Source organism: Mycobacterium genavense ATCC 51234 (genome assembly GCF_000526915.1).
Classification (GTDB): domain Bacteria; phylum Actinomycetota; class Actinomycetes; order Mycobacteriales; family Mycobacteriaceae; genus Mycobacterium; species Mycobacterium genavense.
In genome coordinates this window covers 1-57,671 of record NZ_JAGZ01000006.1, presented here as the reverse complement: position 1 = coordinate 57,671, position 57,671 = coordinate 1, and the positions used below count along the sequence as shown (strand labels likewise).

At 67.2% G+C, this 57,671-nt stretch carries 51 protein-coding genes, 2 pseudogenes and 2 riboswitches (1 of these 55 running past the window's edge); of the genes and pseudogenes, 15 read left to right on the top strand and 38 right to left on the bottom strand.

All coding sequences use genetic code 11. The annotated features are described in order from the left end of the window. Positions 1–633 carry the final stretch of an NAD(P)/FAD-dependent oxidoreductase gene (locus T428_RS0114830; protein WP_025737110.1) on the top strand. It extends 756 nt beyond the left edge of the window, so 633 of the gene's 1,389 nt are visible here — the last part of the coding sequence; the start codon falls outside the window, past its left edge; the stop codon is at positions 631–633. On the opposite strand, the gene T428_RS0114825 is transcribed toward T428_RS0114830, so the two are convergent. From T428_RS0114825 to T428_RS0114795, 7 genes are read right to left on the bottom strand one after another with little or no spacing between them, the layout of a single operon-like run. Then, positions 630–1,271 carry an urease accessory protein UreD gene (locus T428_RS0114825; protein WP_036468100.1) on the bottom strand — a complete coding sequence of 214 codons (642 nt, stop codon included), beginning with the start codon at positions 1,269–1,271 and terminating at the stop codon, positions 630–632. The two genes, T428_RS0114830 and T428_RS0114825, sit on opposite strands and share 4 nt — an antisense overlap. Next, a complete protein-coding gene (gene ureG, locus T428_RS0114820) occupies positions 1,261–1,935 on the bottom strand; it encodes an urease accessory protein UreG (protein ID WP_025737108.1) in 675 nt (224 codons plus the stop codon). The genes T428_RS0114825 and ureG overlap by 11 nt, the downstream gene beginning before the upstream one ends. A 10-nt stretch (positions 1,936–1,945) precedes the next feature. After that, positions 1,946–2,581 (bottom strand): urease accessory protein UreF, encoded by a 636-nt coding sequence (locus T428_RS0114815; RefSeq protein WP_025737107.1) that lies wholly within the window; start codon positions 2,579–2,581, stop codon positions 1,946–1,948. A 2-nt stretch (positions 2,582–2,583) separates the two neighbouring features. After that, complete coding sequence (locus tag T428_RS0114810; protein ID WP_025737106.1) at positions 2,584–4,305, bottom strand: urease subunit alpha; 1,722 nt, start codon at positions 4,303–4,305, stop codon at positions 2,584–2,586. Next, entirely contained in the window at positions 4,305–4,616 is a 312-nt protein-coding gene (locus T428_RS0114805; protein ID WP_025737105.1) for an urease subunit beta, read from the bottom strand. Before T428_RS0114805 ends, T428_RS0114810 begins: the two co-directional genes overlap by 1 nt. Next, a complete protein-coding gene (locus tag T428_RS0114800) occupies positions 4,613–4,915 on the bottom strand; it encodes an urease subunit gamma (protein WP_025737104.1) in 303 nt (100 codons plus the stop codon). The genes T428_RS0114805 and T428_RS0114800 overlap by 4 nt, the downstream gene beginning before the upstream one ends. Positions 4,916–4,951: 36 nt before the next feature. Beyond that, a complete protein-coding gene (locus tag T428_RS0114795) occupies positions 4,952–5,371 on the bottom strand; it encodes a PaaI family thioesterase (protein ID WP_025737103.1) in 420 nt (139 codons plus the stop codon). Positions 5,372–5,691: 320 nt separating this feature from the next. Here T428_RS0114795 and T428_RS28260 point away from each other — a divergent pair, with 320 nt between their 5' ends. From T428_RS28260 to T428_RS0114745, 11 genes and pseudogenes are all read left to right on the top strand, one after another. Further along, complete coding sequence (locus T428_RS28260; RefSeq protein ID WP_036468097.1) at positions 5,692–6,084, top strand: BlaI/MecI/CopY family transcriptional regulator; 393 nt, start codon at positions 5,692–5,694, stop codon at positions 6,082–6,084. A gap of 38 nt (positions 6,085–6,122) precedes the next feature. Continuing rightward, positions 6,123–7,073 (top strand): M56 family metallopeptidase, encoded by a 951-nt coding sequence (locus T428_RS0114785; RefSeq protein ID WP_025737102.1) that lies wholly within the window; start codon positions 6,123–6,125, stop codon positions 7,071–7,073. Between the two features lie 89 nt (positions 7,074–7,162). Further along, positions 7,163–7,866: pseudogene (locus tag T428_RS36120) on the top strand (NAD(P)-binding domain-containing protein); the annotation flags it as partial. A 67-nt stretch (positions 7,867–7,933) separates the two neighbouring features. Next, positions 7,934–8,620 (top strand): NADP(+)-dependent, decarboxylating phosphogluconate dehydrogenase, encoded by a 687-nt coding sequence (locus tag T428_RS34650; protein WP_245604921.1) that lies wholly within the window; start codon positions 7,934–7,936, stop codon positions 8,618–8,620. 22 nt (positions 8,621–8,642) lie between these two features. Further along, positions 8,643–10,082, top strand: coding sequence for a GuaB1 family IMP dehydrogenase-related protein (locus T428_RS28250; RefSeq protein ID WP_036468096.1), 1,440 nt, complete (start codon positions 8,643–8,645; stop codon positions 10,080–10,082). Positions 10,083–10,255: 173 nt separating this feature from the next. Continuing rightward, entirely contained in the window at positions 10,256–11,626 is a 1,371-nt protein-coding gene (locus T428_RS0114770) for a hemolysin family protein (RefSeq protein WP_025737101.1), read from the top strand. Continuing rightward, positions 11,623–12,663 carry a hemolysin family protein gene (locus T428_RS0114765; protein ID WP_025737100.1) on the top strand — a complete coding sequence of 347 codons (1,041 nt, stop codon included), beginning with the start codon at positions 11,623–11,625 and terminating at the stop codon, positions 12,661–12,663. Before T428_RS0114770 ends, T428_RS0114765 begins: the two co-directional genes overlap by 4 nt. Before the next feature lie 235 nt (positions 12,664–12,898). Further along, on the top strand, positions 12,899–15,091 hold the full coding sequence (locus tag T428_RS0114760) for a malate synthase G (protein ID WP_025737099.1): 2,193 nt from the start codon (positions 12,899–12,901) through the stop codon (positions 15,089–15,091). A gap of 14 nt (positions 15,092–15,105) precedes the next feature. Then, positions 15,106–17,169, top strand: coding sequence for a substrate-binding domain-containing protein (locus tag T428_RS0114755; protein ID WP_025737098.1), 2,064 nt, complete (start codon positions 15,106–15,108; stop codon positions 17,167–17,169). A 19-nt stretch (positions 17,170–17,188) separates the two neighbouring features. Beyond that, positions 17,189–17,473 (top strand): hypothetical protein, encoded by a 285-nt coding sequence (locus tag T428_RS33640; protein ID WP_211243959.1) that lies wholly within the window; start codon positions 17,189–17,191, stop codon positions 17,471–17,473. 241 nt (positions 17,474–17,714) lie between these two features. Continuing rightward, positions 17,715–18,596, top strand: a complete 882-nt coding sequence (locus T428_RS0114745) for a helix-turn-helix transcriptional regulator (RefSeq protein WP_025737097.1) — start codon at positions 17,715–17,717, stop codon at positions 18,594–18,596. Here T428_RS0114745 and T428_RS0114740 read toward each other — a convergent pair. The 13 genes from T428_RS0114740 to T428_RS0114680 form a co-directional block, all read right to left on the bottom strand. Then, positions 18,593–19,867, bottom strand: a complete 1,275-nt coding sequence (locus T428_RS0114740) for an HNH endonuclease (RefSeq protein ID WP_025737096.1) — start codon at positions 19,865–19,867, stop codon at positions 18,593–18,595. The genes T428_RS0114745 and T428_RS0114740 overlap by 4 nt on opposite strands. Before the next feature lie 91 nt (positions 19,868–19,958). Continuing rightward, the gene (gene gcvP / locus T428_RS0114735) at positions 19,959–22,781 is read right to left on the bottom strand and encodes an aminomethyl-transferring glycine dehydrogenase (protein WP_025737095.1); all 2,823 of its coding nucleotides are present in this window, start codon (positions 22,779–22,781) and stop codon (positions 19,959–19,961) included. A gap of 33 nt (positions 22,782–22,814) precedes the next feature. After that, positions 22,815–22,938, bottom strand: a riboswitch (glycine riboswitch). A 181-nt stretch (positions 22,939–23,119) separates the two neighbouring features. Next, the gene (locus T428_RS0114730; protein ID WP_025737094.1) at positions 23,120–23,752 is read right to left on the bottom strand and encodes a MerR family transcriptional regulator; all 633 of its coding nucleotides are present in this window, start codon (positions 23,750–23,752) and stop codon (positions 23,120–23,122) included. 251 nt (positions 23,753–24,003) lie between these two features. Next, positions 24,004–24,498 (bottom strand): bifunctional nuclease family protein, encoded by a 495-nt coding sequence (locus T428_RS0114725; RefSeq protein ID WP_025737093.1) that lies wholly within the window; start codon positions 24,496–24,498, stop codon positions 24,004–24,006. Positions 24,499–24,556: 58 nt separating this feature from the next. Further along, positions 24,557–25,303, bottom strand: a complete 747-nt coding sequence (gene ftsR, locus T428_RS0114720) for a transcriptional regulator FtsR (protein WP_025737092.1) — start codon at positions 25,301–25,303, stop codon at positions 24,557–24,559. Next, the gene (garA, locus tag T428_RS0114715; RefSeq protein ID WP_407067594.1) at positions 25,303–25,776 is read right to left on the bottom strand and encodes a glycogen accumulation regulator GarA; all 474 of its coding nucleotides are present in this window, start codon (positions 25,774–25,776) and stop codon (positions 25,303–25,305) included. Before garA ends, ftsR begins: the two co-directional genes overlap by 1 nt. Before the next feature lie 217 nt (positions 25,777–25,993). After that, entirely contained in the window at positions 25,994–26,392 is a 399-nt protein-coding gene (gene gcvH / locus T428_RS0114710) for a glycine cleavage system protein GcvH (protein WP_025737090.1), read from the bottom strand. 24 nt (positions 26,393–26,416) lie between these two features. Further along, entirely contained in the window at positions 26,417–27,259 is an 843-nt protein-coding gene (locus tag T428_RS0114705; protein WP_025737089.1) for a DUF881 domain-containing protein, read from the bottom strand. A gap of 5 nt (positions 27,260–27,264) precedes the next feature. Beyond that, positions 27,265–27,597, bottom strand: a complete 333-nt coding sequence (locus T428_RS0114700) for a small basic family protein (RefSeq protein ID WP_025737088.1) — start codon at positions 27,595–27,597, stop codon at positions 27,265–27,267. 16 nt (positions 27,598–27,613) lie between these two features. After that, a complete protein-coding gene (locus T428_RS0114695) occupies positions 27,614–28,537 on the bottom strand; it encodes a DUF881 domain-containing protein (protein WP_025737087.1) in 924 nt (307 codons plus the stop codon). Beyond that, positions 28,530–29,120: a CDP-alcohol phosphatidyltransferase family protein gene (locus tag T428_RS0114690; RefSeq protein WP_025737086.1), complete on the bottom strand. Its 591-nt coding sequence runs from the start codon at positions 29,118–29,120 to the stop codon at positions 28,530–28,532. The genes T428_RS0114695 and T428_RS0114690 overlap by 8 nt, the downstream gene beginning before the upstream one ends. A gap of 11 nt (positions 29,121–29,131) precedes the next feature. Further along, positions 29,132–31,456: an accessory Sec system translocase SecA2 gene (gene secA2 / locus T428_RS0114685; protein WP_025737085.1), complete on the bottom strand. Its 2,325-nt coding sequence runs from the start codon at positions 31,454–31,456 to the stop codon at positions 29,132–29,134. Between the two features lie 35 nt (positions 31,457–31,491). Further along, complete coding sequence (locus T428_RS0114680) at positions 31,492–33,135, bottom strand: acetolactate synthase (protein WP_025737084.1); 1,644 nt, start codon at positions 33,133–33,135, stop codon at positions 31,492–31,494. A gap of 95 nt (positions 33,136–33,230) precedes the next feature. On the opposite strand from T428_RS0114680, the gene bacA reads away from it, so the two are divergent. Then, positions 33,231–35,150, top strand: a complete 1,920-nt coding sequence (gene bacA / locus T428_RS0114675; RefSeq protein WP_025737083.1) for a vitamin B12 ABC transporter pemease/ATP-binding protein BacA — start codon at positions 33,231–33,233, stop codon at positions 35,148–35,150. On the opposite strand, the gene T428_RS0114670 is transcribed toward bacA, so the two are convergent. The 3 genes and pseudogenes from T428_RS0114670 to T428_RS0114660 all read right to left on the bottom strand — a co-directional run bounded on the left by T428_RS0114670 (position 35,147) and on the right by T428_RS0114660 (position 37,930). Further along, complete coding sequence (locus T428_RS0114670; protein WP_025737082.1) at positions 35,147–36,634, bottom strand: FAD-binding protein; 1,488 nt, start codon at positions 36,632–36,634, stop codon at positions 35,147–35,149. The two genes, bacA and T428_RS0114670, sit on opposite strands and share 4 nt — an antisense overlap. Beyond that, positions 36,631–37,133 (bottom strand): annotated as a pseudogene (locus T428_RS28240) (VOC family protein). The gene T428_RS0114670 and the pseudogene T428_RS28240 overlap by 4 nt, the downstream one beginning before the upstream one ends. Positions 37,134–37,246: 113 nt before the next feature. Further along, a complete protein-coding gene (locus T428_RS0114660) occupies positions 37,247–37,930 on the bottom strand; it encodes a TetR/AcrR family transcriptional regulator (protein ID WP_211243958.1) in 684 nt (227 codons plus the stop codon). Positions 37,931–38,051: 121 nt separating this feature from the next. Between T428_RS0114660 and T428_RS0114655 the strand changes: the two genes are divergently transcribed. After that, complete coding sequence (locus T428_RS0114655) at positions 38,052–38,504, top strand: nitroreductase/quinone reductase family protein (RefSeq protein WP_025737080.1); 453 nt, start codon at positions 38,052–38,054, stop codon at positions 38,502–38,504. Here the strand turns inward: T428_RS0114655 and T428_RS0114650 are convergent. Both T428_RS0114650 and T428_RS0114645 read right to left on the bottom strand, forming a co-directional pair. Next, entirely contained in the window at positions 38,501–39,181 is a 681-nt protein-coding gene (locus tag T428_RS0114650; protein ID WP_036468092.1) for an Rv1815 family serine proteinase, read from the bottom strand. The genes T428_RS0114655 and T428_RS0114650 overlap by 4 nt on opposite strands. A gap of 104 nt (positions 39,182–39,285) precedes the next feature. Then, entirely contained in the window at positions 39,286–40,212 is a 927-nt protein-coding gene (locus T428_RS0114645) for a sterol desaturase family protein (protein WP_025737078.1), read from the bottom strand. Positions 40,213–40,276: 64 nt separating this feature from the next. Here T428_RS0114645 and T428_RS0114640 point away from each other — a divergent pair, with 64 nt between their 5' ends. Further along, positions 40,277–41,449, top strand: coding sequence for an NAD(P)/FAD-dependent oxidoreductase (locus tag T428_RS0114640; protein WP_025737077.1), 1,173 nt, complete (start codon positions 40,277–40,279; stop codon positions 41,447–41,449). A 3-nt stretch (positions 41,450–41,452) separates the two neighbouring features. Here T428_RS0114640 and T428_RS0114635 read toward each other — a convergent pair whose 3' ends face one another. The 13 genes from T428_RS0114635 to T428_RS0114575 form a co-directional block, all read right to left on the bottom strand. Beyond that, positions 41,453–42,163 (bottom strand): MgtC/SapB family protein, encoded by a 711-nt coding sequence (locus tag T428_RS0114635; protein ID WP_025737075.1) that lies wholly within the window; start codon positions 42,161–42,163, stop codon positions 41,453–41,455. 158 nt (positions 42,164–42,321) lie between these two features. Further along, entirely contained in the window at positions 42,322–42,645 is a 324-nt protein-coding gene (locus T428_RS0114630; protein WP_025737074.1) for a DUF732 domain-containing protein, read from the bottom strand. 41 nt (positions 42,646–42,686) lie between these two features. Further along, positions 42,687–44,066, bottom strand: a complete 1,380-nt coding sequence (locus T428_RS28235; protein ID WP_036468090.1) for a PPE family protein — start codon at positions 44,064–44,066, stop codon at positions 42,687–42,689. Between the two features lie 73 nt (positions 44,067–44,139). Beyond that, on the bottom strand, positions 44,140–45,300 hold the full coding sequence (locus tag T428_RS0114620) for a PPE family protein (protein WP_025737073.1): 1,161 nt from the start codon (positions 45,298–45,300) through the stop codon (positions 44,140–44,142). Positions 45,301–46,283: 983 nt separating this feature from the next. Further along, on the bottom strand, positions 46,284–46,625 hold the full coding sequence (locus T428_RS0114615) for a DUF732 domain-containing protein (RefSeq protein WP_025737072.1): 342 nt from the start codon (positions 46,623–46,625) through the stop codon (positions 46,284–46,286). A gap of 6 nt (positions 46,626–46,631) precedes the next feature. Next, positions 46,632–47,810 carry a PPE family protein gene (locus tag T428_RS0114610; protein ID WP_025737071.1) on the bottom strand — a complete coding sequence of 393 codons (1,179 nt, stop codon included), beginning with the start codon at positions 47,808–47,810 and terminating at the stop codon, positions 46,632–46,634. Between the two features lie 21 nt (positions 47,811–47,831). Beyond that, positions 47,832–49,034 carry a PPE family protein gene (locus T428_RS0114605; RefSeq protein ID WP_025737070.1) on the bottom strand — a complete coding sequence of 401 codons (1,203 nt, stop codon included), beginning with the start codon at positions 49,032–49,034 and terminating at the stop codon, positions 47,832–47,834. Between the two features lie 342 nt (positions 49,035–49,376). Continuing rightward, a riboswitch (M-box (ykoK) riboswitch) is annotated at positions 49,377–49,553 on the bottom strand. A gap of 123 nt (positions 49,554–49,676) precedes the next feature. Continuing rightward, entirely contained in the window at positions 49,677–51,509 is a 1,833-nt protein-coding gene (eccA, locus tag T428_RS0114600) for a type VII secretion AAA-ATPase EccA (protein ID WP_025737069.1), read from the bottom strand. Beyond that, positions 51,506–52,702, bottom strand: coding sequence for a type VII secretion protein EccE (gene eccE, locus T428_RS0114595; RefSeq protein WP_025737068.1), 1,197 nt, complete (start codon positions 52,700–52,702; stop codon positions 51,506–51,508). The genes eccA and eccE overlap by 4 nt, the downstream gene beginning before the upstream one ends. Before the next feature lie 18 nt (positions 52,703–52,720). After that, a complete protein-coding gene (locus tag T428_RS0114590; RefSeq protein ID WP_025737067.1) occupies positions 52,721–54,577 on the bottom strand; it encodes a type VII secretion-associated serine protease mycosin in 1,857 nt (618 codons plus the stop codon). Continuing rightward, on the bottom strand, positions 54,555–56,066 hold the full coding sequence (gene eccD, locus T428_RS0114585) for a type VII secretion integral membrane protein EccD (RefSeq protein WP_025737066.1): 1,512 nt from the start codon (positions 56,064–56,066) through the stop codon (positions 54,555–54,557). The genes T428_RS0114590 and eccD overlap by 23 nt, the downstream gene beginning before the upstream one ends. 259 nt (positions 56,067–56,325) lie before the next feature. Continuing rightward, on the bottom strand, positions 56,326–57,228 hold the full coding sequence (locus tag T428_RS0114580; RefSeq protein ID WP_025737065.1) for an ESX secretion-associated protein EspG: 903 nt from the start codon (positions 57,226–57,228) through the stop codon (positions 56,326–56,328). A 91-nt stretch (positions 57,229–57,319) separates the two neighbouring features. Further along, positions 57,320–57,604 carry a WXG100 family type VII secretion target gene (locus T428_RS0114575; protein ID WP_025737064.1) on the bottom strand — a complete coding sequence of 95 codons (285 nt, stop codon included), beginning with the start codon at positions 57,602–57,604 and terminating at the stop codon, positions 57,320–57,322. Positions 57,605–57,671 lie beyond the last annotated feature (67 nt).

Below are 57,671 nucleotides of genomic sequence, written 5' to 3'. Positions count from 1 at the left end.
GACCGCAACGGCATCACCGTCAAGGATTCCGATGGCACCATCCGGCGTATCGAATCCGCGTGCAAAGTCTGGTCGGCCGGCGTGCAGGCCAGCCGGCTTGGTCGCGACGTCGCCGAGCAGTCCCCCGCCGAGCTCGACTGGGCGGGACGGGTCAAGGTGCTGCCCGACCTGTCCGTCCCCGGGTACCCGAACGTGTTCGTCGTCGGTGACATGGCCGCCGTCGAGGGTGTGCCCGGCGTCGCGCAGGGCGCGATCCAGGGCGCCAAGTACGTCGCCAACGCGATCAAGGCCGAACTCGCCGGCGCCGACCCCACCCAACGCGAGCCGTTTCAGTACTTCGACAAGGGTTCGATGGCCACGGTGTCGCGATTCTCCGCGGTGGCCAAGATCGGCCCGCTGGAGTTCAGCGGCTTCATCGCCTGGCTGATGTGGTTGGTGCTGCACCTGGTGTACCTGATCGGGTTCAAGACCAAAATCACCACGCTGCTTTCCTGGACCGTGACGTTCCTGAGCACCCGGCGTGGTCAGCTGACCATCACCGACCAGCAGGCCTTTGCCCGAACACGGCTCGAACAGCTGGCCGAGCTGGCCGCCGAGGCCCGCGAGTCCGAGACGGCCCGGGCCGCCAGCTAGCCGACCAGCCGCTGCGGTTGCCAGGTGCTGAGCGTCCCGCCGCCCGCCAACCTCAGAACGGTCGATTCGCTCGGCATGGTCGTGGATTCTGTTGCCGGATAGCATAATTCGCTGATGGTCGCCCGCGGGGCGGCGATGTCGTCGTCGGCGATCGACCCGGCACCCATTTCCAGCCGGTGCCGCAGCAGCGGGCGATCACTCCGGTCGGCCCATAGTGATCCCGACCAGAAGCCGTCGCGCTCATCGCATCTGCCGATCTGGACGCGTTCGCGCAAGCGCACCCGGCCGTCGGCGCGCAGGACCAACACCACCTTCGACACATGCCGCGCATCGGCGGCCACGACCGTGGGCTCTAGATCGACGTCGAGACTTCCGCTCACCTCGATGTCCCAATCGGCATGTGACGTCGGCGTTTTCCACCCGGGCAGGGCTACGGTGGCGGCGGCGCTACGCAGCTTCAACACCGCGCCGGCCTCGACGACGATCCGGACGCGGATGGTGTCGCCGCCCAACGGGGTGGCAGCCGCCGATACCAGGTGCACCGTATCGGGCGCGGTGCAACGGGCCTGGATGCCGCCGCTGCACTCGATGCGCGGCAACCGCTGCCGCGATGCGACCAGCAAGACCTCAGAGTGCATAGGCGCTCAGCTGGCTGCGCACCCAGGCCAGCGCGCCGGTGGCGGCTGGGTCCTCGGTCAGCGACTGGAACACCGTCGGGCGCCCGTCGCGCACCGCGTCGGCGTCGCGTGCCATCACGTCGAGATCGGCGCCCACCAACGGAGCAAGATCAATCTTGTTGACTACCAACAGGTCCGAGTATGTCACCCCCGGGCCACCCTTGCGCGGCACCTTGTCGCCCCCGGCGACGTCGATCACGAACATCTGGAGGTCCACCAGGCCGGAGGAGAAGGTCGCGGTCAGGTTGTCGCCGCCGGACTCGACCAGGATCAGGTCCAGCGCATCGTGGGCGGCGATCAGGTCGTCGATCGCGTCGAGGTTCGCGGTGATGTCGTCGCGAATCGCGGTGTGCGGGCAGCCGCCGGTCTGCACGGCCGCGATCCGGTCGTTCGGCAGCACCGCGTGCTTACGTAAGAAGTCCGCGTCCTCGGTGGTGTAGATGTCGTTGGTCAGCACCGCCAGCGACAGCTCGTCACGCAACTGCCGGCACAACGCGGCGACCAGGGCGGTCTTTCCGGAGCCGACCGGGCCGCCGACTCCGATGCGCAGCGGCTCTCCCGGACCCCTGATGCGCTTGGGTCGGTCGGCGTGCGGATGCGGATGGCCATGGAAATGTGCTGGCATGTCATGTCTTTCAGGAGGCGAATAAGGGTCGCTCACGTTCGGTGTGCCGCTGGGCCAAGGTGTCGAGCAACGGATCCGACAATTCGGCCAGGCCGAGGCACGCCTGGGTGGCGGTGTGTTCGCACAACGCCGCCAGCCGGAACGTCAGCGCCGCCACGTCGGCCGGATCAAGGGCGAGCAGCCGCTGAGCCGCCGTGGCCGAGCCCGTCATCGTGGTGTAGACGATGGCCAGCGCGCTCTGCTCGGGGCTCAGGCCGCTCACGGCACCGACGCGCCCGGCCGCGACGGTAAGGTGCGGCCGCGGGCCGAGGTCGTCCCAGTCGGCATCCGGCCAGACCCGTCGGGCCAGCCTGGCCAACCCGCGGCCCTGGCCGCGCGACGCCTGTCGGGCCGCCGGCGCCGGAGTGCGCGCATCAGTCTCCTGATCGGCTTGCTCGGCGTCGAGCTGACCGCGGTGCAGTGCCGCGGCGACCGATGCCGTCACCAACCCGTGGCTGCGAATCCTGCGGTGCAAGAACGCGTCTAGCGTGTCCAGGTCGCGCACCAGGCCGCTGGTGACGGCCTCCTCTACGCCACCGGAATGCACATGGGAGCCGGCCGGCAGTCGCGAATCGGCCAGGGTAAGCAGCGTCGCCAGTGCGGACATCGTCAGAACAGGAAATAGCGTTGTGCCATCGGCAGCGCCGCGGGCGGCTGCTCGTGCCAGACCTCGCCGTCGACGCGCACGGTGAAGGTGTCCGGGTCGACCTGAATGTCGGGTAGCGCATCGTTGAGCGGCAACGCCGCCTTGCCCAGCCCGCTGGTGTTGCGCACCGCGACCAACCGCCGGTCGACCGCCAGCTTTTCGGCCAGACCCGCCTCGATCGCTTGCGGCGCAACGAAATGCACCGACGTGGCCGCCGCTGCCGTCGGCGCGGCGGCGAACATCGGACGCGGCAGCAGCGGCTGCGGGGTGGGGATGGACGCGTTGGCGTCGCCCATCGCCGCCCAGGCGATCATGCCACCCTTGAGGACCGCGTGCGGGCGGACGCCGAAGAACTGCGGTTCCCACAGCACCAGGTCGGCCAGCTTGCCCACTTCCACCGAGCCGGTCTCGCCGTCGAGCCCGTGCGCGATGGCCGGGCAGATGGTGTATTTGGCGACGTAGCGGCGCACCCGCAGATTGTCGGCAGCGCCGTCGCCGGGCAGCGCCCCGCGACGGCGCTTCATCACGTGCGCGGTCTGCCAGGTGCGCAGCACCACCTCGCCGATGCGGCCCATCGCCTGCGAGTCGCTGCCGATCATCGAGATCGCGCCGAGGTCGTGCAGCAGGTCCTCGGCCGCCATCGTCGACGGCCGAATCCGGCTCTCCGCGAAGGCCAAATCCTCGGGCACCTGCGGGTTGAGATGATGGCAGACCATCAACATGTCCAGGTGTTCGTCGAGGGTGTTGACCGTGTGCGGGCGGGTCGGGTTGGTGGAACTGGGCAGCACGTTCGGCTGGCCGGCGACCCGGATGATGTCCGGAGCGTGACCGCCGCCGGCGCCCTCGGTGTGATAGGTGTGGATCGAGCGGCCGGCGATCGCGGCCAGCGTGTCTTCCACGAAGCCCATCTCGTTGAGGGTGTCGGTGTGCAACGCCACCTGTACCCCGGCGGTGGAAGCGACCGTCAGGCAGGCGTCGATCGCGGCCGGAGTGGCGCCCCAGTCCTCGTGCAGCTTGAAACCCGAAGCGCCGCCGCGTAACTGCTCCCACAGCGCCTCGTGGTTGACGGTGTTGCCCTTGCCCAGCAGTGCGAAGTTCACCGGCCAACCGTCGAGCGCCTCGAGCATGCGGGCCAGGTGCCAGGAGCCCGGCGTCACGGTGGTGGCCTTGCTGCCCTCGGCGGGACCCGTGCCGCCGCCCAGGATCGTCGTGATCCCGGCCGCGAGGGCCTCGGACATCAGCTGTGGGCAAATCAAATGCACATGGCAGTCGACGGCCCCCGCGGTGATGATGCGGCCGTTGCCCCCGATGACCTCGGTGCTGGGCCCGACCACCAGATCCGGATGCACACCCGACATGGTGTCGGGGTTGCCGGCCTTGCCGAGTGCGACGATCCGGCCGTCACGAATCCCGATGTCGGCCTTGATGATTCCCCAGTGATCGATGATCACCGCGCCGGTGATCACGGTGTCGGGAGCGCCTTCGGCGCGCGACGCCCGCCCCTGCCCCATCGACTCGCGCAGCACCTTGCCGCCACCGAACACGGCCTCGTCGCCGGCCAACCCCGGTCCGTCGCTGCGGTCTTCGGTGATTTCGATCAGTAAGTCGGTGTCCGCCAACCGGATGCGATCGCCGGTCGTGGGGCCGTACAGCTGGGCGTACTGTTCGCGAGACAGCTTCGTCATCAGCGGTCCAGCCGTCCGGGCGGGTTCAGGCTGAGCCCGTACACCTCGCGGCTCCCCCGCAGCGGCACCAGCCGAACATGTTGGGCCACACCGGGTTCGAAACGAACCGCGGTTGCGGCGGGCACATCCAGCCGGTAGCCGTGGGCCGCGTCGCGATCGAACGACAGCGCCGAGTTGGCTTGCGGGAAATGGACGTGGCTACCCACCTGCACCGGGCGGTCGCCGGTGTTGAGGATCAGCATGTCCAGGCGCGGGGCATTCGCGTTGATCTCGATATCGCCGCTGCCGTAGAGGATTTCGCCGGGAATCATGCGATCGGGTGGTGTACGGTGACCAGCTTCGTGCCGTCCGGGAAGGTTGCTTCGACCTGTACGTCGGCCAGCATTTCCGGCACCCCCTCCATCACGTCGTCACGGGCGAGTACGTCGCGGCCGCTGGCCATCAGCTCGGCAACCGAGCGGCCGTCGCGTGCGCCTTCGAGAATGTGGTCGGTGATGACGGCGACGGCTTCGGGATGGTTCAGCCGCAGGCCGCGGGCGCGGCGACGGCGAGCCAATTCGGCGGCATAGGACAGCAGGAGCAGCTCCTGCTCGTGCGGCGTCAGGCGCATGGTCTGAAATCCTGCCATGCGGCCCCGGGGATCCGCTCACCGTCGGCGAGGCTCGAGATTCTGCAGCCGCACCTGCCCGCGGGCTACCACCTTGTCGTTGTCATCGGTGATGGTGACCAACCACAACTGCTGGCGCCGGCCGCGGTGAATCGGTTCGGATATGCCGTAGACCGTTCCCGAGCCGATCGAGCGCAGGAAGTCTGTGTTGTTGTTCACACCCACCACCTCGCCGCCGCCCTGGGTGGCGAGCCAGGTGTAGGCGGACACGCTGGCCATGCTCTCGACCATAGCGCAGTAGACACCGCCGTGAACCAAACCCATCGGCTGCAACAGTTTAGGAGTGACCTCGAGCTGGGCACGCGCGCCGTCGGGGCTGAGTTCGGTGAATCGCAGGCCCAGCTCGGCATCGAACGGTGCGGTGAAACCTGGTGGGATCGGGTCTGGCGACGTCGGCACGCTCTGTTGTCTACACCATCACGCCCGGTCGGTCGCATAGCGGCGACAAAGAACAGGCGAGCCCCGTGCCCGAAGGCACGGGGCTCGCCGATCGAGTAGACCGGGGGTCACTGCAGCCCTCAGGACGCTCCGGCGGTCTGTTTGGCTCGACCTCCACGAGTATAGGCAAGGCTGTCCTAATTTGGCAAGGGTAGGCTGTGAACCACGCGGACCGGGTGCACGTGTACCCACGGTCGGATATCGATTCACCGGCTTTCTTTACGACTGCCAGTAGTAAGCCGGAGTACGCTGGTTTCAACGTTGATGGAGATGAACGAACTATGGCCAAGCTGACACGGCTGGGGGACCTGGAACGCGCGGTGATGGACCACCTGTGGTCCATGCCCGAACCGCAGACGGTCCGCCAGGTGCATGAAGCCTTGTCGGCGCGCCGCGACCTCGCCTACACGACGGTGATGACCGTGCTGCAGCGGTTGGCGAAGAAGAATCTGGTATCGCAGATCCGCGACGACCGGGCCCACCGCTACGCACCCGTGCAGGCCCGCGACGTGCTGGTCGCCGGCCTGATGGTGGACGCGCTATCCCAAGCCGAGGACTCCGGCGGCAGGCAGGCCGCGCTGGTGCATTTCGTCGAGCGCGTCGGCGCCGACGAGGCCGAGGCACTGCGGCGCGCGCTCGCCGAATTGGAAGCAAATCAACGCAATGCGCCATGAGCTGGCGCTAGACCCGCGCCCTGAGGGACACTATTGAGGTGTCCGCGTTGGCCTTTACCTTCCTCGCGGTGCTGCTGATCGGTCCAACACCAGCCCTATTAGCCCGGGCGTCCTGGCCACTGCGCACCCCGCGAGCAGCGATGGCGCTGTGGCAGGCCGTTGCCGTGGCCGCCGTGCTCTCGGCGTTCAGCGCCGGTATCGCGATCGCCACCCGGATCCTCATGCCCGGCCCGGACGGCCGGCCGACGGCCAGCATCGTCGGGGCGGCCGGGCGGCTCGGTTGGCCGCTGTGGACGGCCTACATCGCCGCCTTCGCGCTGACCGTACTGGTGGGTGTGCGCCTGGCGGTCGCGGTCTTGCGGGTCGCCATCGCCAATCGGCGCCGTCGGGCACACCACCGGATGGTGGTCGACCTGGTCGGGGTGGGGCACGACGCGGCCCTCGCCCAACCCTGTGCTCGCACCCGTGACCTGCGCGTCTTGGATGTGGCCGAGCCGCTGGCCTACTGCTTGCCGGGGGTGCGCAGTCGGGTGGTGGTCAGCGAAGGCACGCTGACCACGCTCAACAACGACGAGGTCTCGGCCATCCTGACCCACGAGCGGGCGCACCTGCGCGCCCGGCACGACCTGGTTCTGGAAGCGTTCACCGCGGTGCACGCCGCGTTCCCGCGTCTGGTCCGCAGCTCCAATGCGCTGGGCGCGGTGCAGCTGCTGGTGGAGCTGCTCGCCGACGACGCCGCGGTGCGCGCGGCCGGGCGCACTCCCCTGGCCCGCGCGCTGGTCGCCTGTGCGGGTGCGCGGGCGCCGTCGGGCGCGCTGGCCGCCGGTGGTCCCAGCACGGTGGTGCGGGTGCGCCGCCTGTCGGGGCGTGGCAACAGCATGATGTTGTCCGCGGCGGCCTACCTGGCCGCGGCCGCGGTTCTGGTGGTGCCCACCGTCGCGCTGGCGGTGCCGTGGCTCACCGAGCTCAAGCGACTGTTCAACCTCTAGCGCGGCTTACGGCGAATCCCTTTGGCGGACCGGAACTCCGCTGTGCCACAGTGTGACGGAAAACGATCTCCAACCTGAGAGGCGAAGACATGAGCTCGTCGAATTCCAAGACCGGCACCGCGCAGATCGGCGTCACCGGGCTGGCCGTCATGGGCTCGAATATCGCCCGCAACTTCGCCCGCCACGGCTACACCGTGGCGCTGCACAACCGGTCGATCGCCAAGACCGATGCGTTGCTCTCCGAGCACGGCGACGAGGGCGACTTCGTCCGCTCGGAGACCATCGCGGAATTCCTGGACGCGCTGGAGAAGCCGCGCCGGGTGATCATCATGGTCAAGGCGGGCGACCCCACCGACGCGGTGATCAACGAACTCGCCGACGCCATGGAGAAGGCGACATCATCATCGACGGCGGCAACGCCCTCTACACCGACACCATCCGTCGCGAAAAGGCGATCCGCGAGGGGGGCCTGCACCTCGTCGGCGCCGGAATCTCCGGTGGCGAGGAGGGCGCGCTGAACGGACCGTCGATCATGCCCGGCGGCCCGGCCGAGTCGTACAAGTCGCTGGGCCCGCTGCTCGAGGAGATCTCCGCGCACGTCGACGGTGTGCCGTGCTGCACCCACATCGGTCCCGACGGTGCCGGTCACTTCGTCAAGATGGTGCACAACGGCATCGAGTACTCCGACATGCAGCTCATCGGCGAGGCCTATCAGCTGCTGCGCGACGGTCTCGGCAAGACCGCCCCCGAGATCGCCGACGCGTTCGCCGAGTGGAACTCCGGCGACCTGGACAGCTACCTGATCGAGATCACCGCCGAGGTGCTCAAACAGACCGACGCGAAGACGGGCCAAGCCGCTGGTGGATCTGATCCTGGACGAGGCCGAGCAAAAGGGCACCGGCCGCTGGACGGTGAAATCCGCCCTCGACCTCGGAGTGCCGGTGACCGGTATCGCCGAGGCGGTCTTCGCCCGCGCCCGGTCCGGGTCGGTGGCCCAGCGCAAGGCCACTACCGGGCTGGCCTCCGGCGATCTCGGCGAAAAGCCTTCCGAGGCAACCCAGTTCACCGAGGACGTACGCCGCGCGCTGTACGCATCGAAAATCATCGCCTACGCCCAGGGCTTCAATCAGATCCAGGCCGGCAGCATCGAGTACGACTGGAACATCACCCCCGGCGAAATGGCCACCATCTGGCGCGGCGGCTGCATCATCCGCGCCAAGTTCCTCAACCGCATCAAAGAGGCCTTCGACGAGAACCCAGACCTGCCGTCGCTGATCGTCGCGCCGTACTTCCGCGAGGCCATCGAGGCGTCGATCGACAGCTGGCGCCGCGTCGTGGTGACCGCCACGCAGCTGGGCATTCCGATCCCCGGGTTCGCCTCGGCGCTGTCGTACTACGACGCCCTGCGCACCGAACGGCTGCCCGCCGCGCTGACCCAGGGCCTGCGCGATTTCTTCGGCGCCCACACCTACGAGCGCATCGACGACGACCCGGACAAACGGTTCCATACACTCTGGAGTGGCGACCGCAGCGAAGTGCCGGTCTAGCCAAGGGGGCTCAGCAAGCGCGATGAAGTTTCTGAACGGCGACCGGCGGCCCGGTTACGACCTGACCTATAACGACGTCTTCATCGTGCCGAACCGCTCCGACATCACGTCGCGGTTCGACGTCGACCTGTCCACCGCTGACGGTTCCGGCACGACGATTCCGGTGGTCGTCGCGAACATGACGGCGGTGGCGGGACGCCGGATGGCCGAGACGGTCGCGCGGCGCGGCGGCCTCGTGATTTTGCCGCAGGACCTGCCGAGCACGGCGGTCCGGCAGACGGTGGAGTTCGTCAAGAGCCGAGACTTGGTGCTCGACACCCCGGTCGTGCTGTCCTCCGACGACTCGGTGTCCGACGCGATGGCGCTGATCCACAAGCGGGCGCACGGTGCCGCGGTGGTGATCTTCGAAGGCCGCCCGATCGGATTGGTCACCGAGGCTTCCTGCCAGGGAGTGGACCGGTTCACCCGGGTTCGCGACGTGGCCGTGTCTGACTTCGTCAGCGCCCCGCTGGGCACCGAGCCGCGCAAGATTTTCGACCTACTCGATCACGCCCCGATCGAGGTGGCCGTCGTCACGGCTGCCGACGGCAAGCTCGCCGGCGTGCTGACGCGCACGGGTGCGGTGCGCGCCGGCCTGTACACCCCGGCCACCGACGCGCTGGGCCGGCTGCGCGTCGGCGCGGCGGTGGGCATCAGCGGCGACGTCGGGGCCAAGGCCCGGTCGCTGGCCGAGGCCGGCGTCGACATGCTCGTAATCGACACCGCGCACGGGCATCAAGAACGGATGCTGGACGCGATCAGCTGCGTGGCGTCGCTGGAGCTGGGTCTGCCGGTGGCGGCGGGCAACGTGGTGTCGGCCGACGGCACCCGGGACTTGTTGGGCGCCGGGGCCAACATCGTCAAGGTCGGTGTGGGGCCCGGCGCGATGTGTACCACCCGGATGATGACCGGCGTCGGGCGCCCGCAGTTCTCTGCGGTACTCGAATGTTCAGCTGCCGCAAGGGAACTCGGTGGACACGTGTGGGCGGACGGCGGGATTCGTCATCCCCGCGACGTCGCGCTGGCGCTGCTCGCCGGGGCGTCGAACGTGATGATCGGGTCGTGGTTCGCCGGCACCTACGAGTCGCCCGGCGACCTGATGCGCGACCGCGACGACCGGCCGTACAAGGAGAGCTACGGCATGGCGTCCAAGCGGGCCGTGGTGGCCCGCACCGCCGCGGACAGCGCGTTCGACCGTGCCCGCAAGGCGCTGTTCGAGGAGGGCATCTCCAAGTCGAAGATGGGGCTGGACCCCGACCGCGGCGGCGTCGAGGACCTGATCGACCACATCACCGCGGGCCTGCGCAGCACCTGCACCTACGTCGGTGCCTCGACGTTGGCGGAATTGCACGAGCAAGCCGTCGTCGGGGTGCAGTCGGCCGCCGGTTTCGCCGAGGGACACCCGTTGCCGCTGGGCTGGTGACCCCGCCCCCGCCGGATGTCTTCGCTACCATATGAATCCCGGTGACCTTCACCGATGAATCCCGGTGACCTTCACCGGCCGCAGCAACGCGAAAGGGATGACGTGCCGCAGGCACCCGTCGAGCCCGGCGGTTTCCCGTCGTCTCCCGGGCCATCGCGATAGCCAAGCCCGCCATGAACCTCACCGTCATCTTCGTCAGCGTGCTCGCCATCGCGGTGCTCATCTTTGGCAATGCGGTATTCGTGGCGGCCGAGTTCTCGCTGACCGCACTGGACCGCAGCACCGTCGAGGCCAACGCCCGCAAGGGCGGTCGCCGCGACCGCTACATCCAGCGCGCCCAGGACCGGTTGTCGTTCCAGCTGTCGGGTGCACAACTGGGCATCTCGATCACCACGCTGATCGCCGGCTACCTGACCGAACCGATGGTCGCCGACCTGCCGCACCCGTGGCTGGACGCCCTCGGCGTGTCGGATTCGATGGCCGACGGGATCACCGCGTTCATGGTGATGGTGATCGTGACGTCGGTGTCGATGGTCTTCGGCGAGCTGGTGCCCAAGTACCTGGCCGTGGCGCGCCCGTTGTCGACCGGGCGCGCCGTCGCCGGTTTTCAGCTGATGTTCTCGCTGCTGTTCACTCCGGTGATCCGGCTGACGAACGGCGCGGCGAACTGGATCGTGCGGAAGATGGGCATCGAGCCGGCCGAGGAACTGCGGTCGGCGCGCTCACCGCAGGAGTTGCTGTCGCTGGTGCGAAGCTCGGCGCGCGCCGGTGCGCTAGATCCCGCCACGGCCGCGCTGGTGCGCCGGTCGCTGCAATTCGGCTCGCGGACCGCCGAGGAGTTGATGACGCCGCGGTCGAAAATCGTGGCGCTGCAGACCGACGACACCGTTGCCGACCTGATCGCCACGGCCGCCGAATCGGGGTTCTCCCGCTTCCCCATCGTCGACGGCGACCTCGACGAAACCGTCGGCATCGTGCACGTCAAGCAGGTGTTCAAGGTTCCGCGGGCCGAGCGCGCCTCGACGCTGCTGACCACGCTGGTGCAGACGGTGCCGGTGGTGCCGTCGACCCTGGACGGCGACGCGGTGATGGCCGAGATCCGGGCCAACCCGCTGCAGACCGCGATGGTCGTCGACGAATACGGCGGCACCGCGGGGATCGTGACGGTCGAGGACCTGATCGAAGAGATCGTCGGCGATGTCCGTGACGAACACGACGACGCCACACCGGATGTCGTGGCGGCGGGCAACGGCTGGCGGGTGTCGGGGTTGCTGCGCACCGACGAGGTGGCCGCCGCCACCGGCTATCGGGCGCCGGAAGGACCGTACGAAACGATCGGCGGCCTGGTGCTGCGCGAGCTCGGCCATATCCCGGTGGTCGGCGAAACCGTCGAGCTGACCGCGCTGGACGGAGATGGCCTGTTGGACAATGCAATTCGCTGGCAGGCGACGGTGGTTCGGATGGACGGCCGGCGCATCGACCTGCTCGAGCTGACCGAACTGAGCAACCGTCCGGAAACGTCGGCGGAGCCCGGTCAACGATGAACGACACCCTCGGAGTGCTGCTGGCGATCCTGCTGATCGCGACCAACGCCTTCTTCGTCGGCGCGGAGTTCTCGCTGATCTCGGCGCGGCGCGACCGGCTCGAAGCGCTGGCCGAGCAAGGCAAGAAGGGAGCGGTCACGGTGATCCGCGCCGGTGAGCAGCTGGCCTCGATGCTGGCGGGCTCGCAGCTGGGCGTCACCGTCGCCTCGCTGCTGCTCGGGCGCATCGGCGAGTCAGCCGTCGCCAACCTGCTGCATTCGGCGTTCGGGCTGACCGGGATACCGCTGGCGGTGCGGCACACGTTGTCGTTCGTGATCGCGCTGGCCTTGGTGGTGACGCTGCACGTGCTGCTGGGCGAGATGGTGCCGAAGAACAGCTCGCTGGCCGGCCCGGAGCGCACGGCGATGCTGCTGGTGCCGCCCTACCTGGCCTACGTGCGGGTGGCCCGGCCGTTCATCGTCTTCTACAACAAGTGCGCGAACGCGATGCTGCACCTGTTGCGGGTGGAACCCAAAGACGAGCTGGACATCACGGTCTCACCGGACGAGCTGAGCGCGATGATCGCCGAATCGGTCTCCGAAGGCCTGCTGGACCCCGAGGAGCACACCCGGCTGACCCGGGCGCTGCAGATCGGCAGCCGGGTGGTCGGCGACGTGGCCGTCGCGCTCGAGGACGTCCGGGCGGTGCCGGTGGCGGCCCCGGGGTCCGGGCCGACGATCGGCGACGTCGAGAGCGCCCTCGCGCAGACCGGCTACTCGCGCTTCCCGGTCGCGGACGCCGACGGGCGGTTCATCGGATACCTGCACATCAAGGACATGTTGCCGCTCGGGGACGATCCGCAGACGGTCATCGACCTGTCGCTGGTGCGTCCGTTGCCGCGGGTGAGCATCACGTTGCCGCTGGCCGATGCCCTGTCCCGGATGCGTCGCACCAACAGCCATCTGGCGCTGGTCACCGCCGGCCGGGGCGTGGTGGCGATGGTGGCGATGGAGGACCTGATGGAGGATCTGGTCGGCAGCATGCGCGACGTGCAGTGACGGCATCGGCCGGGCCCGCGCGGAAAAGAGGGCCCCGGCCAGCCCGTATGATGAACGGCGCCGGTCCATTATGGGGCGAAGGGCAGGGTGCGGCGGCGCGCTCCCCAGGGCCCGTCGGGAAGCCCACGGCGAAGCCCGTCAACCGCACCGTGACCCGCCATCGCGGGTCCGGCGCAGGCGTTCGTTCGGGCCGTCGCCCCGGTAGGCTGACGGCGTAGCTAGTTGGAGGAGAAAGATGACTGACCGCGTGTCGGTGGGGAATTTGCGCGTTGGCCGAGTGCTCTACGACTTCGTGAACAACGAGGCCCTACCCGGCACCGATATCGACCCAGACAGCTTCTGGGCCGGCGTCGACAAGGTGGTCACCGACCTCACCCCGCAGAACCAAAGTTTGCTGAAGACTCGCGACGAGCTGCAGGCCCAGATCGACAAGTGGCACCGCCAGCGCGTGATCGAACCGCTGGACCCCGAGGCCTACCGGCAGTTCCTCACCGACATCGGCTATCTGCTGCCCGAACCCGAGGACTTCACCATCACCACGTCCGGGGTGGACGACGAGATCACCACCACCGCCGGCCCGCAGCTGGTGGTGCCGGTGCTCAACGCGCGCTTCGCGCTGAACGCGGCCAATTCCCGCTGGGGCTCGCTGTACGACGCGCTGTACGGCACCGACGTCATCCCGGAGACCGACGGCGCCGAAAAGGGCAGCAGCTACAACAGGATTCGCGGCGACAAGGTGATCGCGTACGCCCGCAAATTCCTGGATCAGGCGACGCCGCTGGCGTCGGGCTCGTGGGCCGACGCGACGGGCGTCAGCATCGAAGACGGCCAGCTCAAGATCGCCCTCGGCGGCGACGAGTCCACCGGGTTGGCCAGCCCGGAGAAGTTCGCCGGCTACAGCGGCGAGCTTGGCTCCCCCGACTGGTCGGTGCTGCTGGTCAATCACGGGCTGCACATCGAGATCCTGATCGACCCGTCCTCGCCGGTCGGCAAGACCGACGCGGCCGGCATCAAGGACGTGGTCCTGGAATCCGCGGTCACCACGATCATGGACTTCGAGGATTCCGTCGCCGCCGTCGACGCCGACGACAAGGTGCTGGGCTACCGCAACTGGCTGGGCCTGAACAAGGGTGACCTGGCCGAAGAGGTCAGCAAGGACGGCAAGACCTTCACCCGCGTGCTCAACGCCGACCGCACCTACACCACGCCCGACGGCAAGGGCGAGCTGACTTTGCCCGGACGCAGCCTGCTGTTCGTCCGCAATGTCGGGCACCTGATGACCAACGACGCGATCGTCGACGCGGACGGCAACGAGGTATTCGAGGGCATCATGGATGCGCTGTTCACCGGTCTGACCGCGATCCACGGGCTGCGGTCCGGCGATGCCAACGGGCCGCTGACCAACAGCCGCACCGGATCCATCTACATCGTCAAGCCGAAGATGCACGGCCCCGCGGAGGTCGCGTTCACCTGCGAGCTGTTCAATCGCGTCGAGGATGTGCTGGGCCTGCCGCAGGGCACGATGAAGATCGGCATCATGGACGAGGAGCGCCGCACCACGGTCAACCTCAAGGCGTGCATCAAGGCCGCCGCCGACCGGGTGGTGTTCATCAACACCGGGTTCCTGGACCGCACCGGCGACGAGATTCACACCTCGATGGAGGCCGGCCCGATGATCCGCAAGGGTGCGATGAAGAACACCACCTGGATCAAGGCCTACGAGGACACCAACGTCGACATCGGGCTGGCCGCCGGTTTCTCCGGCAAGGCCCAGATCGGCAAGGGCATGTGGGCGATGACCGAGCTGATGGCCGACATGGTCGAGCAGAAGATCGGCCAGCCCAAGGCCGGCGCCACCACCGCGTGGGTGCCTTCCCCGACGGCGGCCACCCTGCACGCGATGCACTACCACCAGGTGGATGTGTTTGCCGTGCAGAAGGAGCTCCAGGGCAAGAAACGCACCACGGTCGACGAGTTGCTGACCATCCCGCTGGCCAAGGAACTGGCTTGGGCTCCCGAAGAGATTCGCGAAGAGGTCGACAACAACTGCCAGTCCATCTTGGGCTATGTGGTGCGCTGGATCGATGCGGGCGTCGGCTGCTCGAAGGTGCCCGACATCCACAACGTCGCCCTGATGGAAGACCGCGCCACGCTGCGGATTTCCAGCCAGCTGCTGGCGAACTGGCTGCGCCACGGCATCATCACCAGCGAGGATGTGCGCGCGAGTCTGGAACGGATGGCCCCGCTGGTCGATGAGCAGAACGCCGGTGACGCGGCGTATCGCCCGATGGCGCCCAACTTCGACGACAGCATCGCGTTCTTGGCGGCACAGGAACTGATCCTGTCCGGTGCGCAGCAGCCCAGCGGCTACACCGAGCCGATCCTGCATCGGCGACGGCGTGAGCTCAAGGCCCGCGCCGGTGCTTGATACCGGGTCCCGGTATGGGTAGGCACAGCATGCCCGGGAAGTCGGCCGACGACCCTTCCGACGACCCGACGATCAAGTTCACCGCCCGCGACCTGGTTTCCCGCTACCAAGAGGAACGCGACAAGCCCGATCCGCGTGACCTCGACGAGGACGACGACTACGACGACTACCCGGACCCGGACGAGGAAGATTCGGACGAGGACGCCGAGGAGGACTTCGGCGACGACGGCTACGCCGCCCAGGGCCTCGACGACGAATACCCCGAGTTTCCGTCTCGGCCGGAAAGTTCCGCGCCGCCGGAGGCCACGCCGGGTGACGTCGAGTCCGGTCACCGCGTGCTCGGTGATTGGCGGGGCGGTCACCGCAGCGCCGGCGGCCGGCGGGGGGTCAGCATCGGCGTGATCGTGGCCCTGGTCGCGGTCATCGTCGTGGTCGGCACCGTCATCCTGTGGAGTTTCTTCGGCGACGCGTTGTCCCATCGCTCGCACACGGCCGCCGCGCGCTGTGTGGGGGGCAAGGAAACCGTCGCCGTCGTGGTCGACCCGTCGATCGTCGACCAGGTGCGGCCGTTCGCCGAAAGCTACAACTCCACGGCCGGGCCGGTCGGTGACCACTGCATGGTGGTGGACGTCAAACCGGCCGGATCCGACGCCGTCGTCGCCGGTTTCATCGGCAAGTGGCCGGCGGAATTGGGTTCGCAGCCGGCGCTGTGGATCCCGGGCAGCTCGGTCTCGGCGGCGCGACTGTCCGCGGCCGCGGGCCAGAAGACGATCAGCGACAGCCGTTCACTGGTGACATCGCCGGTGCTGCTCGCCGTTCGGCCCGAACTCGCCCAAGCGCTGTCGAACCAAAACTGGGGCGCGCTGCCCGGCCTGCAGACCAATCCAAACTCGTTGGCGGCGTTGAAGTTACCGGCATGGGGATCGCTGCGACTGGCGTTGCCGACGAACGGCAACAGCGACGCGTCCTACCTGGCGGGGGAAGCGGTCGCGGCGGCCTCCGTCCCGCCCGGCGCGCCGCCCACGCAGGGCGCCGGCGCACTGCGGTCGCTGACCGGCGGCCAGCCCAAACTGGCCGACAACTCGCTGACCGAGGCGATGAATGTGCTGCTGAAACCCGGTGACCCGGCAACCGCCCCGGTGCACGCCGTGATCACCACCGAGCAGCAGGTGTTCCAGTGCGGCGAGTCGCTGCCGGACGCCAAGACCACGTTGGCTACCTGGCTGCCGCCGGGGCCGGCACCGGTCGCGGACTACCCCACCGTGCTGCTCAACGGCTCGTGGCTGTCGAAGGAGCAGACGTCGGCGGCCAGCGAGTTTGCCCACTTCATGCGCAAGCCCGAACAGCTCGCGAAGCTGGCCAAAGCCGGTTTTCGCGTCAACGGGGTCAAACCGCCGAGCAGCCCGGTGACGAGTTTCGCGGCCTTGCCCTCCACCCTGTCGGTGGGCGATGACGCCATGCGCGCCACCCTGGCCGATGCGATGGCCGCGCCGTCCAGTGGGCTGGCCGCGACGATCATGTTGGACCAGTCGATGCCCGGTGACGAAGGCGGAAAAACCAGGCTCGCCAACGTGATCGCGGCGCTACAGGACCGGATCAAAGCGCTGCCGCCGACCGCGATCGTTGGTTTGTGGACGTTCGACGGCCACGAGGGCCGCTCGGAGGTCGCGACCGGCCCGCTGTCCGACCCGGTCAACGGCCAGCCCCGCCCGGCGGCCCTGGCGGCCGCGCTGGACAAGCAGTATTCGTCGGCCGGCGGCGCGGTCTCGTTCACCACGCTGCGCATGATCTACCAGGATATGCAGACCAATTATCGTGTCGGACAATCGAATTCGATTCTAGTGATCACCGCCGGGCCGCACACGGATCAATCCCTGGACGGGCCGGGGCTGCAGAATTTCATCCGCACCAGCGCGGACCCGGCCAAGCCGATCGCCGTCAACGTGATCGACTTCGGCGCCGATCCGGACCGGGCCACCTGGGAGGCGGTCGCCCAGCTCAGCGGCGGCGGCTACCAGAACCTGGCGACGTCGGCCTCCCCCGATCTGGCCACGGCGATCAGCACATTCTTGAGCTGACGCAGCGGGTCGGCCGGCAATGAACTACGACGGTGGCGACGAATTGGGCCTGCTCGCCGGTCGCTTGCTGTTCGCGGTGGAGGGCGAGCTGTTCCGCCGGCTACGCGACGAAGGGTTCGACGACATCGTCCACCGCCATGGCGCGGTGCTGGCCCATTTGCGTCCCGAGGGTGTGCGTGCGACCGATCTGGCACGGCTATCCGGGCAGGTGAAACAGGTGATCGGGTCGATCACGACGACCTCGAAGCCCTGGGCTACGTCGTACGCACGCCGGATTCGGTCGACCGTCGAGCCAAGCTCGTGATACCGACCGCTCGCGGTCGCCGTCAGATGGCTGCTGCCGACGCGATCATGACCGACATCATGATCGCACGCGCGAAATCTCGGCGCTGCCAATTTCCACAGATTTCTGGACGACTTTCGGGCCGTGATCGACCACCAGCGCGCGACCGCCGGATAGTCAGGAATACTTACTAATCGTGACGGCGTTGTCTTACTCACGATGCTTGGGGCGTGGGCATCGGGACGCAAGGGAGACGACACCGATGAACGAGGCCACCGCGATCCAAATCCAGCTCGTAGACGGCAGCGAAGGCTCGCAGCGCGATCAGCCCAGCGACGAGCGGGCGCGGATGGTCTCGCCGCTCGCCCAATTTCTGCGCAATCGTCGCGAACAACTTCAGCCGGCCGACGTGGGTCTGCCCAGCGGGGGCCGCCGGCGAGTCGCCGGACTGCGGCGCGAGGAAGTGGCCGCGTTGGCCGGTGTCAGCGTCGACTACTACCTGCGCATCGAGCAGGGACGCGAGAAAAGACCTTCCGATCAGGTGTTGGACGGTATTGCGCGGGCATTGAAGCTCGACGACGGGGACGCGGCCTATCTGCGGGACTTGGTGCGGCACCCACTCCCGGGAAAGGGGTGTCCGAAAGATCTTGCACTGGAGATCAATTCGTTGATCGACAGCTGGCCCCTTACACCGGTGCACATTCACGATTGCTCACTGAATTTGGTCGCCGCTAATCCCATTGCGCGGGCTGCCTTTCCACATCGGGAACTGGGAGACAACACGCTACGATCGCTGTTTCTGGACCCGTACACGCAGAAGTTCTACCGGAATTGGGAAAAACTCACAGTGCGGGCCGTGTCCTGGCTTCGCGTTTACGCGGTGCGCAATCCGGACCCAGGTTTGACCGCGGTCATCGACGAACTCCTGAAGAAGAGCGCGCGATTTCGAATGCTGTGGTCGTGCCCGGATGTCACGCACGCAAACAGCGGGAAAAAGAAACTCCAGCATCCCCTGGTCGGGCCGTTGACGCTGCACTTTCAACATTTGACGCTGGAGCCGACCGGGCATGTGCTCGTTCCGTTTTGGGCACAGCCGGGGTCGCCGTCCGAACGCGCTCTGCGTGAACTATCCGTGGCCCACTAGGCGGCATGCCTGGCCAGTGCGATGCCGACTCGCACTTCGATTTCGCTGACCGTGATGGTGGGTGCCCGCGGTGGGGCGGCTGACCGGTAGGTCGCTCCCGTCGGTGTGGTGAATTCTGCTGTGTGCGTATGGTTTTCATCGATGTTGGTGGTGACCTGCCAGCCGTCGGCCTCCTTGGTGTAATTGCACCGTGCGCATGAGCCGAGACCGTTGGTTGCCGTGGTAGGTCCGGCCTTGGCCCAGGGTTGGGCATGGTCGCGATGCCGGATCGGCGCGTCGCAATAGGGTGTGCGACAACGTTGATCGCGCAACTCGATGAAGCGGGCCAGACCGCGCGGGAAGAGCCGCGCCCGTGACTCCATCGCCACCAGCGCCCCGGAGCGGGGATGGGCATAAAGCCTGCGCAGCGTCGCTCGAGAGGGCCGGTCGGCGACGACGTTGGAGACCATTGCGCGGGCCACCGCGGCCGGAATGGGACCGTAACCGCAGACATCGGCCGGGGTGCTGGCGCCGCCCAGCAGTGTTTCGTCCGACACGACGAGGTTTACCGCTATCGGTATCGGGACCGCGGCCTCGCGCCCGGTGACCCGCTCGACCAGGGTGTCTGCCATCACTTGTCCGCGCGAGCGTCCGTCGGCGCGCACGTCGGCTTCGCGGCGCAACGCCGCGTACACCGAAACTCCTTGGGCCACTGGCAATAACGCGGTCACGTAGGTCATCGTGTCGGGCGCCGGCCGGATCGTCACCGTGCGTTCATGCTCGGCCCTGGCGGCTCGTTCGACGACGGCATGAGGGTCCAGCCGGTAGGCGATTGCCTTGGCAGCGGCGGCCACTCGGGCATCGCCCATACCGTTCAGGCCGGCCGGGTCGGCGCACAACTCGGCATCCAATGTGCGACGGTCCTCGACGTCCAGGCACGCGCTCTCGCGCACGATCAGGGTGGCCCGCCACTCCGAGAGCGCGCCGGATTCGAGTGCCGCCAGAGTATGAGGCATCTCGTGCACCAGGGCTTTGGCGAAACCGAGATGCCGGCTGCCCCGGGCGGGCGGGTCCCGTCGCGCCAGTGCGACCTCGCTGGCCACCCCGCGCCCGCGCTGCGCGCCGGGCATTCCCAGGGCCGCTTCAGTGGCGCGGCGCGCCGCGTCCAGGGCGGCCGCTGCCCGAGCCTGGCCCGCCGCGGCCGCGGATTTGATCCGCTCCAGCTCGGCGATGCGTTCGATCAGCGCCGATTCGTCGGCCAGCGGATCGAGCACCCCAAGTGTTTCGAACATAATTTCGAATCGTAGCCGAACCCACTGACGCGAGCTATTTGGCAGGGCGCACCCTGTGGATAACCGCGACCCGCACCAGCCTGCCGGGGCCCTAGTTGTACGCCTCCACCGGCGGACACGAGCACACCAAGTTGCGGTCGCCGTAGGCGCCGTCGATACGACGCACCGGCGGCCAGACCTTGGGCCGATAGCCCGTACCCAACGGGTAGGCGGCTTCCTCGCGCGTGTACGGGTGATCCCAGTCGGCGACCAGCAGGCAATCGGCGGTGTGCGGCGCGCCCCGCAGCGGGTTGTCATCGGCGGGCCACTCCCCCGCCGCGACGCGATCGATCTCCCCGCGGATGGCGATCATGGCCTCGCAGAACGCATCGATCTCGTTGAGGTCCTCGCTCTCGGTGGGCTCCACCATCAGCGTGCCGGCGACCGGGAAGCTCATCGTGGGAGCGTGAAAACCGTAGTCCGCCAATCGTTTTGCCACATCGTCGACGGTCACGCCGGTCGACTTGGTGATGCCGCGCAGATCCAGGATGCATTCGTGGGCCACCATGCCGTTCTCGCCGGTGTAGAGCACCGGGAAGTACTCGTCGAGCCGCCGGGCGATGTAGTTGGCCGAGCCTATCGCGGTCAGCGATGCCGCCCGCAGTCCGTCGCCGCCCATCAGCCGGATGTAGGCCCAGCTGATCGGCAGGATCGAGGCCGATCCGTACGGCGCCGACGACACCGGGTGCCCGTCGGGCAGCTCGGGTGCGTACGGGTGGCCGGGCAGGAACGGCGCCAGATGCGAACGCGCGGCCACCGGGCCCACTCCGGGGCCGCCACCACCGTGCGGGATGCAGAACGTCTTGTGCAGGTTCAAGTGGCTCACGTCGCCGCCGAACTTGCCCGGGCGGGCCAGACCCACCAGTGCGTTGAGGTTGGCGCCGTCAACGTACACCTGACCGCCGGCGTCGTGCACGGCCGCGCAGATCTCGGCGATGTCGTGTTCGTACACCCCGTGCGTGGACGGGTAGGTGATCATCAGTGCCGACAATCGGTCGGCGTGCTCGCCGAGCTTGGCGCGCAGATCGTCGAGGTTGACGTCGCCGTTGTCATGGCAGGCCACCACGACCACCCGCATCCCGGCCAGGGCGGCCGACGCCGCGTTGGTGCCGTGTGCGCTGGACGGAATCAGGCAGATGTCGCGGTGCGGTTCGCCGCGGCTGGCGTGATACTCGTGGATCGCCAGCAGCCCCGCGTACTCGCCTTGAGACCCGGCGTTCGGTTGCAGCGACACCGCGTCGTAGCCGGTGATGTGCACCAGCCAGCTCTCCAGATCGCCGATCAGCCGGCGTATCCCCGGCGTGTCCACCGCCGGGGCGAACGGGTGCAGCCGGGAGAACTCCGGCCAGGTGATCGACTCCATCTCGGCGGCGGCGTTGAGTTTCATCGTGCACGAGCCGAGCGGAATCATGCTGCGGTCCAAGGTGATGTCCTTGTCCGCCAGGGTGCGCAGGTAGCGCATCATCGCCGTTTCGGTGTGGTACTGCGTGAAGGCGGGGTGGGTGAGGAATTCCGATGTGCGCGTGGCGATATCGACGCCGGAAGGATCGGCGGGCGACACCCCGAACGCCTCCAGGACCAAAGCGACGTGGACGTCGGTGGTGACCTCGTCGCAGGACACCGACACATGGTCGGCATCGACGCGCCAGAGGTTGACGCCCCGGGCCTTGGCCTTGGCCAGCACTTCGTCCGCGCGTCCCGGCACTCGTGCCAGCACGGTGTCGAAGTACGCCTCGTGCACCACCGCCCCGCCCAGCGCCGCGGCGATGGATTGGGCACGGCGGTGTACCCGGCGTGCGATCTCGGTCAACCCGTCGGCGCCGTGATAGCTGGCGTACATCGCGGCCATCACGGCCAACAGCACCTGCGCGGTGCAGATGTTGCTGGTTGCCCTGTCGCGGCGGATGTGCTGTTCGCGGGTCTGCAACGCCAGGCGGTAGGCCGGCGAGCCGTCGCTGTCGACCGAGACGCCGACCAGCCGGCCCGGCAGCTGACGGGCCTGCGCGGCGTGCACCGCCAGATACCCGGCATGCGGACCGCCGAATCCCATTGGCACACCGAATCTTTGAGTGGTGCCGAACGCGACGTCGGCACCGATCTCGCCCGGCGGGGTGATCAACGTACACGCCAGCAGGTCGGCGCCGATCGCGACCAGCGCGCCCCGCTCGTGGGTCTGGGCGATCAGCGCGGACCAATCCGTGATCCGGCCGCTGGCACCCGGCAGTTGCGTGATGACGCCGAAGAACTCGCCGTCCGGTAGGCCGTCGCGCAGATCGGCGGTGACGATCTCGATGCCCAGCGGCCGGGCACGGGTGGCCAGGATGGCCGCGGTCTGGGCGAACACGTCGGTGTCGACCGCCAGCCGGCTGGCCGCACTCCGCGCGCCCCGGTGCATCAGCGTCATGGCCTCGGCGGCCGCGGTGCCCTCGTCGAGCATCGACGCGTTGGCTATCTCCAGCCCGGTCAGATCGGTGACCATGGTCTGGAAGTTCAGCAGCGCTTCCAGCCGGCCCTGACTGATCTCCGGCTGGTACGGCGTGTACGCCGTGTACCAGGCGGGGTTCTCCATGATGTTGCGCAGCAACACCGGTGGGGTGAATGTGTCGTAGTAGCCCTGCCCGATCATCGACACCGACACCGTGTTGGTGTCGGCCAGTGCCCGCAGTTCCGCGATCGCCTCGGCCTCGCTGGCGGCCGGCGGCAGAGCGCTCAGGCCCGGCGCGGCGCCGTCGGAGAGTTTGTCCAGGATGCCGGCCGGGACGGCCTTGGCGGCCAGCTCGTCGAGCGAGCCGACACCGATCACGTCGAGCATGGCATCGATGGCCTGGCCGTCCGGTCCGATATGGCGGGCTGCGAACGTAGATTGATCGGACACGGGCACTCCTGACATCGGTAGAGGGACTATCGACCCTCTCCCTCTGTCCTTACCCGGTCACGGGCGCCTGAGAGATTCGGCGCGTAGTCCCCCCAGGCGCCTTTCCCCATCGGCGGGTGTGGCGCATAGCGCCGCACCGCTTTCCAGAGGCATCGTTACCTTGACGCGGTCCGGGTGCCTGAGAGGTTGACGGAGAGGTGCTGCTCCTTCGGCGTCCATGGCTGGCTGCCACAGAACTCTCCCGCGCGGGCGTGATGCAACGGTTAGTTTACCCGTGAGTGAAGCCCGGTACACGAAATAGCCCAACAATGCGTGTCGGGCCGTCGAACAGTGGTTTACTAACCGATTTTGCGATCCCGATGCTTGCGCCGCGAGGCCAGCTCGTCCTCGGGCGCCGCGATCGACTCGCCGCCATCAGCCCGCTCACCTGGGAAGTCGGCGATCACACCGGTCAGCTCCCGCATGGCGCCCGACACCGCGATGCCGAACACGCCCTGACCGCCCCGCAACAGGTCGACGACCTCTTCGGCCGAGGTGCACTCGTACACCGTGGTCCCGTCCGAGAACAGGGTGATGTTGGCCAGATCCTCGACGCCGCGCTGACGCAGATGGTCGACCGCGACGCGGATGTTGTGCAGCGAAATGCCGGTGTCCAGCAGCCGCTTGACGATCTTGAGAACCAGGATGTCCTTGAACGAGTACAGCCGCTGGCTGCCGGATCCGGCCGCGCTGCGAATCGACGGCACGACCAGCGACGTGCGTGCCCAGTAGTCCAGCTGCCGGTAGGTGATTCCGGCGATCTGGCAGGCGCTCGGCCCGCGGTAGCCGACGAGTTCGTCGGGCACCGAATCGTCAGGAAACAGGCCGGGCTGCACGGGTCCGCTGGCAACGGTGACACTTGGTTCACCGTGGGATGCGGCATCCGCCTGGTCAGCAAGGTCCAGCTGTTCTTGACGTGGCTGGTCGCTCACAGTGGTTCCTCTCGCCGATTCGCGCTCTAGTCACTAGCTGCGTCCACTGGCTGCCTTTACAGCCGCGTTGGCCAAGTCCCGAGTGCTAGAAAGCTTACGCTGTCCAGTCGCTGCCGTGCCTTAACTTGTCCTGAAAGTATGGCCGCCGTAAGGGCAACAGGCGCGCTATCCGTCAGGCGTGTCGAAATCACGATGTCAGATGAGACGGATCCGTAATGTCGCGGTCCAGGTCAACGTCCCGATCGGCGGACTCAGGTTGCCTTGAAGTCGTCGGGCGACACGCTGTCGAGAAATTCCTTGAACTTCTCCACCTCGTCCTCCCGAACAGCGGTGTTGGACTCGTCGTCGCCCTCGTCGGGGATCAGCAGACCCGCCTGGGCCAAAACGGCCTCTTCGACGTAGATCGGCACACCGACCCGAAGCGCGATCGCCACCGAGTCCGACGGGCGAGCCGACACCGTGATGTTGCGGTCGAAGACGAGGTCGGCATAGAACGTGCCTTCCTGCAGATCGACGATGCGCACTTCTTTGAGCGAATGCCCAAGTGCTGCAATGAGATCGCGAATCAGATCATGAGTCAGCGGGCGGGGTGGCTCGACACCTTGCTGTTCGAGGGCAATGGCGGCGGCTTCGGACTGTCCGATCCAAATCGGCAGGTAACGGTCTCCGTTGGCCTCGCGCAGCAGCAGCACCGGCTGGTTCTGCGGCTGCTCGACGCGAATGCCGACAACACGAACTTCACCCATTTGTGTCTGCCCTCCGCACCTGCCGCCGACGTTCAAGCAATGACTGAAAGTCTAGTCCTCAGCGTCGCAGAACGTCGCGAACGGCGGACTTGATAAGCGATGTGTGCAAAGTAATTGCGAGCGCGGCAACCTCACGTGCCAGGTCGTCGGCGCGATCGCGAGCGCCGGCCTTGTCGGCCTTGACCAACGGCCCCGCGATCTGGGCGATCAGATCGGACTGCCGGTCGGCGGCCGAGCGGAACGCGCGCAGATGGCGCGGCTCGACGCCGTACTCGGACAGCGCTCGCGCGCATTGCAAGATCACGACGGCGTGCTCGTCGAAGAAGCCGCCCGGGCCGGTGGTGATCACCCCGGCCTTGAGCAGCGCGGTCAGCAGGTCCTCGTCGACGCCCGCGCGTTCCAGCAGGTCTTCGCGACTCAACCGGACGCAGGTAGGCGCCACCGCGGCCGCGGCAGATCCGGTCTCGGGTGCGGCATCGCCATCGGCCACCGAGACCAAACGCCGTACACCATAAGGTGATCCGAACGGCGGCAGCTCGCCGTCGGGCTGCGCATCCAGCTGCGCCCGGATCACCTTCAGCGGTAGGTAATGATCTCGCTGCGCGGTAAGGATGAAGCGCAGTCGCGCGCAGTCGTAAGCGGTGAATCTGCGGTATCCCGACGCTGCGCGCTGCGGCGTCACCAGTCCTTCAGCCTCCAAGAACCGAATCTTGGAGATCGTGACATCGGGGAAATCCGGCCTCAACAGGTCCAGAACCGCCCCAATCGACATCCCGGCCAGGGCCGGGCTATCGGGTGCGCTCACTAGCCTCCGGATCCTCCGTCGTCGTCACCTTTGGGTCCCGTCAGGAACACCAAGCGGAACTTTCCGATCTGTACTTCGTCACCGTTGGCCAGCACCGCCGAGTCCACCGGCTCGCGGTTGACGTAAGTTCCGTTGAGGCTACCCACATCCACCACGTGGAACTCGTTGTTTTCCAACCTGAATTCGGCGTGGCGGCGGCTGACCGTGACGTCGTCGAGGAATATGTCGCTGTCGGGGTGCCGCCCGGCCGAGGTGATGGCCTGGTCGAGGAGGAAGCGCGATCCCGCGTTGGGCCCCCGTTTGACGACGAGCAAGGCCGAGCCCGCCGGAAGTCCTTCGACGCCGGACACCGTGCTCTCGGCGCCCGACTGCGCGGGTGCGTCCAGTTCGTTGAGGAAGTCGGCGCGGAAGACCGAAGTCGTCTCCACGGTGACTTCGTCAGAAGTCTGGTCGTCCTGTCTTCCTGAGTCCATATCCGTCACGCGCTGCTCCTCACTGGCCGCTGTGGCGTTGTCTGGCCGGGCCGCTGGGCCGGCTTCCCACTGGGTGTCTGAACCCTGTATTGCCGATTACTTTCCTACTAACGCTGTTGTGTTGACCGTACCGCGCGGTGGTTCCGATTGCGCTAGCCACCGGCAGGACTGAACACCGATCGGTTTGACGACCCCCTGGCAGGGACATTAGCAATCGTCACTCGGTGAGCGTGCCGCGGTAGGCCTCGGCGTCGAGCAGGTCAGACACGGCTGAGGCCAGCTCCGCGCCGTCCGGCACCTGGATGTCGACCAGCCAGCCGGCCCCGTAGGGATCGGAGTTGACCAGCTGCGGGCTGCCCTCCAGATCGCCGTTGACGGCGGTCACCGTGCCGGACAGCGGTGCGTACAAGTCGGATACGGATTTCGTCGATTCCACTTCGCCGAACGACTCGCCCGCGGTCACCTCGGTGCCGACGTCGGGCAGCTGGACGAAGACGACGTCGCCCAGTGCCGATTGCGCGAAGTCGGTGATTCCGACCCGCACGGTGTCGTCACCGCTGATGCGAACCCACTCGTGTTCGGCGGTGTAGTGCAGATCGGGCGGGATATCGCTCACGGCAATCCTGTTCTGTTCGGTGTCTCACTTGACGGGCTGAGCGTATTGGTGCGGTTTTGGTTGTCGCAAGGTGGTCACGTCGACGCGGTCGCTCTGCTGCACGGACATCTTGCCGCCGACCCGTTTGATGCTGTCCTCGGCGCCACCGGGAATGTTCATCGCCGCGGCCAGCGTGGGCGGATCGCCAATCGCCAGAATCGAATACGGCGGCGAGAGCGCCTTGGTGTCGACGGTCAGCGCACCCGGCGTGCCGACGACCCAGGTGTCGACACCGACGCGCACCGACTGGTGTCCGCCGTCGACCTCGATCGCTTCGGCTCCGGCGGCGCGCAACTCATTGATCACGTCGAGCATGACCTCCGGTGACACGCCCGGACCAGGGTCGTCGATGGTGACGCTGACGCCGGGCCCGGTCGCGCCCACCGCGCCGACCAGGATGGACAGCGCGGCCAGCCGGGCCTGCGCGCTTTGGATCGCGGCCTGGTCATTGTTGCCGGACGCCTGCAACGCATTCAGCGTGTTCTGCAATTCGTTGACCTCACCGTTGAGCGTGCCCTCGCGCTGTCGCAACGAATCCAGCAGCACCAGCAGATCCGCGGGCCGCGCCGTGTCAAGCGAGTCGCCCGACCGGGTCTGGCGGACCTGGGTGACGATGGCGATGCCCAGAACCAGGCAGAGCAGGACGGCCAGCGTCCCGAACATCAACCGGGATCGACCGCTGCGCAGCATCGCCGACAACCCGGTACGGCCCACCGCTCCGATCTCGGGACGTGGGCTGTGCGCAGGCAATTCGTGGCGACCGCGCTGCGCGACCTCGTCGGCCGCGGGACTTTCGTCGCCCGCGCCGTCCGGCAGGTCCTGGCTCATTGCCCTCACGCCCCGAACAGCCGCCGTCGCAGCGCGGCGGCATTGCCGAAGATCCGGATACCCAATACGACGATGATCGCCGTCGACAACTGGGTGCCGACACCCAACTGGTCGCCGACATAGACGATCAGCGCCGCCACAAAGACGTTGAACACGAACGAGACCACGAACACCTTCGGGTCGAAAATCCGCTCGAGGTAGGCGCGCAGCCCGCCGAAGACCGCGTCGAGCGCGGCGACCACCGCGATGGGCAGGTACGGCTGCACGACCTCGGGCACGGCGGGATGGAACACCAAACCCAGCACGATGCCGACCACCAGCGCCGCGATACCTATCATGCGCGATCTTTTCTCACTAGGGCCCAATCTGCTTGGCGAACTTGACTTCTCGGACCGAACCGGCCGGCAGCGAAAGACCGTCGGAGACGTTCACCGCGATGCCGACCCCGTAAGAGACTTCCAGCAGCCTCAGACGCTGCAGTCCGGGGCTGTTCTCGAAGGCGTCGCGCATCCCGTTCGGCGGCCCGACCGCCAGGATCGTGTAGGGGCTGGCGGTCGGGTTGTTGTCGACCAGGATCGCTCCCCCGGCCTGGCGGATCGTCACGTTCGGCCCGATCCGAACGCCACCGACCGAAATCGCCTCGGCGCCGCTGGCCCACAACGAGTTGACCACGAGCTGCAGATCGCGATCGAGGATGATTTGCCGGCTTCCGTTCACCCGTTGCTTGGACACATCGGAAAGATTGGGGCTGGCACCGGGATCGGTCACTTTCACGGTCAGGCCGGGGCCGATGATCGCTGTGCTGGCCGCGGCCAGGCCGAGGCCGTCCAGGCGGCTCAGCAGCCGCTGGCCCTCGGCGTCGTCGGCCAGGGCGATGCGCTGAACGTCGTCGACCTTGTTCGCCAGCATGCTGCGCTGCTGAGCCAGTTTAACGTCGGCTTCTTCCGTCGACCGCACGCTTCGCGCCAGCAGCTGCTGAGCGCTGCGCACGCCGGGCTCGACCGACCGGGCCTGCGCGACCGCGGCGGCGAAGACGGTGGCGACCAGCATGGCCGCCAGGGCCTGCCAGAGCCAGCCGAACACCCGCGTCTTCGTGCCCTGCGCACTGACCTCGGCGGCGCGCCACTGCGCGGCCGCGGCGTAGCCCGGGTCCAGATGCTCGGACAGCAACGCCCGCAGCAGCGACGGCACCGGGATGAGCGTCGGTTGCGCGGCGGCGTGCGCGCTGCACCCCGCATTGGGGTCGTAGCCGCCGAGCAGGCGATCCGGTTCAGCCATGCTCACCGACCTTGGGCATCCGGCGCATCACCAAGACCATCTGCACCGCGTACAGGACGAACGACCACAGGTAGGCGTACATGCCCCAGATCAGAAAGCCCCAACCGCAAGCGCCGATCACCCGGCTCCACAACGCGTCCCACGTCCCCAGCAAAACGAGTGGGAAGCCGGACATCAAGGCGAACGTCGCGGCCTTGCCGACGTAACTCACCGGCAGCGCCGACAGTCCGCGACTGCGCAGCAGCGGCAGCGCGGCGGCCAGCAGCACGTCGCGCGTCAGCAGGGTGATGACGAACCACCACGGCACGATCCCGCTCAGCGCCAGCACCACAGGCACGGTCACCATGTAGAGCCGATCGACCGCGGGGTCCAGCAGCACGCCCAGCCGCGACGATTGGTTCAGCGTGCGGGCGATCTTGCCGTCGGCCCAATCGGAGGCCCCGCTGAAGACCAGGATCGCCACCGCGAGCGCGTTGGCGTGCGCGAACATCAGCACGTAGATGAAGACGGGGATGAGCGCCAGGCGCAGGGCGCTCAGCAGATTGGGCACTGTCAGCACCCGGTCGGGTGGAACCGGCTCCATGAGCCGTGACCTTAGCGGAATACGCCGGGCAGGCTCAGGGTCGACAAGGTGTCGTCGGACAACGGGTTGTCGTTGACCATGTAGGTCCACGTCGACGTCGGGCGTGCCAGCTTCGACAGATCCAGGCCGGGCTCCTCGTCGAGGACGTTGGCCGTCTCGAACGTCTGCTGAGCCGCCTCGATCGCGTCGGCGGCCAGCGACGCGAACGCGTCGACCGCCATCCGGTGAAATTCGTCCAGCGGGTTTTGCCGCCCCAGCGCGCGCAGGTGGATGCTCTCGCGGATGTCGGCCAGGTACGCCAGATGATCGGCCCAGCCGCGGTCCAGGTGATACAGCATGATCTGCCGGCAGATCGTCTCGAGGCGTTCCTCCGAAATCTCCTCGGCCAGCTCCTCGTAGCGCTTCGGCGCCAGCCCGGCCAGCTCTTCGCGCGCGGTCGCGGTGCGCAGCAACGTGTTTCGGCGGTCCACGATGATGGCGCGCTGCTGGGCGATCAGCTGGTTGTAGCGCCAAGTGTTGGCGTGCACGTCCAGCAGCCGGCCCTCGGCGACGCGCTGCGCGTGATCGAGCAGCGCGGTGGTCTTCGGGCTGACGATCCTGCCGTCCTCGTCGGTCTGCTGCGGCAACTTGTTGTGGTCCAGGTTGGCCGCGATGACGTCGTCCTCCCAGCTGGAGAAGAACACCGACGAGCCCGGGTCGCCCTGACGGCCGGCGCGGCCGCGCAACTGGTTGTCCAGCCGCTCGGTGTGATGCCGGCCGGTGCCGACCACGTGCAGCCCGCCGAGTTCGGCGACCCGGTCATGGTCGCCCTCGTCGGACCCGCCCAGCCGGATATCGGTTCCGCGCCCTGCCATTTGGGTGGACACCGTGACCACGCCGTACTTGCCGGCCTCGGCGATCACCTGGGCTTCCTCGGCGTCGTTTTTGGCGTTCAGCACGACCGCGTTCACGCCGCGACGCACCAGCCGCTCGTGCAGCTCCTCGGATTCGGCCACGTCGCGGGTGCCGACCAGCACCGGCTGTCCGGTCTCGTGCACCTCGACGATGTGCTCGACGATCGCATCGTTCTTGGCCGCGGCCGTGATGTAGACACGGTCGGACTCGTCTTCGCGAATGTTGGGAGTATTCGGCGGGATTGGTGACACCCCGAGCTTGTAGAACTGGCGCAGCTGCTCGCCGGCCGCCAGCGCGGTGCCGGTCATTCCGCATACCGTCGCGTAACGGTTGATCAGCGCCTGCACCGTGATGGTGTCGAGCACCTCACCGGTCTCGGTGGTCTCGATGCCTTCCTTCGCCTCGACGGCGGCCTGCAGACCGTCCGGCCAGCGCTGCAGTTGGGCGATGCGGCCGCGGGAGGCGTTGATCAGGTGCACGGCGTCGTCGCGGACGATGTAGTGCACGTCGCGCTGCAACAGCACGTGGGCGTGCAGCGCGACGTTCACCTCGGTCAGCGTGGTGGCGACGTGCTCCTCGGAGTACAGGTCGATGCCGCCGAGCGCCTTCTCGACCTTGCGCGCGCCGACGTCGGTCAGGTGGACGTTGCGGCTGTCGGAGTCGGTGTCGAAGTCCGTCTCGGGGTCGAGCTCGCCCACCAGTTTGATGATCTCCAGCCGCGGCGTCTCCCGGTGGGTGGTGCCGGCCAGCACCAGCGGCACCAGCGCCTCGTCGACCAGCACGGAATCGGCCTCATCGATAAGGGCCACATCGGGATTCGGCGACACCAGGTCGTCGACGTCGGTGACCAGCTGATCCCGCAACACGTCGAACCCGATCTCGTTGACCGAAGCGTAGGTGACGTCGCAGCCGTAGGCCGCGTGGCGTTCCTCGCTGGTCGACTCCGCGGTGATCCAGCCGACGGTCAGGCCCATGGCCTCGATCAGCGCGCCCATCCATTCCGCGTCGCGGCGGGCCAGGTAGTCGTTGATGGTCACCACGTGGACGTGCCGGCCGGCGATCGCGTAGCCGGCGGCCGCGATCGCGCCGGCCAGGGTCTTGCCCTCGCCGGTCGCCATTTCGATCACGTCGCCGGCGAGCATCCGCAGCGCGCCCAACAGCTGAACGTCGAACGGCCGCAACCCCGTTGACCGCTCCGCGGCTTCCCGGGCGATCGCCAAAAACTGCGAGATGTCCTCGGAATCCGCGAGAGCGTCGAGGTTGAGCAACCCGGCCGCCTTGCGCAGCTGCTCGTCGGAGAGGCCGGCGGCCTTCTCGTCGTACTCCGACGAGTCGCTGACTTGCGAGAGGGAGCGCGAACGGTTCTTTTCGGTGCTTGCGCCCAGCAGTTTCCAGAATTTGCTGCTCAGGCGGCCAGGTTGGGTGCGGGTGGTCTTTGGCACAGGTCAACGGTACGCGGCGAGCTGCGCCGGACCGATCAGGCCAGGTTCGATCGGCGCGGATAGGCGATGCTCGGGTCGGTCAGCACGTTGACCACCGCGGGCAGGCCGCTGGCGAACGAGCGCTGAAGCGCGGGACGCAGCTCGACGGGCGCCGACACCAGCTTGCCGTGCCCGCCCAGGGCGCGCACCACCTCGTCGTAGCGGGTGCCCGGACGCAGCTCCGCCACCACGGAGTAGCCGTAGATCGCCTCCATCGGATGCTTTTCCAGGCCCCAGATCCCGTTGTTGCCGATCACCGACACGACCGGCACCTGATGGCGCACCAGGGTGTCCCATTCCATACCGCTGAACCCGAATGAGCCGTCGCCCTGCAACAGCACGACCTGACGTTCCGGGTGGGCCAGCTTGGCGGCCAGGGCATAGCCGGGGCCCGAGCCCAGGCAGCCGAACGGGCCGCTGTCCAGCCAGCAGCCCGGCTGGTAGCTGTCGATCACCCGGCCGGCGTAGGAACCGAAGTCGCCGGCGTCGATGACCACGATGGCGTCGCGGTCCAGCAGCGGCGCCAGCTCGGCATACACCCGCATCGGGTGCAGCGGGATCCGTTCGTCCGCCAGGTCCGCGGTTTCTTGATCGCGGGCGCTGGTCTCGGCGGTCCGCAGCGCATCGATCCAGTCGTCATGGTCGGTGCCGCCCGGCCCGGACAGCGCCGACAGGATGCCCGTCAGGTCGCCATACAGGCCCGCGGCGACCGGGCGGGGGTGCTCCCGCTCGGGTTCGGCCCGATCCGCCACGACCAGCCGAGTTTCGGCACCGAACACCTTGCCGAAGCCGAGCCGGAAATCCATCGGCACCCCCACGACGAGGGCCACATCCGCCTCGCCCAGCGCCGTGGCCCGCGCCCGCGAGAACGCCAGCGGGTGATCGGCGGGCACCACGCCGCGGGCCATCCCGTTCATCAGCACCGGGATCCGCCGCTCCTCGGCCAGCCGCAGCAGCGCGGCCTCGGCGTGTCCCCACCACACGTTGGTGCCGGCCATGATCACCGGCCGCCGAGCGTCGGCCAGCAGGCCGGCCGCGCGGTCCAGGGCGTCGCCGTCGGGCGCCGGAGTCGGTGCGGCGGCGGTGAGCGCGCCGGGACGGCCGTCGTCCTCGGCCACCGCGAACGCGTGGTCCATCGGGAAGTCGACGAACCCCACCCCCGACGGCGCGCCGACCGCGGCCCGCAGCGCCTCGTCGACCAGCCGGCCCGCGTCCTCGGGCGACTGCGCGGTGGCCGCGAAGCGGGCCAGCGGGGCCACGAACGGCACGTGGTCGACCTCCTGCAGTGATCCCATGCCCCAGCGCTGTGCGGGCGCCCGCCCGCCGAGCACCACCAGGGGCGACTGGTTCTGCTGCGCGGCGGCCATCGCGCTCATTCCGTTGGTGACGCCGGGGCCGGCCGTCAGGGCCGCCACGCCCGGCACCCGGGTCACCTTCGACCAGCCCTCGGCGGCGAACGCCGCGGTCTGCTCGTGGCGGGTGTCGACGAGTCGAATGCCCTCCTCGCGGCAGCCGTCGTAGAGGGAGAACAGGTGGCCGCCAGACAGCGTGAAAACGGTGTGGACACCGCTGGCTCGCAGGCGCCGGGCGATGAGTCGGCCGGCGTGGACGATCTGACTGGACGGAGCGTCGATGCTCATCCTCGCAGCCTATCGGCCGGTCTCGGGTACCTTCGCGGGGAAGCATTCGCCACGAGGCTTAAGCAAAATGCCTCGATAGCAAGGAGACGTCGAAGTTGGGTCCCACGCTATTCAAGCCATCCATCGACTGGTCGTCGGCACTGGTCGACTCGCTGCAGTGGCTCGCCATAGCCTGGGCGATCGGCGCGGTGTCCCTGATCGTCGTGCTGGCCGCATTCCGGTTCTTCACGCCCTGGGGCCGGCAGTTCTGGCGGATCACCCGCGGATATTTCGTCGGCCCGGCCAGCGTCAAGGTCTGGCTGCTACTCGGGGTGCTGTTGCTTTCGGTGTTGCTGTCGGTCCGCCTGAGCGTGCTGCTCAGTTACCAGGGCAACGACCTGTACACGTCGGTGCAGATCGCGGTCCAGGGCACGGCCGCCGGCGATGACGCCGTCAAACAATCTGGCATCCACGGCTTTTGGATGTCGATTGCGATTTTCTGCGGGCTGGCCGCACTCTACGTCATCCGATTCATGCTCGACATCTACATCACCCAGCGGTTCATCATCTCCTGGCGCATCTGGTTGACCGCGCACCTCACCAACGACTGGTTGGCCGGCAAGGCCTACTACCGGGATCTGTTCATCGACCACACGATTGACAACCCCGACCAGCGTATCCAGCAGGACATCGACATCTTCACCGCCAATGCCGGTGGCACCCCGAACAACCCGTCCAACGGCACCGGGAGCACGCTGTTGTTCGGGGCCGTCAACGCGGTCGCTTCGGTGATCTCGTTCGCCGCCATCCTGTGGAACCTGTCCGGGGACCTGACCCTGTTCGGCGTCACGTTGCCGCGGGCCATGTTCTGGACCGTGCTGGTCTACGTGCTGATCGCGACGGTTGTCGCGATTTGGCTTGGGCGCCCGCTGATTTGGCTCAGCTTCAACAACGAGAAGCTCAACGCCGCCTTCCGTTATGCGTTGGTGCGGCTGCGCGACGCCGCGGAAGCGGTCGGCTTCTATCGCGGTGAGCGGGTCGAGCGGGCGCAGCTGTGGCGGCGCTTCACGCCGATCATCGACAACTATCGCAGGTTCGTCCGCCGGACCATCATCTTCAACGGCTGGAACTGGTCGGTGTCGCAGGCGATCGTCCCGCTGCCGTGGATCATCCAGGCGCCGCGGCTGTTCGCCGGCAAGATCAACTTCGGCGATGTCGGCCAGACCGCAACGGCTTTCGGCAATATCCACGACTCGCTGTCGTTCTTCCGGAACAACTACGACGCGTTCGCCTCGTTCCGGGCGGTGATCATCCGGTTGCACGGATTGGTCGACGCCAACGCCCAGGGCCGCGGGCTGCCCGCGGTGCTGGTCAAGCCGAGCCAGGACAAGGCGGTCGAGCTGGCCGGCATCGAGGTCCGCACGCCGGCCGGAGACCAGCTGATCGACTCGCTCGACGTCGAGCTCGACACCGGCGACACGCTGGTGATCACCGGGCGTTCGGGCGCGGGCAAGACCACACTGCTGCGCAGCCTCGCCGAACTGTGGCCGTATGCCTCGGGAACGCTGTGCCGCCCCGACGGCGACAACGCGACGATGTTCCTGTCGCAGTTGCCGTATGTGCCGCTGGGCAGTCTGCGCGGTGTGGTGTGCTACCCGAATTCACCGGACGACATCACCACGGCCGAACTGCACGACGTGCTGACCAAGGTGGCGCTGGCCCCGCTGATCAGTCGACTGGACGAAGAGCACGACTGGGCCAAGGTGCTCTCGCCGGGTGAGCAGCAGCGCGTGGCCTTCGCCCGGATCTTGCTCACCAAGCCGCGGGCGGTGTTCCTCGACGAGTCCACCTCCGCGCTCGACGAGGGGCTCGAGTTCGCGCTATATCAGCTGCTGCGCAACGAACTTCCCGAGTGCGTCGTGGTCAGTGTCAGCCACCGCCACACCGTCGAGCAGCATCACGAACAAGAGCTGCAGTTGCTTGGCGGCGGTCGCTGGCAGCTTGGGCCGGTCGGCCAGCAGCCCGCGACCGTCTAGCGTCGGCCGGCCGCGTGCGTTCCGGCGCGGCGGCCGAAGAACGAGCCCTCCCCCAGCTGCGTGCCGCTGGCGCAGCCCTTGCCGTCCTGGGCGATGTTGGACGCGCACGCCGCGACGGCGTACAGGCCGGGCACCGCCGTGCCGTCTTCGCGCAGCACCTCCCCGTCCACCGAGGTGGCCAGCCCGCCCATGGTGAATCCCGAGTACATGGCCTGACCCAGCGACAGATCGAACACCGCCCAGGGCCCATTGTCTTGTGGCGCAAGGTATTCCGGCTGTTTGTGGAAATCGGGGTCCTCGCCCTTGGCCGCGAATTCGTTGTAGCGGTCCAGGGTGGCCGCGAGGTTGCCGCTGGGAATTCCCAGCGCGTCCTCCATCTCGGCGATGGTCTCGTAGCCATCGAGGAATTTGATCAGCGGCATCTCAGGCATCTCGGTGTGTGCCTCGTCGACGATCAGGTAGGCCGTCTGGTCGGGTTGCTCGAGCACGAATGCCGACGTGCGCGAATGGTAGGAGTCCTCGGTGACGAACCGCTTGCCGTCCTTGTTGACGATCACACCGGTCAGCAGCACCGCCGGCGGATACGCCGCCGCGGTGATGAACAAATCGTTCATGTTCTTGGCGACTCCGCCCGCCGAGACGCCCATCCGGATGCCCAGGCCGTCGTCGTTGGGGTTGCCCAGGATGTAGGGCGCCACCATGCCGTGGTGCTTGGTTTTGCGCTCCTGGGCCAGTGCGGGGGTGTACTCGGCGACCATCTCCGGGTTCATCGCGAAACCGCCGGCGGCAATGATGACCGACTTTGCCTTGACCGCACCTGTTTCGGTGAAATGCTTCCAGACGACGCCCACCACGGCGCCGTCGTCGTCGAGGACGAGGTTGGTCGCCCCTGTCTCGTAACGGACCTGCACTCCCAGGTCGGCGGCCCGCTTGACCAGCAGGTCGATCACCATCGCGGCGCCGCCCAACTCGCCGGGCACCGGCACGGAATGGCCGCGCGGTGCGGGCTTGGCCTGCTCGCAAAACGGCCAGACCTTTTTGTTGCCGGTATAGCTCAGGCCCTCGGTACCCGGCGGGACGACCACCTTGCCCGGGTAATAGCTGCGCTCGAACTGGAAACCCAGATCCTCCAGCCAGTTGAAATGCTCGACGCTGCCGTCGGAGTACGCCCGAATCTTCTCGTGGTCGGGTTCGCGCGACACCGCGACCAGGTACTTGTACATCTCCTCGGCGGAGTCGTCTTGCCCGGTGGCCTGCTGCACCGCGGTGCCGCCGCCCAGGTAGAAGTGACCGCCGGCCATCGACGAGGTGCCGCCCGCCGCGGCGGCGCGTTCGAGGACCAGCGCCCGCGCGCCGGCGGCCGCCGCGCTCACCGCCGCGCAGCCCCCGCCGATGCCGAAACCGATCACGAGCACGTCGACGTCGTCCGACCAGGACGTCACCGTGTTCGCGTTGACGGTTGCTGGTATTTCGGTGCCGCTCACCTTTGCTCCTGTTTGATGTAGTCGTAAAACGCCCGCATCTCGGGCGAGATGTACGCGATCTCCAAAAACGGCACCCCCGCGTGTGGTGCTGACAGGTAAGCGAATTGGATGCCGCCGGGCATCATGCCCTGCTGCACCACCTTGGCCCCGTGATCGGCGGCGTCGGCCAGCGCGGCCTCGAACCGTTCGGGACTTTCGGCCTCCGTACAGATGTGGCGCAAGCCCGGCCCCCGGAATCGCGAAGAAATTCACTATAGACGTTCTCCCCGCGGACCGGTTGGATGAGCTCGAGCTGCATGTCCCCGAGATAGCTCAACGAGATGTGGGCGACAAAGTCAGCCGGTTTGCCACGGTAGCTACAGCTGTCGGGAGCAAAGTGCACGTCGGGTATCCGAACCCACTTCCGGGCACCTAATAGGCCGGTGAGAGCCGTTTCGGTGGCATCCAGATTCTGGGTCACCCAGGTGATCTGTGTCGGGGATCGAACGTCAAGCGTCATCAATTGGCAGGATAGCCCAGCGCGTCGGCGCCCAGAAAGGGCCAGAAGTTCTTTGCCGTGATCCGGCGCTCGGTGTCGGGAATCGCTGGGTGAACACGTTCTAATTCGCACGGTCAATGCTGAGCGAGCATGTCCACCAGTAGCCTGAGCTGGGTGTTGAAGACGGCCTCGGGATCGGTCAGGGTGTCGGCGCCGTACTGACCGAACACCTCGAGGTTGATGGCGCCGAGCACCCCGGCCCAGAACAAAAAGCATTTGGCGATGACGGCGTCGTCGCCGGGAAAGCCGAACTCGTGCCGGATCCGGGCGAAGTCCGACGACATCGGTTGCGGGACAACGGTATCGGTCAGGCGGATGTCCCCAGTGGTGATCCCGGCGGCGATCGCGTCGAAGAGGGCGCCCACGACGCGGGTGCCGACCCCGACGGTGCGTTCCGCGGGGGCGTGATATCCGGGGACGGGGCTCCCGTACAGCAGGGCCCACTGGGCGGGATGTTCGACGGCCCAGCGCCGCGTCGCCCGGGCGATGGCGACGACGTCGTCGCTCCAGAGTTCGCCCATGGTGTCGCGGGCCCGGTCCACCGTGTCCGCCAGGTCCGAATAAGCGTCGATCAGCAGCAGGGTGAGCAGTTCGTCGCGGCTGGACACGTACCGGTACACCGCCGAGGAGACCATGCGCAGGTCGCGGGCGATCGCTCGCAACGACAGCCCGGCCGCGCCGCGGTCGGCCAGGTGGCGGCGGCCCAGCTCGACGATGCGCGCCTCGATCTGTTCCCGCGACTCCTGGCGTTTGCCCACGTCGCCAGTCTGACACAAACGAGAACACCGCTCTTGCTTTCCGGTGAGCGTTGTGCCATTGTGACCAAGGATGAGAGCACTGCTCTCGTTCATGGTCGCCCGCCGGACGAGAGGATTCGCGATGTCCACGCGCTACCAGGAACCCAACCGGGCCGCTCGTGCCGGCAATGTCGTCATCCGCTGGCTGCCCGACCTGGGGATCAGCATCGCCGGGACCCGCTCATTGCGCGTCCGTGGCCGCAAGACGGGAAAGCAGCGCGCCGTGGTCGTCAACCTGTTGACCATCGACGGCGTCGCCTACCTGGTCTCCCCGCGGGGCAACACCCAGTGCGCCCGCAACGTCAGGGCCGCGGGCGTCGTCGAAGTGGGACCGCGCTGGCGGCGGCGACGGCTGCAGGCCGTCGAGGTCGACGACGCCGCCAAACCCGCGCTGTTGAAGCGCTACCTGGACAGGTGGTACTGGCAGGTCAAGGGTTATGTGGCCGGGTTGACGCCGGAGTCCAGCGATGACGAGCTCCGGGCCGGCGCCCCGTCGATACCGGTGTTCGTGCTCAGGCCGGGTGACCAGCGTTAGCCGCCGTTGACCTGCCCGGCCATGTCCTGGTGGACCTGTTCGGAGGTGGACCGCCACGACACCGCCGCGGGAAAGTCGCCCCACATGCTGTTGAAGATCCCGACGATCTGTCCGGGGCCCGCGGCCGGCGCCAGATACACCGGGCCGCCCGAATCGCCCGGATGGCTCTGCACACCGTGGGACATGGTGAACCAGCCGTTGTTCACCGCCTCGACGGTGCCGCAGGTTTCGCCGGTGGAGACGCCGAAGTGGCAGACCGCCTGCCCGGGCTGCACCGCGACGTTCGGGCTCGAGACCAGCGGCCGTCCGCCCGGCAGGATGTTGTTCAGCGGGATATTGGGATCCAGCGCGATCACCTCGTAGTCGCTGATCGCCTGGTCGACCGCGACCGTCGAGCCGCTGGGCGTGTCGTCCCGGAAGGTCGCGAGATGGCCGATGGGGTTGCGGTTCTTGTCCGTGACGATGTTGCCGGTGCTGCGGCAATGCCCGGCGGTGTATGCGACGCGCGCGGCCTGATCGACGTAGCCCAGCGTGCACAGCCGGTTGTCCTGCAGGATCTCCATGCCCGGGGACACCACCACGGGGTCGGCGTGGGCCTTCGCGGGCGGCAATCCGGGCATGCAGGCCAGTGCGGCGATTGCGGCGGCCAGTACGCGAAGTGCCATGCGATACACCATGGACGGACTCCGTTCCGTCAAGGTCGGCGCGTGCTCCGACCACAAGTTGAGATTACATCGTTACTGTTTCGTCATCGGCCTTTTCGCGCCAGCCGGAGCCGGCGTTACAGCGACGAGGCCAGCCGAACGGAGTCGTCGGCGGGTGCGGTTGGGAGCGGAGTCCAGCCCGGCGGCCCGAAGAGGTAGCCCAGCCGGCTCGCCGCGCGCCAGTCGCGCGCGATCGCGACGTATTCGCGGGTCTGCAGGTTCCAGATATTGAAGGTGTCCACCTGCTTGGTCAGGCCGTAATGCGGGCGGAACAGCTCGGCCTGGAAACTGCCGAACAGGCGGTCCCAGATGATGAAGATGCCGCCGTAGTTCTTGTCGAGGTACACCTTGTCCATGCCGTGGTGCACCCGGTGATGTGACGGCGTGTTGAAGACGAATTCGATCGGTCGCGGGAGCTTGCCGATGCGCTCGGTGTGCACCCAGTACTGGTAGATCAAGTTCACCGAGAAGGCGAAGAACACCATCCAGGGTGGAATCCCCAACAGCGGCAACGGAATCCACATCAGGATCTCGCCGCTGTTGTTCCACTTCTGGCGGAGTGCGGTCGCGAAGTTGAAGTACTGGCTGGAGTGGTGAGCCTGGTGGGTGGCCCAGATCAGTCGCACCCGGTGCGCCATGCGGTGATAGGCGTAGTAGTGCAGGTCGACGCCGACGATCGCGATGACCCAGGTGTACCACTGGTCTACCCGCAGTCGCCATGGTGCGACGTAGGCATAGATCGCGGCATACCCGAACAGGGCCAGGGTCTTCCACCCGGCCGTGGTGGCGATCGACACCAGCCCCATCGAGATGCTGGCCCACGAATCGCGGGTCAGATACGCACCCGAGGCCGGCCTGGGATCCTCGGCGGCCTCGAGGTACTCGAGTTTGCGGGCGGCGGTCCACTCGAGAATCAGCAGTAGCAGGAAAAACGGGATCGCGAACAGCGCCGGGTCCCGCATCTGCGGAGGTAAGGCGGCTAAGAACCCCGTGATGGCACCCACCCGGATAGATTACGACGGCCGGCCTCCGATGCCGGTCGACCCCGACCGATGAGGTGGTGAACCGGTGACTGCTGTGCTGGTGGTCGGCTCCGGATTCGCGGGTTTATGGGCAGCGCTGGGCGCTGCGCGGCGGCTCGACGAGCTCGCCGTGCGAACCGTCGACCTGACCGTGTTGAGCGCTACGCCGTTTCACGACATCCGGGTGCGCAACCACGAGGCCGATTTGAGCCCGTGCCGGATTTCGCTCGCCGAACTCCTCGACCCTGTCGGTGTGGCCCACGCCGTGGCCGAGGTCACTGCGATCGACGCGGGTGCGCGCACGGTGACCACCTCCGCCGGTGTGACCTACGGCTACGATCGGCTGGTGCTGGCATCGGGCAGCCGGGTGCTCAAGCCCGCCGTGCCGGGGCTGCGGGAATTCGGGTTCGACGTCGACACCTACGACGGCGCTGTGGCGCTGCAGCGGCTTGCCGAGGATCCCCCCACACCCGCGGCGGCGACGGTCGTCGTGGTCGGCGCCGGGCTGACCGGCACCGAGACAGCCTGCGAACTGCCGAATCGGTTGCGCGCGTTGTTCTCTGGCCGTCCCCGGGTGATTCTCGTCGACCGCAATCCACTGGTCGGTTCCGATATGAGAGCCTCGGCCCGGCCGGTGATCGAGAAAGCGCTGTCGGACAACGGGATTGAGACCAGGACGGGCGTCCACGTCGCCGCGGTCAGTCGCAGCGGCGTGTCGCTGTCGTCGGGTGAAGAATTAGACGCGGCCACCGTGGTGTGGTGTGCCGGGACGCGGGCCAGTACGCTCACCGAACAGCTGGATGTCGACCGCGACCGTGCGGGCCGGGTGTTCGTCGATGACTACCTGCGGGTGCTCGGCGTCGAGTCGGTTTTCGCGGCCGGCGACGTGGCGGCGGCGCGCATGGACGACGAGCACCTGTCGGTGATGTCGTGTCAGCATGGCCGGCCGATGGGCCGCTATGCGGGCTACAACGTCATCAGCGACCTGTGTGGCGAACCGCTGTTGCCCCTTCGAATACCTTGGTATGTAATCGTTCTCGATCTTGGTCCGACCGGTGCCGTCTACACCGAAGGGTGGGATCGCGTGGTGGTCTCCACCGGCGCGGCAGCCAAAGCCACCAAGCAGACCATCAATTCCCGCCGCATCTACCCTCCGCTGACCGGTGTTCGCGCCGACCTGCTGGCTGCGGCCGCGCCACAGCTGCAGGCCCGCCCGTAGCCGTCAGTCGGACTGCGCTTGGTCACCGGCATACCACTGCACCGCGCGAACCCCGGGTTGCAGCGACAGCTCCGCCACCAACCGCTCCAGCTTGGCCGGCGTATGGCCATCCACGAGAAGGTGTGCGGTCAAGGTGATTTCGTCGTCGTCGCCCTGCCCGGTGTGGATGCCGCGCAGCGTCAGGTCATTGCTGCTGGCGTGCTGGACCAATTGGGCGCGGGCGTACTTCTCGGATTTCGGGCGACAGACCGCTTGCACCAGAAAGGGTTGCCGGCCCTCGTCTTCCTCGGCGTCGTTGTCGTGGTCGATCACCCGGCCCAGCGGGCGGCCCACCACGTGGATGGTGATGACGACGAGGGTGGCGATCAGGGTGAAAATCAGGTTCCCGGAGGCGGCCAGAACGCCGATCGCGGCGGAGCACCACAGCGTGGCGGCGGTGTTGAGGCCCCGGACATTGACTCCCTCGCGCAGGATCACCCCACCGCCGAGGAACCCGATACCGGATACCACGTAGGACGCGACCCGGGTCGGGCTGCTGTCCGGGGTGGCGACCGCGTACAGCACGAACAAGGTCGCGCCGGCGGCGACCAGTGCGTTCGTCCGCAATCCCGCCCGGCGCGCCCGCCATTGCCGTTCGACACCGATCAGGGCGCCGCAACCGACCCCGACGCCCAGCCGGAGCGCGAAATCGGCGACGCTCAACGTCTGCGTCATAGCGGACTCCTTCCCCGGCGGCACCCACCACCTCTCGCCGCTCTGGGCCAGCCAACCACGCTCAGGTGAACACTAGATGGACCTCGGCCACATCGGTTCCCCGATGGCCATTTCCGCGCAACCCTCGCCGCGGGGTGTCGACCTGCGGCGCGTGTCGATCAGGCTATCGAAAGTTGGTGCGGGCAATAGAATTTCGCCGAGATCATCGCGAAGACCGAGGCCTGTTCCATGTCCATTCCGGGGTTGCGGCTTTTCACGTCGTGGAGCAGCTCCAAGTTGTCCTCGCCGTTGTTCAGGCACGAGCACACCGCCCGACCCGCCCCGACGGCAGCACTCTCGCTCGAAAAGCTGAACCCGGCCTGGCGCAGCGCGGCAATGAAACCCGCGTCGTCGCCGTCCGGTTCCGGAACGGGATCGGCATAGGCCGGTGCCGCCAACGCGATCGCGGCGGCAACACCAACTGCGGTCAGTAGCCGTTTCATAACCCTTGTCCCCTAACCTGATTGCGCTTCCTCGGATGGGATCACCCTGGACTACCCTTTTTCCGATGCACCGCGTGGATGCCGGGTTTCTTGGCCAGCTGCTCGAGCAGCGCGTCGAGACCTTCCTGATCGACGTCGTGGTGCTGCACCGTTTCGGGCTTCTCAGAAATCTGCGCGAACAGACGTTTCAGGTGCTCCGGTGATTTCTTGTCCTGGAGATCCTTGTGTGGCGTCATGCAGTTGCGAATCCCGGCACCAACGACCGTGGGCCCGCCGGCGCCCATGGCACTGCCCAGCATCCCGGCCATCCCCATCGAGCTGAACAGGCTGCCCTCGCCGAGCGCGGCCGCGGGAATGGCCTCGGGCCCGGCGGCCGTCAAGGCGGCGGCCACCGTGCTGATCGCCGGGGTGGCCGAGGCCCAGCTGGGCGGAACCGTCAACGATCCGACCAAGGTGCCCCGCGCAAATCCCGCGGTGGGAGTGATCGCGTCAAACAGCGTGCCCCGGGTGAAGCCCAACGCGCCCAGGCCGGCGCCCAGCGCGTCCTTGGGGAGTGCGCCGTAGGCAACCGGGGGCGCGAACTTGAGCCATTGCGACACCGGGAAGTTGATCAACAGTCCGATGTCGTTGAACTGTATGGTCAGCCCGATCGGCACCTTCACCGCGTTGTACATGGCGGTGTAGAAATTGGCCCCGCCGGGGATGGTGTTCAGCAGATTCGTCCAGAACTTCTGGTAGGCCGTGGCGATGTCGGCAAGCCCCGCCAGCGGGCCGGTGGCACCGGTCGCCGTGGCGGCCAAGTTGGTTGTCCCCGCCAGGTTCGATACCGCCGTCCCGGCGGTGTTGCCGGCGGACTGGGTGAGCGCGGCAGCCTGCAGCTGAGGACCCTCGTCATTGGTGGTCTTCGGTGCCGGACTGAATTCCTGCAGATTGTTGGAGGCCGTCGCCGAGGACGCGAAGTAGGTGTCCATCGCCTCGCCGTCCTGGGCCCACATCTCGCCATATTGGGCCTCGGTGGCCGCGATCGCAGCGGTGTTCTGACTGAATATGTTGGTCGCCACCAGCTGTGCCAGCAGTTCCCGGTTGGCAGCGATGAGCGGCGGCGGCACATGCGCGGCGAACGCCGTTTCGTATGCGGCGTCGGCTTGCGTCGCCTGGGCCGCGGTTTGAGCGGCCTGGGCGGCGGTTTGCTGCATCCAGGCCACGTAGGGAGCGGCCGCGGCCGCCATGGCGAGCGACGACGGACCCGCCCAGGGGCCGGTGGTCAGATTGGTGATGACCGACGAGTACGAAGTCGCGATGGCCTGCAATTCGGTGGCCAGGTTCTCCCAGGCCGTCGCGGCCGTCACCAGCGACTCCGCACCCGGACCGGCGTACATCCGGCCCGAATTGAACTCCGGCGGAAAGGCTCCGTAGAACATGTCGTTTCCCCTTACCTGGTGGCGAGCGCTTGGCGAGACGGTGCTGGGTTGCTGTGCGTCGTGTTCATCGCGGTCAGTCCTCCAGTGCCGGTATGACGATGATGGTGGCCGCGGCGGCGACGGCTCGTCCGGCCAGGCTGGACAAGGCCATCTGGCCGAACACGCCTTCCTCCCCGACCATCGCGGCGGGGGCGGCGGCCGCCAGGTTGGCCGGCAACGCCTGGGCCAGCGTCCTGATCGCCGGCGCGGCCTCGGTCCAGCCCTGCGGCACCGACATGCTCCCGACCAGGGCCGCCCGGCCCATCGACCCGGTGACCGGGCCGCCCGCGACCGAGGAGTTCAACATCGGGTGGATGCCGGCGGCGACGCCCCGTGTCAACGGCTCCAGCGCACCCTTGATCAACTTCGGCCCGGACAGATAGGCCGCGGCGCTCTGCCCGTTTTGGCCCCACGCGTACGCCTGGCCGAACGACAGGAACGGGCCACCCGGGATGGTCGTCCACGACTGGGGCGAGTACACCCCGGTGATGGCGGACCAGATCGTGTTCCAGTTGGTCACGGCGGGCGGCACCGTCAGTCCCGTCGACGGGTCGGCCGCGGCGGTGGTGTTCGTCGATGCCAGTTGGGAGAGCTGTAGCGCGGAATTGGTGCCCGACGTGGTGCTCGATTGGGCCACCGCGGCCGCTTGCATCCCCGAGCCGGCGTCGTTGGTGGTCCGCGGTGGCTCGGTAAACGGTTGCAGCTGCGACGCCGTTGCCGACGAGCCCGCATACCCGTACATCGCCGCGGCGTCCTGCGCCCACATCTCCATGTATTGGGCTTCGGTGGCGGCGATCGCCGGCGTGTTCTGGCCCAAGATGTTGGTGGCGATCAACGACGCCAGCAGAGCGTGGTTGGCCGCGATGACGGGTGGCGGCACCGTCGCCGCAAAGGCTGCCTCGTAGGCACCCGCGGCGAGCTTGGCCTGCATGCCCGCCTGCTCGGCCTGGGCCCTCGTCGCGCTCATCCACTGCAGATACGGCGCGGCGGCTGCGGCCATCGCGATCGAGGACGGCCCGGTCCACGGCCCGGCGGAGAGGCTTTGAATCGTCGGGCCATACAGCACCGCTGTGAAATACAGCTCGGCAGCTAACTCGTCCCAGGCCGCGGCGGCGGCGAGCAGCGGCCACGCTCCCGCACCGACGTACATTCGGCCGGAGTTGATCTCCGGTGGTAACGCCCCGAAGTCCAACATTTTTACCTCCGCTCCCTCATTTGGCCGTCATGGTAGGCGCGGTTTCGAAGCCCTCGCCGCAAACTTGGCGCAGCTCTAATGAAATGCATCGAATCCGCGCTGATTTACACGTGTTGAACGACACCAGCTTGCCCGTTCCCGTTTAGGAATATCGTCAGGTCCACCCCCGGTCCTCAGCGAGGCTTACGGCCTCGATATTGCGATCATTATCGCCCGAATTTATTCGTGGCGCGTTCCCGCCGGGTAATCGGAGTGTAAAAAAGAAATGTCATTGGCGTAAGTGTTGATGTGAGAACTTAAATGTGACACAGCTAACAGCGGATAGGCTAAAGCACCAGTACAAGCGGCATTAGAGTAGCATACAGCGACAGGCCAGCAGCGCCTGGAATATTCGAAATCCACGAAATACACGACCGATCTGCGCGTCCCAGATGGCCTTGAATATTGTTACGTGCTATTGCCTCCGGCTTGATTCCTAGGCCGCTGGATTTCGGTGTTATCGCATCGAATTAATTTGAAGCTCAAAAGCACCGAAATGGCACACGTGTCCCTTGAAAATTGCGGATGATCTCGGGCCTTTCTCACTCTGGTGTCCTGCTGCAAGCAAAAGGACGATCGGTGTCTGCCAAATTATCGTCGATTAACTGGAATTCGTGCCGGCCGACATTCGCGGGGCGATAAATCTTCTGGACACCAAGGCCCGGCCCGGCCTGGAACCGTCTGGTGCGGCAGGGGCCCGGCAGGGGCCCAAAAGTCCGGCGCCACAAGCACATCGCCCGCGCCGGGGACCGGCATGCCGCGGCCGTCGCCGGTGCCGAATGGAAAGACAATGGTCATATCTAGCTCCCCTATATTTCACCCAAGGTAAACATGAGGAGCTCCTACCAGGCTTATCGATTTCTGCGGGGTTGCTGTGAGGCACGAGCGAACGCCGTCGGGGTTGCTCGCGTGGCTCAGTCGGCCGCCGACCGGTGCTCGCTCGGTTAGCTACCGCCCCCGGAGCCGGCATTGGTGCCGCCGCTATCGGTGGACAGCCGCTCGGGGCAATAGGCCATGGCGGCCGCCTTGGCGAACTTGGCGGCGCCGGCCATCGTGAATGCCGGGTTGAGATCGCGGATGTCGCGGATGATGTCCAGCTGAGACGTCCCGGCGTTGGCTAGGTCGCAAACCTTTTGGCCCGCCTTGATCGCGTGTTCCGGGTCGTGATAGGTGATGCCCGCGTTGCTGAGCGCGGCGAGGAATGCGTCGTCGGCCGGGTCTGCGTGTGCCGGTGCGGCCAGGCCGACCAGGACGGCGCCGCTCGCCAACAGTGTTACTGCTTTCATCGGTGGCTAACCGGCGGCGGGCGGGCGTCCGATGACGCGCGGGCGGAACCCATAGATCGGGTCGGCGAATTCGTCCTCGTGCGGCCCGGGAACGCCAGCCAGCGGCACCCCGGGCATGCCCATGGCCCCGGCCTCTTCCATCACCATCGGCGTGGCGGCGCCAAAGCCGTGGTACGCCCCGGCGCCCACCTGCGTCGTCGCCGAAACGGTGCTGACCGTTGCACCGGTGGCGGCCCAGCTCGGCGGAACCGAAAGGCCTCCGACCAGACTCGCCTGCCCCAGGCTGGCGGTGGCCGCCGCACCCGGCAGGCTCGTCACCGACGATGCCAGGCCCGCGCTGTTGAGCCCGGCCGACAGATCCTCCAGCCCTGACGTGGTCGCGCCTTGTACGGCCGCGTTCGCGAAGGCCGTGGCGGCGGGATCGATCATGGTCGTCGGGTTCAGAATGCCGTTGGTGGTGAAGGCGTTGGACAGGCCGGAGACGCTGTTGTTGTTCAGGAAGGCGCCCAGCAGATTCGGGGTCGAGTTGCTGAAAGTGTTCAGCAACCCGGAGAGCCCGGTCGTGTCGTCACCCGAGCCGGGTGTGAATATGCTGTCCCCCGCTCCGGCGGCCAGGGTGTTGTTGACCGCGTCGGTCTGCAAGGCCGTTCCGTCCGTGGTGGTGTCGGACTGCGGTTCGCTGAACGTCGTCATTCGGCTCGCCGCGCGCGACGCGGTGCTGTAGCCGGTCATCGCGGAAGCGTCCTGCGCCCACATCTCGCCGTATTGCGCATCGGCGGCCGCGATGGCGCCGGTATTTTGCCCCAAGATGTTGCTGGCCACCAGATTTGCCTGCAAGGTGCGGTTGGCTGCGATGACCGGCGGGGGGACCATCGCGGCAAACGCGGCTTCGTATGCTGCCGCGGCGGCGTTTGCCTGTGCGCCGGCCTGCTCGGCCTGTACCGCGGTGGTGTTCAGCCACTCGAGATACGGCTGCACCGCCGCCGCCATCTTCGCCGAAGACGGGCCGAGCCAGCCCTCGCTGACCAACGACTTGACGATGGCTTCGTAATCAGTTGCTGCAGAACGCATTTCAGCCGCCAGCGCGTTCCAGGCGGCGGCGGCGGCCAGCATCGAACCCGACCCCGGACCGGCGTACATCTTCGCCGAGTTGACCTCAGGCGGCAAAGCCCCGAAATTCAGCATGACATCTCCTCCTGAAGTCTGTTAGCCAGCGGCCGGTGGACGTGGCATGACGACGGGCCGAAACCCGTACCGTGGGATGGCCCGGCGCAATCGCTTGCCGGTCCCACCGAGCGGTCCGGCGACGGCACCCGGCCCGCCCGCGGCCGGCGTTCCCGAGGACCCGATGTCGCTGAGCCCGGTGACCGGTGCCGGGCCCTGACCAGCAGTGACCGTGGCTGCATTACTCCAGCTGGGCGGCACCGACATCGAACCCACCAGATGTGCGTTGCCTATCCCGGCGGTGGCGCCGGTCAGGCCCGCGGCCGGGACCGTGCTCGACGACAAGGCGGCCGTGGCGCTTTCGGCGCCGGCGCTGAAGTCGTCCAGCCCGTCCAGCGTCGTGGCCGCCGTCTGCAGGAAACTGAAGCCTTCGACCGTGGAAATGATAGTTTGCGGGTTGAATGGGCCGCCGGCAATCGAGCCGTTGAGGATCGAGTTGGAGAAGAAATTGCTGTTAAGGAAGTTTCCCAGCGCGGTGTTGTTCGACCCGTCCAGGAAGTGGGTCCAGTAGTCGATGGCCGAACCCGAAGCGGCAGGGCCGTTGATGTCACTCGACGAGCCATCGGCCGAGAAAGTCGACATCATCGACCGCGCGGTCCCGGCCGACGTGTTCGCCGCCTGGTTGACGGCGTCATTTTGTTCGGCCACCGCGTCCGGAGTGGTGTTGGTCTGTGGCGAGGTGAACGGCGTCATCTGCGCCGCGGACCTCGAGGCCACTGCGTAGCCGTTCATCGCCCCGGCGTCCTGCGCCCACATCTCCATGTAGTGGGCTTCGGTGGCCGCGATCGCCGGGGTGTTCTGTCCGAAGATGTTGGTAGCCACCAGGTTCGCCAGCAGAGTGCGGTTGGCCGCGACGACCGGCGGGGGCACCGTCATGCCGAACGCGGCCTCGAAAGCTGTCGCGGCCGCATTGGCCTGTATGCCGGTCTGCTCGGCCTGGGCGGCGGTGGTGTTGAGCCACGTCAGGTACTGTGCCGCTGCGGCCAACATGGAGGCCGAGGACGGACCGATCCAGCCCGCGCTGCTCAGCTCGCGAATGACCGACTCGTAATCGGTTGCCGCGGAGCGTATTTCGGCCGCCAGTGCGTTCCAGGCCGCGGCAGCAGCCAGCAACGGCCCCGACCCGGGACCGGAATACATTCTGGCCGAATTGACTTCCGGCGGTAGCGTCGCAAAATCCAGCATGGTTCCCCCTCGGCGCTCAGCAGGCGACGGCTGTGTTGGCTGCCTCGGTGGCCGCACACGAACCGGCAGTGGTCTGTACGTTGACAGAGGTCATCGGAGTTCTCCTCAGGAATAAGGGTGAGCCAAAGACGCGACCCTTGCCGGGACATACACCGATTGCGCAGCGCGGTCAGCGACTCGGTGCATGCCGATATGCGAGAGCGAAGCCTTACTCGGCTCGAACGGAACGTCATCGATCGAGAATGGGGACTAATTTCGTTCTCACCTCCTTCAGGCCTGGGCACACCGAGATGCCTCTTATTCTGCACGAAGGGGTAGAAGCATCCGGCGCATTCGCCGGATCCGGCACCCCTCTCATCAGAGCTTCGGCACCACACTGCGTATCCGGCCGATCAAAGCCAGAAGCCACTTGGGCTCAACCCTTAAGCCGGGAAGAGCTATCCTGACCCTGGGCGTCTTTCGACGTTTCAGGTCAGTGGCCTGTATCCGTAATGGAAGCCTCACCTAACGAGGTGCTTGCACACGTCATGTTGGCATCCAGGACGGGGCGAGTCAAGCTTACTGCGAGGCGTTCGCAACTATTCACTGCGCCACCACACCGATTCCATGCGGGAGCCCCGCGACCGTGTTAGCGCGGCGCCGCTAGCTCGACTTCTTCTCGGCGACCGCCGCGCTGAGCCCCTCGAGCAAATCGTCGCCGGTGAGCTCCCTGAACCGCAGCAGTTGAAGCTCGGTGAATTCGGTGGTGTCACTTGCCAGCACCGCGTCGAGATCCTCGTCGTCGAGACGGAAGCTGCGGTGGTCGCGGGCCTTCTCCACCACATTTCGCACGAAGCCGGCATTCCCGAGCGTGTCGATACCGCGAATCAGGTCCCCGTCTTCGGAGTAGCTCTCGTCGCGGTAGAACTTGGTGTACGACGGCAGCAGTGCCTCGGCCGCTTCCTCCGTGATGACGTCTTGGTTTTCCTGCCCCATCAGGCGGGTCAATGCGACGAGCTCGTCCGGGGTGTAGCTGAAGAACTCGATCACGGTCGAAAAGCGCCGTCGCAGACCCTGGTTCACGTCCAGCATCTTGTCCATCGCCTTGGCGTAGCCCGCGCCGAAGACCACCAGATCGTCGCGATGGTTCTCCATGTACAGCAGCAAGGTGTTGATGATCGCGTTGCCGTACGGGTCGCCCTGCTGATACCCCTTCTCGTGCAACGTGTGCATCTCGTCGAAGAAGACCGCACCGCCCAGCGCCTCCTCGAGCATCTCCTCGGTGTTCTTCTCCGCGTCGGCCATGTAGCGGCCCAACAGCTTGGTGCGGCTGGTCTCCACCACCACCGGTTTGCGCAGCACCGTCAACCCGCACAGTTGCTTGCTGAAAGCCCGTGCCACGGAAGTCTTTCCGGTACCGGGCGGCCCCAGCAACAAGGTATGGCGTGAGGTCACGGGGACTGGTAGGCCCATCTTCGCGCGGGCCAAGTTCACCTTGGTCGTGGACTTGATGAGTTTGATCTCCCGCTTCGCCCGCTCCATGCCCAGCATGGCGTTCAGCTCCGCGTCGCCCTCTTCCAAGTACTTGGCCGCCGTCTCGGCCTGCCGGGCCGCCTCGGCCTGGGCCCGGGTCGGTGCACTGTCCGGGTCCCACGGGTCGGTTCGCGCCTCGATGGTTTCCGGATCGGTCAGCACCAACTGGTAGTTGGGGTTGTCCAGGGCTTCGCGGGCCGGGCCGAACTTCGGGTCCCGCGAATACACCCGGCGCAGTACCTCGACGGCTTCTTCCTCGCGCCCGAGATGCCGCAGGCACATGCCCTGGGTGTACAGGGCGACGGTGGCCGCACCCGGTACCCGATCCGGCTCGATCGCGTGCTGGCTGCGCCGGATCGCCTCCTCGAAGACCCCGAGCGACGCCAGCGCCGTGGTCGCCATCGCCGCGCCGGCGGCCTTCAGCTCGGGGTTGCGCCAGATCTTTCCCTCCGGGAATTGCACCAGCACGTCCGGCCATCGCCCGGCGCGGAAGTAGAGAATCCCGCGCACGTAGGCGATCAGCTCTTCGTCGATGGGCTGGCGGGGTTCGACCCGATCGAGCAACTCGACGGCTTCCTCGAAGCGCTTCGCCTCCGCCAGCACCGCCGCGTAGGCGCACGCGAGCGACTCCACGGACAGCACCGCCAGCCGCAGAAACAGCCCGTCGGAGACGTCCGGATGGAATTGCATTTCGGTGACACCGAGCCGACGGGTCTCCCAGCCGAACGTGCCGACCGCCGCCCAGGCTCCCGCGAGCACCTCGAGGCTCTGGTCGCCCGCCAGCAGCCGGGCCAGCCAGGCGTCGCACATCGCGGGGTCCAGCGTGGTCGCCGTGGTGAACATCCGCAGCGCCACTTGCGGGTTGTGGCTCGGTTGCAGCCCGTTGACGGAGATTCCCGACGCCAACAGGCCGGCAACCATTGCGTTACGGGCGTCCTCCGCCGTCGATTGCGGGCGGCTCATTGACCTGCGAGCAAGCGCTCAGCGCCCTCCCGTGCCTGGCCGACCTGGAGCACCAAGTCGTCGTCCTCGAGGAGCCCCCGGGTGGGCACGACCAGCAACGGGCGGGTCGTCGGGGCAGGCAGGCTGGCGCGTACCGCGGCCAACTGGCGGCCGGTGAGCCGGTTGAGGCCGGACGATACTCCCCTGGGCAGCCGGCTATCGCTGTGATAGCGCACCCAGCTCGACACCTCGGGATGGCCGTCGTCCGCGGTGAGCTGGATCGTCACGACGGTCGCCTCGGCATCGGGCTGCCACAGCTCCTCGAGCGTTTCGGTGGTGATGTCCGACGGCGTCAGCCAGAAGCTGGTCGCGAAGCCGTTGAAGTGCTTGAGATAGCGCCATCCGGGCCGGCTCCAGGTCGGTTCCAGATCGGCCAGCACGGCGCTGTCGACCTCGGCGATCTCCTCGGCGGTCAGTGGCCGGGGCGCACAGCCCGGCGCGTCCACGTCCTGGACCAGCCGCTCCGTCGCCGCCACCAGCGTTGAAGCCAGCGAATCGCGGGCCGCCACCGCGGCGACATTGGCCTGTGGGTTCATCCGCAGCACCAGCCAGGTGCGCCGCACGTACGAGGCGGGCTGATCGCTGACCAGTCCCCACTCCTCGGGACCCAGCTTGTCGAGCTTGGACAACTCGGCGGCGTTTCCGCCGCGGCGCATTTGCACCGAGACGATGTCGATGCCGTCCAGGCTGACGTCGAACTGGCGCAGGCCGGCGGCGACCGATCGGACCAGCACGCTGGCCGGTGGCGCGCTCTTCTGGCGGTGGTGGCGCGACGCATCGTCATCGCCGTCCAGCGCGATCACCGTGACCAGGCGGCCGTCGTACTCGCGCACCCCGACCTTGTCGCGCCCGTACCGGCGCTGGTAGTCGATCGCGGGCGTGCACCCCGCGGCCAGCGTGGTGCCCGGGTCGGCCGACCAGTCCCAGAGCCATCCGGCCAGGCCGGAGGTCACGGTCAGGCCATGATGGGTGACCACCGACAGCAGCGTGATGATCGCCGAGATGCCGACGCCGACCCACCAGGCGATGTGGTATCTGCCCTGCCAGGAGTCGGGGCAGTGACTGGCGATCAGCAGGATCCCGACGACGACCAGGAACACGACGGTGACCCGCGCCCACGACAAAGACAACCCAAACCTGCGCTGAGCCTTCATGCTTGTACTGCTCCGCCCTTATTGTTGCTGCCTGCGGCGCTTCATCAACGTCGCGATACCAAATACTGCCCCGCCGATCAGTAGTGCTCCGGTCAGCCCCCCGGCCGCTACCCAAACGGGCAGCATGTCGCGGTGCGGCGGCGCCTTCGGCACTTTCAACGGTATCGACAGCTGCTGCGGGGGCTTGAGCGGCCCGTCGGGAATGTCCCAGGTCAGCGCCGCCACCGGGTCGATGACGCCGTAGCCGAGCTGGTTGTCGACCCCGCGGGCCGGCGCACGCGCGGAGCGCTCCAACCGGTTGATCACCTGATACGCGGACAGCTGGGGGTACTTGGCGCGGACGAGTGCGGCCACCCCGGACACGATCGCGGCCGAGAAGCTGGTGCCGCTGGGAACCAGCAGCGAATTGTCCGGCCCGTCGATCGCGTTCATCAAGCCGTCGTCTCGCGGCGAGAGCCCGACGACGTCGGTTCCGGGCGCGGCGATCCCCACCCACGGTCCGGCGACGCTCGACGAGCCCTGCCCGTTGGCGCCCTGGGTCTGCGGGTGACCGTCGGCATCCACCGCGCCGACGGTCAGGACGTACTCGCTGAACCAGGAGGGCGTCACCACGGTGGTGACGGCGTTCCAGTCGCGCGGGTCTTTGGGCTTCAGCGGGTCGAAGATCGGGTTCTGCTTGCAGTCCTTCTTGCTGGTGTCGCCGGCGGCGGCCACGATCACGGCGTTACGCTCGACGGCCGCATAGCGCACCGCCGCCCCCAGCGCCCGCTGGTCGACGATATTGCGGGCACTCATGCAGGTCACATCGGAAATGTTGATCACCGAGGCACCCAGGTTGGCGGCGTGCACGATGGCGCGGGCCATGGTCTCGACGCTGGAGATCTTCGCCGAGGTCTGTGGGTCCTCGTCGCCGGTGTAGGCGTCCTTGAGGCCGAACGCCTGGCTGGACTGGCGGATCGCGATGATTTCGACGTCGGGGGCGACACCGCTGTAGGCGTCGGGCCCCGCCGACGGTGCCGGTGGTGGAGGCGGCGGCGTCGGCGCTAGCGGGTGTGGATTGCCGGCCTTGATCGTCTGCGCGCCACCGGAATACGCCGGAATCGTCACCGTGCCGCCGCCGTGGTAAGCGGCGCCGGGAGCCGCCGGCGCGGGTGGCGGTGGCGGACCCGGCGGTGCTCCCTGCGGAGCTTGCGACGGTGGGGCCGGCGCGGGCGCAGGCTCCGACGGCGGTGGCTGCGGAGCCCAGGGCGGCGGCGGTGGGCCCTCGGACGGCGGCGAGGCCGGAACCATGGTCACGGTCTGGGGCAACGGGGACAGGGTCACCGTCTGCGGCGGCGGCGCTTTCGGCGGCGCCTCGGTGGTGGGAATGGTGACCGGCTTGCGCGGTCTCGCCGCCGGTGGCGGGACCGCGCCGTTTGCCGGTGCCGCACCGATCATCGATGCCACGATGGTGCCGTGGGCGTCGCAGTCGGACAGCCCGTCACCGCCCATGACGTAGTCCCCGCCGGGGATCAGGTGCGGAAACCTGGGGTGCGGGGTGACACCGGTGTCGATGACGGCGACCTTGATCCCGGCGCCGCGGCCGAACTGCCATGCCTCCTGCAGGTTCAGCATGTCCATGTACTTCGGCTGCAGCTTGAAATTGGTGCCGGGCAGCACGCCGACCTCGGTGCAGTAGGAGTTCTGCTTCATCGGCGCCGGCGGGCCCGGCGGACCGTCGGGCGGCACCGCCGCTGGGTCGATGGTCGGCGGCGATATCGCGTACGCGGGCGGTAAGCCGGCGAGCGAACCCGACGTCAGCAGGAGTGCGGCTATCGCCGCACGGGATACGCGCCTACGCCACACCTTGCCGTTACCGGTACCGAATTGCCGCATAGACATTCATCAACCACAACGCCAGCGGGAAGATCGGCATCAGGCAGACGTATTCAATCCACTCCACGAACTTGCGGAACAGCGGGCTGTAGATGCTGTTCGGCACGACCGCGGCCGCTACCATACCCGCGGCGGGCAGCAGCACCAAGATCCCGACGCAGACCGACACCGACAGCGGCGACTGCAGTTCCAGTGCGTAGCGCACGACGACCGTCGCAACGATCATCACCGACGTCCCGGCCAGGGTGATGGCCTGCAGACGGTCCACGTAGGAGCGGCCGCGCAGCATCAGGAAACCAGCGCAGAAGCCGGCCAGCAGCAGCGGCAGCCACCGTTGCCCGGTATGCGGGTCCGACAGGCCCGGCAGCGAGACCACCATCAGCACGCCGAAGCCGACCAGCAGGCCCGACAGGAACGACCGGGCACGCTCGGCCTGCAGCAGCACGTCGCGCACCGACGCGGGTCCCTCGAGCACCGGCGGGCCGCCGTCGGTGCGGGTCACGGTGGTGGGCAGATCGGGCCGGGCCTCGAAGACCCAGCGGCTGGTGGCCGACGGGAAGACCGGCAACCGGATACCGGACAGCCGCCGGGCCATGGCCGGTGCGCACTGGTAACCGATCACGGAGACCAGCACGATCGTCGTCAGCATCGTCACGGCGCTGGTCATCGCGACCATTCGCGCCAGGGCAGCGATCGTCGCCAGCGAACTGACGGTGATGATCGCCGTATACAACCCGAGCCGACGCCCGGTGAATCGCAGAGCCAGTATCGCGGCAATCGTGAGGACGCCGAAGCCCAGCACCGCATGCGGCGATCCGACGCCGCCGGGTGGTGCCGCGGCCGCGGCGACGGTCAGCGGCCCGAGGCTGCTCCCCAGCATGATGTCGGCGATACGGCGATCGGTGTTCGATTGGGCGCGCATCAGCAGCATCATCGAAACGCCCAGCGCGACCCCGGCGATGACCGCAGCGTAAATCGTGGTCAGCCACGAATTGTGGTGCCAGCGCCACCAGCCCAGCAACGCGGAGGCGAGCAGCACGCCACCGGCCACCATCGCGGCACCGACCTGCACGGCAACGATCGGGTCGATCGCGGCGAAGCGCTTGCTCAGGTTCTGCGAGACGGCGGTGGAGATGTGCTCGATGACCTGCGAACGCTTCTCGGTGTCGGGGATGAACCGGATCCACAGACGGTCGCCGTCGAGGACGTCTTGCTCGGTCAGCGATTGGGTGGCCCGCAGCGGAGAACCGTCGACCAGGCACAACGCCCACTTGCCGCGACCGGTCGCCTCCAGTGGAGTCTCGCCGAGCTCACGCAGGCGGGTGTTCACCACCTTCAGCAACGGGTCGGTCATCACCGAGACCGGGGCGTTTGCGTCCAGCAGAACGCCGATTTGGACACCCTCGCCGGCCATGATGCCGACTACGACTGCCCGAGGTTGTGAGACTCCCTCGATATCAGTCTGTGGCGCATCAGCTACCGCAGTCATCGGGCTGCACCCCTGTCGTGGTGGACGTGTGGCTCCGGGTCGCCAGTCGCGCGGAGGGCCCTGTCGATTTACTTACCGAGGCTTCGGAAACCAGTAGTTCGACGTTTTCCAATTCCATTTACCCCGCCTCGCGATTGATGAATCCGGTGACACTCATTTTCGCATTTGCCGCTAATTATTAGAGCAGTATGACGCTTTTGTGGCCTGGCCGCACCCTGAGTTCAAAAACGTTACACGCCTTAACATTTGATACTTCTCTTTACACCCTGCTGTGGGTCTTCCACTCGCCGTACGGAAGTGTGTCGAGCACGGTCTTGACGCCCACTTGCACGAGCTGTGGGGTCGCGGGACAGATCGCCAGCCAGGCCTCCCCCGAACCCGCGGTCCGCGCCTGTTGATAAAGCGCGATGCGGCTGCCCGAACCGTCCTTCAGCGACAGCACGGACGCGCTGGGTCCTTTGGCGTCGTCCCGGTATTGGCGCGCATACACAGCAACTTCGGCCGCCGGGTCCGAAAGCGCCTGTCCCAGCGCGGCGACGGTGGCGGCGCTGATGCCCATCCGCCGCAGGTCGCCGCCGGAGAAAACGTTGAAGCCGGACTCTTGCCACGACTTGGTGGCCTCCAGCATGTCGTCCAGTGGCACGTTGACCGCGTTGATCGCGGCGGGCTCGGCGTGGTGAATCGACTCCAGGCCGTCCAGCACGAGGGCCGCGATCGACGCGCTGTCGGCGACGGCGACGTCGTCGACGGTGATGTCGGCGCCCACCCGGACCGCCGATACCCAGTGCTGCCCGCGTCGGGCCAGTACCACCCGGAACTCGTTGTCCGGGATGTCGCGCGAGCCGGGCGGCTGGTTCTCGTCGTCTACGACGCCGTACAGCAGCTTGCCCCGCGACAGCAGTGCGATGACCTCGAGATCCGGCGCGGCGAGCACCCGCATCCGCTCGGCTACTTCTTCGTTGACATCGTCGCCGACGACGATGCCCTGCTCGCGCATCACCTTCATGCCGGGGTGATCGTTGAGCCAGTCACTGCTGTCGGTGGATACGTAGGGCCGGCACCGCAGCTCCGGAGCGACGTGGCGAATGTCCAGTAACGCCTGCAGCATCCAGAAGCCGTCGACGTTGACGGTGATGTCGGTGCGAGTGCTCTGTTGGTCCATCAGTACCCCAGACGATCGTTGTACACGGTAACCGCAGGACGCGGCAGCACACCGAACGGATGGTGTGCTGCCGCGCCTAAAGTTTCGGGTGTTAGGCCCAGCTGGACCCGACGGCGCTGTCGGTGCTGGCCATGTTGTTGCCCGCGGCCTGCACCTTCTGGCCGTGCTGGTTGGCCTGCTCGTAGATCACCTGGAAGTTGCGACCCAACTGGGTGATGAACTCCTGGCAGGCAACCGAACCGGCGCCGCCCCAGAAGTCACCGGCAGCCAGCACATCGCGCACGATGGACTGGTGCTCGGCCTCCAACGAAGCGGCCTGCGCACGGATCAACGCACCGTGCGCGTCGACGTCTCCGAACTGGTAATTGATCGACATTGTCTATGTCCTTCTGAGTTGAAAGTTTTGGAAACCAGTGGTTTTCGCGGTTAGTGGCTGAGGGCCT

What these genes read in the sequence shown, in the direction of transcription:
- T428_RS0114825 (WP_036468100.1), bottom strand. Translation starts at nt 1,271, where the DNA reads ATGCACTCTGAGGTCTTGCTGGTCGCATCGCGGCAGCGGTTGCCGCGC.
- ureG (WP_025737108.1), bottom strand. Translation starts at nt 1,935, where the DNA reads ATGCCAGCACATTTCCATGGCCATCCGCATCCGCACGCCGACCGACCC.
- T428_RS0114815 (WP_025737107.1), bottom strand. Translation starts at nt 2,581, where the DNA reads ATGTCCGCACTGGCGACGCTGCTTACCCTGGCCGATTCGCGACTGCCG.
- T428_RS0114810 (WP_025737106.1), bottom strand. Translation starts at nt 4,305, where the DNA reads ATGACGAAGCTGTCTCGCGAACAGTACGCCCAGCTGTACGGCCCCACG.
- T428_RS0114805 (WP_025737105.1), bottom strand. Translation starts at nt 4,616, where the DNA reads ATGATTCCCGGCGAAATCCTCTACGGCAGCGGCGATATCGAGATCAAC.
- T428_RS0114800 (WP_025737104.1), bottom strand. Translation starts at nt 4,915, where the DNA reads ATGCGCCTGACGCCGCACGAGCAGGAGCTGCTCCTGCTGTCCTATGCC.
- T428_RS28260 (WP_036468097.1), top strand. Translation starts at nt 5,692, where the DNA reads ATGGCCAAGCTGACACGGCTGGGGGACCTGGAACGCGCGGTGATGGAC.
- T428_RS28250 (WP_036468096.1), top strand. Translation starts at nt 8,643, where the DNA reads ATGAAGTTTCTGAACGGCGACCGGCGGCCCGGTTACGACCTGACCTAT.
- T428_RS0114770 (WP_025737101.1), top strand. Translation starts at nt 10,256, where the DNA reads ATGAACCTCACCGTCATCTTCGTCAGCGTGCTCGCCATCGCGGTGCTC.
- T428_RS0114765 (WP_025737100.1), top strand. Translation starts at nt 11,623, where the DNA reads ATGAACGACACCCTCGGAGTGCTGCTGGCGATCCTGCTGATCGCGACC.
- T428_RS0114760 (WP_025737099.1), top strand. Translation starts at nt 12,899, where the DNA reads ATGACTGACCGCGTGTCGGTGGGGAATTTGCGCGTTGGCCGAGTGCTC.
- T428_RS0114755 (WP_025737098.1), top strand. Translation starts at nt 15,106, where the DNA reads ATGGGTAGGCACAGCATGCCCGGGAAGTCGGCCGACGACCCTTCCGAC.
- T428_RS33640 (WP_211243959.1), top strand. Translation starts at nt 17,189, where the DNA reads ATGAACTACGACGGTGGCGACGAATTGGGCCTGCTCGCCGGTCGCTTG.
- T428_RS0114745 (WP_025737097.1), top strand. Translation starts at nt 17,715, where the DNA reads ATGAACGAGGCCACCGCGATCCAAATCCAGCTCGTAGACGGCAGCGAA.
- T428_RS0114740 (WP_025737096.1), bottom strand. Translation starts at nt 19,867, where the DNA reads ATGTTCGAAACACTTGGGGTGCTCGATCCGCTGGCCGACGAATCGGCG.
- T428_RS0114725 (WP_025737093.1), bottom strand. Translation starts at nt 24,498, where the DNA reads ATGGGTGAAGTTCGTGTTGTCGGCATTCGCGTCGAGCAGCCGCAGAAC.
- garA (WP_407067594.1), bottom strand. Translation starts at nt 25,776, where the DNA reads ATGGACTCAGGAAGACAGGACGACCAGACTTCTGACGAAGTCACCGTG.
- T428_RS0114705 (WP_025737089.1), bottom strand. Translation starts at nt 27,259, where the DNA reads ATGAGCCAGGACCTGCCGGACGGCGCGGGCGACGAAAGTCCCGCGGCC.
- T428_RS0114700 (WP_025737088.1), bottom strand. Translation starts at nt 27,597, where the DNA reads ATGATAGGTATCGCGGCGCTGGTGGTCGGCATCGTGCTGGGTTTGGTG.
- T428_RS0114695 (WP_025737087.1), bottom strand. Translation starts at nt 28,537, where the DNA reads ATGGCTGAACCGGATCGCCTGCTCGGCGGCTACGACCCCAATGCGGGG.
- T428_RS0114690 (WP_025737086.1), bottom strand. Translation starts at nt 29,120, where the DNA reads ATGGAGCCGGTTCCACCCGACCGGGTGCTGACAGTGCCCAATCTGCTG.
- T428_RS0114680 (WP_025737084.1), bottom strand. Translation starts at nt 33,135, where the DNA reads ATGAGCATCGACGCTCCGTCCAGTCAGATCGTCCACGCCGGCCGACTC.
- T428_RS0114655 (WP_025737080.1), top strand. Translation starts at nt 38,052, where the DNA reads ATGTCCACGCGCTACCAGGAACCCAACCGGGCCGCTCGTGCCGGCAAT.
- T428_RS0114650 (WP_036468092.1), bottom strand. Translation starts at nt 39,181, where the DNA reads ATGGTGTATCGCATGGCACTTCGCGTACTGGCCGCCGCAATCGCCGCA.
- T428_RS0114635 (WP_025737075.1), bottom strand. Translation starts at nt 42,163, where the DNA reads ATGACGCAGACGTTGAGCGTCGCCGATTTCGCGCTCCGGCTGGGCGTC.
- T428_RS0114630 (WP_025737074.1), bottom strand. Translation starts at nt 42,645, where the DNA reads ATGAAACGGCTACTGACCGCAGTTGGTGTTGCCGCCGCGATCGCGTTG.
- T428_RS28235 (WP_036468090.1), bottom strand. Translation starts at nt 44,066, where the DNA reads ATGTTCTACGGAGCCTTTCCGCCGGAGTTCAATTCGGGCCGGATGTAC.
- T428_RS0114620 (WP_025737073.1), bottom strand. Translation starts at nt 45,300, where the DNA reads ATGTTGGACTTCGGGGCGTTACCACCGGAGATCAACTCCGGCCGAATG.
- T428_RS0114615 (WP_025737072.1), bottom strand. Translation starts at nt 46,625, where the DNA reads ATGAAAGCAGTAACACTGTTGGCGAGCGGCGCCGTCCTGGTCGGCCTG.
- T428_RS0114610 (WP_025737071.1), bottom strand. Translation starts at nt 47,810, where the DNA reads ATGCTGAATTTCGGGGCTTTGCCGCCTGAGGTCAACTCGGCGAAGATG.
- T428_RS0114605 (WP_025737070.1), bottom strand. Translation starts at nt 49,034, where the DNA reads ATGCTGGATTTTGCGACGCTACCGCCGGAAGTCAATTCGGCCAGAATG.
- eccA (WP_025737069.1), bottom strand. Translation starts at nt 51,509, where the DNA reads ATGAGCCGCCCGCAATCGACGGCGGAGGACGCCCGTAACGCAATGGTT.
- eccE (WP_025737068.1), bottom strand. Translation starts at nt 52,702, where the DNA reads ATGAAGGCTCAGCGCAGGTTTGGGTTGTCTTTGTCGTGGGCGCGGGTC.
- T428_RS0114590 (WP_025737067.1), bottom strand. Translation starts at nt 54,577, where the DNA reads ATGCGGCAATTCGGTACCGGTAACGGCAAGGTGTGGCGTAGGCGCGTA.
- eccD (WP_025737066.1), bottom strand. Translation starts at nt 56,066, where the DNA reads ATGACTGCGGTAGCTGATGCGCCACAGACTGATATCGAGGGAGTCTCA.
- T428_RS0114580 (WP_025737065.1), bottom strand. Translation starts at nt 57,228, where the DNA reads ATGGACCAACAGAGCACTCGCACCGACATCACCGTCAACGTCGACGGC.
- T428_RS0114575 (WP_025737064.1), bottom strand. Translation starts at nt 57,604, where the DNA reads ATGTCGATCAATTACCAGTTCGGAGACGTCGACGCGCACGGTGCGTTG.